Raw genomic sequence first — 57,671 nt, forward strand, 5'->3', positions numbered from 1 at the left:
GAGGCCTTCTACCGCAACCTGCGGGATGTGATCGATGAAGTGCGGGGCGGTGCCGTGCAAGACCACGAAGCCCTTGACGAGCGGTGGTTGCAGACCTTGAGTCAAGTATGCCGCGACCTGTTTGACAAAGAGTTCGTCGGATCGGGCCTGATCGACCGGCAGAATCCGCGCCGCGTGGCCGATGCCCATAAGCTGCTGCTCAACACCTTGAACGGCAGCAAGCTCAGGCAACTGCTGGCCCTGCCCACACTGGATGTCGGCAAGCCTGTTAAAGCACGCCCCGCCAAGGCAGCCAAGACCAAGAACAAGGAGGAAGCATGAAACTGAACGAAGAAGCCGGCGTGGGCCAAGCCATCATCGATTGGTGGACAAAACTGGAAGAGCACGACCGCGGCGGGCGAGCCCAGCTACGTCGCGCCGCCACCGTGCTCGATGCCCTGATGTGCCCCGCCTTCCAGCGTTTGCAACGGCGCCTGGTGGCCATCCAACCCGAGTTGCTCAGCTCACCGCGGAAGCTGGATCGCCTGGCCATGGCCTGCGCCCTCATGAGCCACGTCAAGCGTCCTGGCGCGGATTCTTTGCCAAAGGCCATGAGTCACCCCAAACCAGGGCAAGACCGCAATCCGGTGAGCGAATTACGCTTTCGTCGCTTGCTCGATGCGCCCGATGACGATGCTTTGTTCACGGGTCTGCGCCGGGCCTTGCCCCTGATCGGTGACGGGCAAGTGAACTTGCTGTGCCTGACGGAAGACGTTCTCTTCTGGGGCGACACCGTCAAGCGCAATTGGGCCTATGCCTATGTCTGGCCGACCAAGTGATGCACGCGCCTGCCCGCTGCTTTCGAACTTTGAACCAGGGAGACCACCTCATGTCTGATTTCATCCAGCTGCACATCCTCACCAGCCATGCCCCCGCCAACCTCAACCGAGACGACACCGGCCGCCCCAAGACGGCGCTCATGGGCGGCACCAATCGTCTGCGCATTTCTTCTCAAAGCCAGAAGCGGGCTTGGCGCACTTCTGATGTATTCGAGTCCGCCTTGGGTGAGCACTTGGGGGTACGTACCAAGTCTTTTGGCCGTGACCTCTATCAGGTCATGAAGGATGGTGGGGCAGATGAAAAGAAGGCGCGCGAATGGGCCCGCCAGATTGCGGCCACCTTCGGTAAGCCCAAGGCTGACAAGAAGCAGGACAACGATGAAGACCTGCAGATCGAACAACTGGCGCACATCTTGCCGGCCGAACGTGAAGCGGCCATCGCGCTGGCCAAGGTTTGTGCAGAACGCAAGGCCGGGCCCGAAGAAGCCGAACTCAAGTTGCTGACCCGGGATGCACATGCGGTGGACGTGGCCATGTTTGGCCGCATGCTGGCCGATGAACCCGATTTCAATGTAGAGGCCGCTGTGCAGGTGTCTCACGCCTTCACGGTGCACCGCGCGGAAGTCGAAGACGACTACTTCAGTGCCGTCGATGACCTCAACCCGCGTGGTGCCGGGCACATCGGCGAACGTGGCTACGGCGCCGGCCTGTTCTACCTGTACCTGTGCATCAACCGGACATTGCTCGAGCAGAACCTGCATGGCGACAAGGCTCTGGCCGACAAGGCTTTGAGCGCCCTGCTGCAGGCCGTCACGAAGGTCACGCCTACAGGCATGCAGAACAGCTTTGCCTCGCGGGCTTACGCTGGCTATGTGATGGCCGAAAAAGGCCCCCAGCAACCGCGCAGCCTGTCTCAGGCCTTCATCAAACCTGTGCAGGCATGGGGTGATCGCTCCATGCTGACCGCGGCCATTGAGGCGCTGGAGGCGCAACAGAAGAACTTCGATACCGTGTACGGAGACTGCGCCGACGATCGCTGCGTCATGAATGCAGAGGCTGGCGCCGGCTCGCTCAAGGCACTGACGGCATTCGTGCAGGGCTGAAGCCATGCCCCAGTACCTTATCTTTCAGATCAAGGGGGCGATGGCCTCCTGGGGGGAAGCCGCTGTCGGTGAGTACCGCGGCAGCGATGACCGTCCGACCGCCTCTGCATTGGGTGGGTTGCTGGCGGCGGCGCTGGGTTTGCGCAGGGACCAGGAGGCCGATCTGCAGGCGCTGCACGCAGGCTATCTGTTTGGCGTGGAGGTGTGGGAGAGTGGCGCCCTCCTGCGGGACTATCACACCATCCAGGTACCAGGCCGCAGCACCCTCAAGGGGCAGAAGCACGTGACGCGCAAGGATGAACTGGCTTTTCGGCGCACAGACCTCAACACGATCCTGTCCACACGCGACCACCGGCTGAACGTGCATCACCTGGTGGCTGTTCAGGCCCATGCGCACGCACCCCACACGCTGGCGCGATTGCGCGAGGCTTTGTTGAAGCCTGCCTTCGTGCTTTACCTGGGGCGCAAGTCTTGCCCGCTGTCGGCGCCGCTGCATCCCTGCGTGATCGATGCAGAGCATCTCATGGCGGCCTTCGCGCAGTACCGCCATGGCTTGGCGGGCAATGCCGACGCAGGCCTGCCCCGGGCTCTGGCTTGGGCCGATGGTATGGAGGCAGGCATGCCTTCCCATCTGTCCGTGACCCGCAAGGACCGCCTGATCCACCGAGGCGCCTGGCAGCATGGCGAACGGGTTGAACACCTGGCCATGTTGCAGGCACCAGCAGAAAGGGCATGACATGCACTTCAGTGTGATCACCCCTCAGCCCGGACGTGAGCGTGAGGCCGTGCATCAGATGCTCCGCGGGCCTTACCGAGAACACCAATGGTTGTGGCGCCTGTTTCCATCAGAGCCTGGCACCCAGCGTGACCACATCTATCGCCGGATGGATCAGGGCCATGTGCCCCGCTATTGCGTCGTGTCGGCCCGTGAGCCCGTGGCCGATAGCGACGTGTGGCTGATTCGCTCGCGGCCCTATCAGCCCAGCCTGGCTGTAGGCGACGTTCTGGAGTTCGAGTTGTGCGCCAACCCGGTCGTGACACGGTCTGATGGGGGCAAGTCGCGCCGACATGACGTGGTGATGGATGCCAAGAAAAAGTTGGCACAACGAGCCATCGGACATGACGCGTACCAATTGATGCACGATGCCTGCGAAGCCTGGTTGGTCAAACAAGGCAAGCACCATGGCTTTGTGCCGCATGAAGGCAGCCTGTCTGTCGAGGGGTATGCCCAGCACGTTGTCAAGGATGGCAAGCTGCGCTTTTCCACGGTTGATTTCCGAGGTGCCTTGACGGTGGAGGACCCCGCACTGTTTGCTCGGATGCTGGGGCGAGGGCTGGGCCATGCCAAGGCCTTTGGCTGTGGCTTGATGCTGGTTCGCAGACCGATCTGAGCATGCCCAGCAACCTGCTTCCGCCGCTCAAGCCCATTCCCATCAAGGAGCGGTTGTCGGTCATCTTCATTGAGCGAGGTGAAATCGACGTGGTCGATGGCGCCTTCGTCGTGGTGGATTGCCAGGGCGAGCGTGTGCGGCCGGTGCTCACCCATGTGCCGGTGGGGGGTGTGGCCTGCATCATGCTGGAGCCTGGCACGCGCGTGTCCCATCGGGCCGCGGCATTGGCGGCACGCGTAGGCACTTTGCTGGTTTGGGTAGGCGAAGCGGGGGTGCGGCTTTACTCCGCGGGCCAGCCTGGAGGGGCCAGATCGGACCGCCTGTTGTATCAGGCCCGGCTGGCGTTGGACGACGACTTGCGGTTGAAGGTGGTGCGTAAGATGTACGCCGTCCGTTTCGGAGAAGAGCCGCCCCAGCGTCGCAGCGTTGATCAGTTGCGTGGCATTGAGGGCGCTCGGGTCAGGCGCACTTACCAGTTGCTGGCGCAGAAGTTCGGGGTACCCTGGAAGGGGCGTGATTACAACCCGGAAACTTGGGATGCCTCCGATCTGCCCAACCGATGCCTGTCTGCCGCCACCGCATGCCTGTACGGCGTGACCGAAGCGGCGGTGTTGGCTGCGGGCTATGCGCCGGCGGTGGGTTTCATCCACACGGGCAAACCGCTCTCATTCGTGTATGACATCGCTGATCTCTACAAGTTCGAGACTGTGGTGCCGGTGGCGTTCAAGATTGCGGCTTCGCATCCTGCGCAAGCTGACCGGGCCGTGCGGTTGGCATGCCGGGATGTGTTCCGGCAGACGAAGCTGCTGGAGCGCATCATTCCTGACATTGAGACGGTACTGTCTGCTGGAGAAATCCAGCCGCCCGATCCATCGCCGGATGCGGTAGGCCCCGCTCTGCCCAACCCTGAAGGCATTGGTGATGCTGGTCATCGTGCTTGAGAACGCACCACCGCGTTTGCGGGGGCGTCTGGCCGTGTGGATGCTGGAGGTGCGTGCTGGCGTGTATGTCGGTAACTATTCGCGCAAGGTGCGCGAGAACATCTGGGATCAGGTGGTTGAGGGCATTGATGAGGGCAATGCGGTGATGGCATGGCAGGCGCGTAATGAACTAGGCTTTGAAGTCAAGACCACGGGCAAAAACAGGCGGATTCCTGTGGAGTTTGACGGTGTCCAGTTGGTGAGCTTTTTCCCGTCTGTGGACGGGTGATGTCGTTGCTCTTTAACAAGTAGATTTGCGTGCTAAAAAACTGGTAGAAAATTGATGGTGAGAATTTCTCTTTGAAATCAAAGAGATAGAGGAAGAGTGTTCCCCACGCATGTGGGGATGAACCGTTCTCGGCGTAGGACTGACAGATGCGCAGTACGTGTTCCCCACGCATGTGGGGATGAACCGCTGACGTTGCGGCCCGGCTTCATCACCCGACGGTGTTCCCCACGCATGTGGGGATGAACCGCGCCCACACAGATCACCGCGTATTCCTTGATCGTGTTCCCCACGCATGTGGGGATGAACCGGACTAGAGCTGTAGGCCATGCCTCCCGGCACTGTGTTCCCCACGCATGTGGGGATGAACCGCCAGGCCGGCGGCAGCTACTCGCTGGACTACGGTGTTCCCCACGCATGTGGGGATGAACCGCGATGGCCACAGACGAGCGCACAGCCCCCGCTGTGTTCCCCACGCATGTGGGGATGAACCGGTGGCGCCGACGTCCGCGCTGGCGATCTCGTCGTGTTCCCCACGCATGTGGGGATGAACCGTCCGATCCAGATCATCCCGAGCGCTACGAGTTCGTGTTCCCCACGCATGTGGGGATGAACCGTACCCGTTGGCCATCACCCCCTCCTGGATGATCGTGTTCCCCACGCATGTGGGGATGAACCGCAGTACGGCCTGAAGGACCCGAACGACCTCAACGTGTTCCCCACGCATGTGGGGATGAACCGTTTCGCGCCATGGTGGAGGCCGTGACGTCATGCGTGTTCCCCACGCATGTGGGGATGAACCGACTGGGAGATGCCGGAACACGGGCGTCAGACGGTGTTCCCCACGCATGTGGGGATGAACCGAACTCGACCGGCGTCGATGTTGACGTGCGGGTGTGTTCCCCACGCATGTGGGGATGAACCAGGCGGTGCGCTGTAGCGGCGCCGTAGTTCGCCGGTGTTCCCCACGCATGTGGGGATGAACCGCACGTGATCGATGCCCCTGAGATTGAGCCACCTGTGTTCCCCACGCATGTGGGGATGAACCGATCGGCGGCGACAATCGCCTGTTTTTGTCCGTGTGTTCCCCACGCATGTGGGGATGAACCGTAGGCGGGATTGAGCTCGGAGCCACCACCGCGGTGTTCCCCACGCATGTGGGGATGAACCGCACCCGCGCACGGGCCTGTGGCAGTGTGCGCCGTGTTCCCCACGCATGTGGGGATGAACCGTGTTCCATCGGCGTTCACTCCGGCGTTGTAGTCGTGTTCCCCACGCATGTGGGGATGAACCGGTCGCCCAAGACGGCATCGACAAGAAGAACAGGTGTTCCCCACGCATGTGGGGATGAACCGTCCGCACTGAACCGGCCGACCTCGCGAACACGGTGTTCCCCACGCATGTGGGGATGAACCGCCATCGCCCAATCCCGCAACGTTGGTCTTACCCGTGTTCCCCACGCATGTGGGGATGAACCGTGGATCCGCTCCACAAGTTGGGGTGCGCAGCGGTGTTCCCCACGCATGTGGGGATGAACCGCCACTAGCTTGGATGCTCGCAATTGGGTGATGGTGTTCCCCACGCATGTGGGGATGAACCGATGCTGCAGGGCCTGGACTACAGCGCGGGCGAGTGTTCCCCACGCATGTGGGGATGAACCGCGAACGGCCTTGAGGCTGTCCCGGTCGAAGTCGTGTTCCCCACGCATGTGGGGATGAACCGGCGGCATAGAGGCAGCCCTGGCAACCGCCAGCGTGTTCCCCACGCATGTGGGGATGAACCGGCTACAACCCCCACCTGGCCGATGCTGATGCCGTGTTCCCCACGCATGTGGGGATGAACCGTCATCGAAACGGATGGCGGGTGGATCGCTTTCGTGTTCCCCACGCATGTGGGGATGAACCGCCCTGGTCACGCAGCACCTGGTTCTGCGCTTCGTGTTCCCCACGCATGTGGGGATGAACCGTGAACGCACTGCGCAGGGCCTGCGGCCCGGTGGTGTTCCCCACGCATGTGGGGATGAACCGCTCGACTCGGCGGTTGATCCGGATCTTGCGGCGTGTTCCCCACGCATGTGGGGATGAACCGCGCTGCCGTAGGTCTTGCCCGTGATCTCCACCGTGTTCCCCACGCATGTGGGGATGAACCGTGGCTCTTCCAGTTCGAGGATCTGGCCGGTGAGTGTTCCCCACGCATGTGGGGATGAACCGGTGCGCAATGGTGAGTTGCAGGGGGCCGATCTGTGTTCCCCACGCATGTGGGGATGAACCGCGCCAGCCATCTTACCCACTGCTTGAAAGGAGCGTGTTCCCCACGCATGTGGGGATGAACCGTCGAAGTCCTCACCGTCATCGGCGGCCGGTGCGTGTTCCCCACGCATGTGGGGATGAACCGACAGTCCTGCAGCAGGCCGAGTTGATAAAGGCGTGTTCCCCACGCATGTGGGGATGAACCGAATTTCCAGCGCGTCAGGCCCGTCGTCGTGATGTGTTCCCCACGCATGTGGGGATGAACCGCGCGATGCGCTGATTCAGATCGGCCCCACAGAGTGTTCCCCACGCATGTGGGGATGAACCGTTGTGGGCGAAACGGGGGGCGGCAACGCGTTAGTGTTCCCCACGCATGTGGGGATGAACCGCCCGCGCCTGAGCTGGGCGACACGATCTGGTGGTGTTCCCCACGCATGTGGGGATGAACCGCTGCAGGCGATGACACCGCAGACCTGGCCGGCGTGTTCCCCACGCATGTGGGGATGAACCGTGGGTGCGGGCGGCTTCCTGTCCGTCACCGGCGTGTTCCCCAACGCATGTGGGGATGAACCGAACTGCGAGCTGAGGTTGCCGATAGGCAGACCGTGTTCCCTGCACATGCGATGAATCTACCTTGCAGTATCCACAGGAACGTCTGGATACACGCGCGCCGTGTTCGTGCACTTTCGCCCGCTATCCTTGCACGCATGCCCAGCAAGCCCCTGACCATCAATTCCCGTCTGCCCGAAGTCGGCACCACCATCTTCACCGTGATGTCGGCCCTGGCGCAGGAGCATGGGGCGCTCAACCTCTCGCAGGGCTTCCCGGATTTCGAGCCACCGTCGGAACTGATCGGCCTGCTGGACAAGCACGCCCGCGCCGGCCACAACCAGTACCCGCCCATGGCGGGTGTGCCCGCGCTGCGCGAGGCCATCGCGGCCAAGGTGCACGCCCTGTACGGCGCCGCGTATGACCCGGGCACCGAGGTCACCGTCACGGCCGGTGCCACGCAGGCCATCTTCACCGCCGTGGCCGCGCTGGTGCGCCCGGGCGACGAGGTGATCGTGTTCGCGCCGGTGTACGACAGCTATGGCCCGGCCATCCGCCTCAACGGCGGCACGCCCGTGGTGTCCACGCTCAAGCAGCCTGACTATCGCCCTGACTGGGACGAGGTGCGCCGCCTGATCGGCCCGCACACGCGCATGATCATCTTCAACACGCCGCACAACCCCACCGGCACGGTATGGACGGCAGAAGATCTGCAGGCCTTGCAGGCCCTGGTCGAAGGCACCGACATCGTCATCGTCAGTGACGAGGTCTACGAGCACATGGTGTTCGACGGCGTGCGCCATGAAAGCGTGATGCGCTACTCCGCTTTGGCTGAGCGCAGCTTCGTGGTCTCCAGCTTCGGCAAGACTTATCACATCACCGGCTGGAAGGTGGCCTACTGCCTGGCCCCGCGTGCGCTGATGGCGGAGTTCCGCAAGGCGCACCAGTTCATCGTGTTCACGGTGCATGCGCCGTCGCAGCATGCGCTGGCCGAGTTCATGGTCAAGCCCGGCTGGTATGAACAACTGCGTGCGCTCTACCAGGGCAAGCGCGATATCTTCCGCCAGGCGCTGAGCGGTTCGCGCTTCGAGCTGCTGCCCTGCCAGGGCACCTACTTCCAGTGCGTGAAGTACGGCGCCATCAGCGACGAGGGCGATGTGGCCTTCGTGCAGCGGCTCACGCGCGAGCATGGCGTGGCGGCTATTCCGGTCTCAGCCTTCTACCCCGGTGGCGATGACCATGGAGTGATCCGATTCTGTTTCGCCAAATCGGCGGCCACCCTGGGCCGTGCGCTGGAGACGCTGGTCAAGCTGTAAGCCGGCGCGCTCACGTCCCTCACATCCACAAGGCGCGGCATGGACCGCGCTTTTTTGTTGTCTGGCCGGGCTGTGCCCTGCGGTGTCCGTTAATCCGTGGCTTGCACCAGGCGCGCGCTCAGGGTTATCCAGCGTCACGCTCGGCTTTGTGCATCCATGCACCAGCTTCGGGGCTTTTGCCTGCCTGGTGAAACATCTGGCGCGCCAAACGCGTGAACTGCATCGCGGTCGGTCTGGCACATCGTTTGCACTAACTTGATCTGTAAACAATACAGACTTAAAGTGATTTGACTTCACCCCCTGGCGTCCACGCCGTCCATGAAAGAGGTTTCTCATGACAGCTTCCACGCAGAGTTCCTACTTCGCGCCCCGCCGTCTCGGCCATGTGAATCTTTGGGTCGATGACATCCCCACCTCCGAACGCTTCTACAGCGAGGTCTGCGGCCTGACCGTCGAGTTCACCGAACCCGAACTGGTCGCCACCTTCCTGGGCACGGGCCACACCCCGCATGACCTGGGCATGATCCAGAAGACCAATGGCGTGGACCGCTACGGCAAGGACGGCCTGCTGCAGCTGCCCGGCACCATCGGCCTGCATGCCGGCCTGAACCACCTGGCCTGGGAGCTGGAGAACGAGGCCGAACTGGTCGATGCCTTCCGCCGCCTCAAGGCCGACAACGTGGACACCGACATCACCGTGGACCACCAGGTGGCGCACAGCGTGTACGTGTTCGACCCGGACGGCAACTACAACGAGTTCTACTGCGACACCGTGAAGGATTGGCGCAGCGTGCTGCACGGCCCGATGGAGCTGATCACCAGCTACTGGGATCCGCTCACGGCCGAAGGCTTCACCGAAGGCCGCTACGACACCGAGCCCGTGCTGCGCACGCACCCCTCGGCGCCGCTGCAACCGCGCCGCATCACGCACGCCGTGCTCAAGACCGCGAAGATCGACGAGATGGAGCGCTTCTACACGCACATCGGCGGCCTGCGCGTGGTGGCCCGCCGCGAAGGCGTGGTCTACCTGGGCGGTACCGAGGACGCGCAATACGAACACAACCTGGTGCTGGTGCCGGCCGATGCGCCCAGCTACGACCATGCCAGCTTCCAGCTCGACAGCGATGCCACGCTGGACAAGGCCATTGCCGGCCTGCAAAAGCAAGGCGTGACCATCGCCCGCAAGGTGGATCTGCCCTGGAAGCGGTCCATCTTCCTGATCGATCCCGATGGCCTGGGCAGCGAGTGGTACGTGCGGCGCGACGCGCCCATCGACCTGGCGGCCCGTGGCGATGTGGCCTTGTCCGACGCGGCCTGATCCCCGGGGCGCCTGACGCCCTTCACCCTTCCGACAGATCTGTTGGCTGCCCCTGCGCGGGGCCGGCCTGGAGCAACTCACCATGACAAGAAGCGCAATCATCTCTGGCGGCGGCATCGGCGGGCTGGCCACCGCGGTGGCCCTGGGCCAGCGCGGCTGGGACGTGACCGTCTACGAGCGCCAGCCCGAACTGCGGGCCGCGGGCTCGGGCATCTACATCTGGGAGAACGGCCTGCGCGTGCTCGAATCCCTGGGCGCCTATGAGGAAGCCACCGAAGGCGCCTTCCGCGGCACGCATTTCGAGCAGCGCGACAACCTCAACGGCATCATCGAATCAGCCCCCATCGGGGCCGACAAGCGCCTGCTCACGGTGTTGCGCAGCAGGCTGCTGAGTTCACTCAAGTCGTCTTGCGATCGGTTTGGCGTCAAGGTCGTCACCAACACCGAAACGATTGGCGCCACGGCGCGCGGCGAGCTGATCCTGTCCAACGGCAGCACCGTGCGCGCCGACCTGGCCGTGGGCGTGGATGGCGTGTGGTCACGTGTGCGCCAGAGCCTGGGCCTGGAGTTGCTGCACGAGCAGACCCGCGAAGGCGCGCTGCGCACCATGATCGAAGCCCGCCCCGGCGATTTCGCGCCGCAAGACCAGGGCAAGTACATCGAGAACTGGAACGGCATGCGCCGCTTCCTGATCACGCCCGTCAACGCCACGCAGATCTACCTGGCGCTGACCTGCCCGCACGATGACGAAGCCGCCCGCGGCATCCCCATCGACAAGCAGCTGTGGACCGAGTCCTTCCCGCAGTGGGCCCACCTGATCGACCGCATCGGTGGCCCGGCCAGCTGGGGCGTCTACAGCGTGACGCGTGCGCGCCAGTGGTCGGCTGGCCGCACCGCCATCGTCGGTGATGCGGCCCATGCCCAGCCGCCCAACCTGGGCCAGGGCGGCGGCATGGCCATGCAGAACGGCTTGGCCCTGGCCGTGGCGCTGGAGAAGGCGCAAGACGTGCGCGACATCCCCGCCGCACTCGAAGCCTGGGAGGCCGCCGAGCGCCCCTTGATCGAGCACTGCCAACGCTGGTCCATCTTGTACGGCGAAGTCACCTACCTGCCTGATGAAGTGCGCTCGCGCGTGATCCGTTCGGCCATGAGCGATCCCTACATCGCCGGCCAGGTCTTCAAGGCCGCCAACAGCGAGCCGACGGGCACCGTTGCACCACGCGGCTGAATGCTTCAACCCCTTTCCCCTCACCCACACCACCCCAGGATCCTCATGAACAAGCTTTCCCAGTTCTTCGGCGCCGCCAGTGTGGCGATCGCGGCCACGATGGCCGCCCCCCTCGCATCGGCGGCCGAGCCCGTGCGCATCGGCCTGAGCATGGCCAAGACGGGCGACTTCGCCCCGGCCGGCGTGGGCCAGCTCAACGCCTACCAGCTGTGGGCTGACCGCGTGAACGCGGCCGGTGGCCTGAACGTGGCCGGCACCAAGCGCCCCGTGCAGCTGGTGGTCTACGACGACCAGTCCGACCCCGGCAAGGCCGCGGCCATCTACGAGAAGCTGATCACCAGCGACAAGGTGGACCTGCTGTTGTCGCCCTGGGGATCGCCCGCGCACTTCGCGGTGGTGGGGGTGCTGGAGCGCTACAAGTTCCCGATGGTGGGCAGCTCGGCGGCCTCGCTGCAGATCCGCTCCATCAAGGCCAAGAACATCTGGTTCCCGACCTCGGCCATCCCCGACATGCTGGGCGCCGACCTGGCCAAGATGATGAAGGCGCAAGGCGTGAAGACGGCCGCCATCAGCACCATCCAGCTGCCGTTCCCGCAGGAGATCAAGCGCTTCCTGGTGCCCGCCGCCGAGAAGGAAGGCATCAAGATCGTCTACAACCAGGAGTACTCGCCCGGCATCAAGGACATGACCGGCAGCCTGGCGGCCATCAAGCGCGCTGCGCCCGATGCCGTGATCTCGCTGTCCTACCCGCAGGATTCGATCCTGTACCTCAAGCAGGCGCGTGAGCAGAACATCGTGGCGCCCTTCCAGTTCGTGGCGATCGGCCCGTCGACAGCCTTCTTCGGCAAGATGTTCGGCGCCAACATGGACAACATCGTCACGCTGGGCCACTGGTCGCCCTACCAGAAGGCCTGGCCCAAGGCCATGCCCTTCTTCGAGGCCTACTCGGCCAAGTACGGCGAAGCCCCTGACTACCTGGACGTGTCCCTGGCCTGGGTGTCCTGCGAGATCCTGGAGCAGGCCGTGGCCAAGGCCGGCCTGGACAAGGACAAGCTGCGCACCACGATCGCCAGCACCACCTTCGACACCATCAACGGCCCCGTGGCCTTCGACGGCGTGCAGAACAAGCTGACACCGGCCATGTTCCTGCAGTTCCAGGGCGGCAAGGGCCAGATCGTGTACCCGGCCAAGCAGCAGACCGCGCCCTTCCAGAAGAAGACCGGCTGGCAGAAGTAAGCCGAAAGCCGAGCCCCGCGACACCCCGCCCGAGAACGCCCCATGACCCAGATCCTGTCTCCCGAGCTGCTGCTGGCAGCCCTGATGCTCGCGTCCACCTACGCGCTGGTGGCCATGGGGCTCAACCTCATCTACGGCGCGATGCGGCTGCTCAACGTGGCCCACGGCGAGGTGATGATGGTGGGCGGCTATGCGGCCTACTGGGGCTTCACGGCGCTGGGCGTGAGCCCGCTGCTGGGCCTGTTCGGCGCGATGGCGCTGGCGGCCCTGCTGGGGGCCGCGTGCTACCAGCTCTTCTTCAAATCGCAGACGCGCAACAGCGCCGTGGCCGCGCGCCTGCAGGCCAACTCCCTGCTGATCTTCTTCGGCCTGTCCATCATCCTGCAGAACGTGGTGTCCATGGCCTTCACGGCCGATGCGCGCAGCTACGGCTACATGGACGAGCTGGTGCAGGTGGGCTCGGTGTCCGTGGCGGTCAACCGCCTGGTGATCCTGGGCATCAGCGTGGGCGCGACCGTGGCGGTGATGGCGTTCTTCCGCTTCAGCATCTACGGCCTGGCCATCCGCGCGCTGATCCAGCAGCGTGATGCGGCCTCGCTGGTCGGCATCAATGCCGAGCGCGTGAACCTGGCGGTGTTCTGCCTGGGCTTCGCGCTGGCGGGCCTGGCCGGCTCGCTGATCAGCATGACCGAAAGCGTCACGCCCTTCAGCGGCTTCCCGTACACCATCGCGGCCTTTGTGGTGGTGATCCTGGGCGGGCTGGGCTCGCTGGGCGGCACCCTGGTCGGCGGCTTGCTGCTGGCCCTGGTGGAGGTCTACGGCGTGGCGCTCACGTCGGCCGCCTACCGCTCCATCCTGGTCTATGGCCTCTTCATCCTCATCCTGTTCGTGCGGCCGCAGGGCCTGTTCGGACGCAAGGCAATCTGATGGCTCGAACCGCATCCTCTCCTGACAAGGGGCCCCGCGTCCTGGCCGGCCTGGGTGGCCTGCTGGTGGTGCTGGCCGCCTGTTCACCCCTGGCGCTCAGTGCCTATGGCGTGGGCGTGCTCACGCAGCTGTGCGCCTGGATCGCCCTGGCCGGCAGCTGGGTGGCTTTCTCCGGCATGACCGGCTACATGTCGCTGGGCCACGCCGTGTTCTACGGGCTGGGCGCCTACCTGATGGCGCTGGCCTGGCAAGGCGTGTCCATCTTTGTGATCGTGCCCATGGCGGGCGTGGCGGCGGCCGTGCTGGCCGTGGCCGTGGGCTACCCGGCGCTGCGCGTGCGGGGGCCCTATTTCGTGATCCTCACGCTGGGCATCTCCGAGTTCCTCAAGTACATCGTGGTGGCCATTGAGGCGGCCCTGGGCTCCAGCGGCCGGCTGCTGATCGACACGCCTGACACGGTCACCTTGTTCTACCCGATGCTGGTGCTGGCCGTGCTGGCCACGGGCATCAACTGGGTACTGACGCACTCGCGCTTCGGCGCGGGCCTGCGCGCCATCCGTGAAGATGAGGTGGCCGCGGCCACCGTGGGCGTGCCCACCTCCAAGCTCAAGATCCTGGCCTTCGCGCTGTCGGCCGTGATCCCGGGCATGGTGGGCGCGCTCAGCGTGCTGCGCACCACCTACTTCGAGCCCATGCAGCTGTTCAGCCCGGTCACCTCCTTCACCATCGTGACCATGGCCATCATCGGCGGCAGCGACCGGCCGGTCGGGCCCATCCTGGGCGCGGGCTTCATCATGCTGCTGGGCGAGCTGCTGTGGGCGCGCTGGCCGCAGACCTACATGATCATCCTGGGCGTGCTGCTGATCGGTTTCGTGCTGCTGGCCCCGGGTGGGCTGAGCGCGGCGGTCGACAAGCTGTTCTCGCGCAAGGTCGCTGCGGGCCCATCCGGCAAGTCGGGCAACGGCGGCACCGCAGCCAAGCTGCCCGCCACGGAGGGCGCACGATGAGCACGCCGCTGCTGTCCCTGCGCAACCTGACGCGCCGCTATGGCGGCAACATCGCCGTCAACGACGTGGGCTTCGACGTGACCGAGGGCGAGATCCTGGGCATCATGGGCGCCAACGGCGCGGGCAAGACCACGCTGTTCGCGATGATCGCCGGCAACGTGGTGCCCAGCTCGGGCGAGATCCTGCTCGACGGCCAGGCCGTGCAGGGCCTGCCGCCTGAGCGCATCAACGCCATGGGCGTGTCGCGCACCTTCCAGATCGTGCGGCCCTTCCCGTCGATGACGGTGCTGGAGAACGCCACGGTGGCCGTCATGTACGGCCGCCGGCAACTCAAGTCACCCGCTGAGGCGCGCGAGCAGGCCATGGCCGTGCTGGAAGAGACCGGCCTGGCCGACCGTGCCCACCTGCCGGCTTCGCAGCTCAACCTGGCTGGCCGCAAACGGCTGGAGATCGCCCGCGCCCTGGCCACGGGCCCGCGCGTGCTGCTGCTCGACGAGGTGCTGGCCGGCCTGAACGCCACCGAGGTGGAGGCCGCGCTGGAGCTGATCCGTGGGGTGCGTGAGCGTCACAAGCTCAGCATCATCATCATCGAGCACGTGATGAAGGCGCTGATGCGCCTGAGCGACCGCATCGTCGTGCTGCACGAGGGCCGCAAGGTCGTCGAAGGGCTGCCCGCCGAGGTCGCCAACGATCCCCGCGTCATCAAGGCCTATCTCGGAGAACAACGTCATGCCCACCCTGCTTGAAGCCCAAGGCGCCCGCTCGGGCTATGGCGAGATCGAGGTGCTCGGCGGGGTGGACGTGGCCATCGAGGCCGGCTCCATCACCGCCGTGATCGGCAGCAACGGCGCGGGCAAGTCCACCTTGATGCGCTCGCTGGCCGGGCTGCTGCCTTTGCGCGGCGGCAGCATCCGCTTCGATGGGCGCGACGTGACGGCCCGCCGTGCCGACCAGCGCGTGGATGACGGCATCGCGCTGGTGCCCGAAGGCCGGCTGGTGTTTCCCGACTTCACCGTGGCCGAGACCTTGCGCATGGGCGCCTTCACGGCCCGCTCGCGCAAGGGCTGGCAGCCGCGCGTGGAGAAGATGTACGAGCTGTTTCCGCGCCTGCGTGAACGGCGCAGCACGCAGGCCGGGTTGCTCTCCGGTGGCGAGCAGCAGATGCTGGCCCTGGCGCGCGGCCTGATGTCACTGCCCCGCGTGCTGCTGCTGGACGAGCCCAGCTTGGGCCTGGCCCCCGCCATGGCCGACGAGGTGTTCACCGCGCTGCGCGCCATCCGCGACCAGGGCATGACCATCGGCGTGGTGGAACAGAACGTGTATGCGGCGCTGTCGATCGCCGACACGGCCTACGTGATGGAAGATGGCCACGTGGTGCGACATGGCCCGGCCGCCGACCTGATCGGAGACCCCAGCATCCGCCAGGCCTACCTGGGCCTGTGAGCGGAAGGACACCCATGACCCAGGCCCCGCTTTACCGCAGCTTCCTCAACCAGGCGCAGATCGACGCCGAGTACAACCCGGTGATCGGCCTGGACGACCCGGCCCAGTACGGGCGCCACTATGCCGAGCAGAGCCGCCTGGCCCGTGAGCGCCTGCGCTGCGTGCTGGGCATCCCCTTCGGCCCCACGCTGGCCGAGACGCTGAACATCTTCCCGGCAGAGCAGCCCAACGCCCCCGTCTTCGTCTTCATCCATGGCGGCTACTGGCGGGCACTGTCGTCCAAGGATTTCAGCTGCGTGGCCCTGGGCCTGCAGGCGCGCGGCATCACCACCGTGGTGGTGAACTACGCGCTGGCCCCGAGCGTGAGCATCGACGAGATCACCCGCCAGGCCCGGGCCTCGCTGGCCTGGGTGCTGCGCCACATCGGCGAGTACGGCGGCGATCCTGAACGTGTGGCCATCGGGGGCCATTCCGCCGGAGGCCACCTGGCGGCCATGGCCCTGCAGACGCGCTGGGCCGAGGATTACGGCCTGCCGGCCGACCCCTTCAAGGCGGCCGTGCTGGTCAGCGGCCTGTTCGATCTGCAGCCCTTGCGCTACAGCTTCCTGCAGCCGCAGATCCAGCTCGACGATGGCGTGATCCGCCGCAACTCGCCGCTGTTCGGCGTGCGCCCCTGCAGCACACCCACCCTGATCACCTGGGGCGCCGACGAGACGGCCGAATTCGCGCGCCAGTCCAGCACCTTCCATGAGGCCTGGGCCGCACAGGGCAACACCGCCACGCTGCAGGCTCTGCCGGGGGCGAACCACTATTCAGCCATCTACGGCTTCGAGCAGGCCGACAGCCCCTTGTGTGAGTGGGTGGCCAGGCAACTGGGGCTTGACCCCTGATCGGACCCGTTACGCTTGCGCCTCAGACAGAACATCGTCTTTTTTGTGCAGGGGAGTCAACACGATGAAAGCCGATCCGAGCCACAAGCTCCTGATCCAGGCCGATGAACTGGGCCACGAGGCCCGCCTGGTGCAGGATGACCACGCCGTGCTGCGCCTGTGGCTGCGCATGCTGTCGTGCACCACGCAGATCGAGGACGAGATCCGCCGCCGCCTGCGCGCGAACTTCGGCATCTCGCTGGCCCGCTTCGACTACATGGCCCAGCTCTACCGCAAGCCCGAGGGGCTGAAGATGAAGGAGCTGTCGAGCTACCTGATGGTGACCGGCGGCAACATCACCACCCTGACCGACGAGCTTGAGCGCGAGGCCCTGGTCACCCGCGAGGCCAGCCCCACCGACCGGCGTTCCTGGATCATCCGCCTGACCGACAGCGGCCGGAAGGTGTTCTCCCGCATGGCCGAGGCGCACGAGCAGTGGATCCTGGAACTGTTCGCCGAGCTGGACGCCAAGACGGTGCAATCCCTGCACACCCAGCTGGGCCAGTTGCGCGTGCAGGTGATGCACGCCTGTGCCGATCACGACGCGCAAGGCTGAGGCTGTCTGCCAAATTGTCGCTTTTGACTGCTTGAACCCTCCGGAAATCCCCTAGTGCCGCCCGCATTGTGTTGCAACAAAGCGCATAATCGGACAAAGGTTGTGCCCGGCCGGACACCATGTGGCGTCACACGATATGACGTCATGTGAAAAATGAGATGACGCCGGGTGCTCCCAATGAGCACGGACATGAATTCCGTGTATCAGTGGCCCGCCTTCAAGGGGCCGCATGAACTTCACGGGATCCCATGGACAGCAACGCCTCATCCGGCACGGTCGTCGATGCCTTCGACGGCCTGTCGCCCAGTCAGCGCATCGCACGGCTCGAAGCCCTGCTGCGCCAGTCGCGCGCCGAAACCCAGCGGTTTCGTGACTGCTTCGAGCTGGGCGACCATGGCCAGGCCCTGGTCGGCCTGGACGGCCGCTTCCTGGAGGTCAATCCCGCGCTGTGCGCCATGACGGGGCTGAGCCGTGAGCAGCTCTGCCAGCGCACCTGCCTGGAGATCACCCATCCCGATGACCTGGAGACCTGCCGTGCAGCGGTGCGTGCACTCGCGGGCGGCGCCCAGACGACGTTCCGCACCGAAAAGCGCTACCTGCATGTCGATGGCCATGCGGTGCATGTCCACGTGACCTTGACCCTGGCGCGCGACGCTCAGGGCGAGCCCTCGCATTTCGTGGCGCTGATGCAGGACGTCACCGCGCGCAAGGCCTCCGAGCGGGCCCTGGTCGAGCGCGAGGCCCTGCTCAGCAGCATGGGCAAGTTCGTGCCGGGCATCATCCACAAGATCGGCTTCGGGCCCGATGGCCGGGCGCGCTTCATGTACATCAGCGACAGGGCGCTGGAGATGTTCGAGCTGCCCTCCGAGGTGATGGCCAATGATTACTACGCCCACCACGTGCGCGTGCACCCGGAAGACCTGAAGTACGCCGAACGCCTGGGCCAGCCGCCCAAGCTGGGCCAGCCCCTGCACCCGGTCGATTTCGAATACCGCGTGCTGCTGCCCACCAAGGGCCTGCGCCACTACCGTGGCCGCGCGCTGCCGGTGATCGAGGCCGATGGCCAGGTGGTCTGGTACGGCCACACCGCCGACGTGACCGACCAGAAGCTGCTGCAGGAGGCCCGCGTGGCCACCCGTGCCGCCGAGGACGCCAACCGTGCCAAGAGCGAGTTCCTCTCGCGCATGAGCCACGAACTGCGCACGCCGCTCAATGCCGTGATTGGCTTTGCCCAGTTGCTGCGCCTGGACCGTGCCCAGCCCCTGGCCGACAGCCAGCGCAACAAGGTGGACCTGATCGAACGCGCCGGCGCCCACCTGCTGGACGTGATCAGCGATGTGCTGGACCTGTCGCGCATCGAGGTCGGCGGCCTGCCCCTGGCCATGGAAGACGTGCCCGCCCGCCAGGTGATGGACGAAGCACTCAACCTGGTCGAATCCATGGCCCGTGAGGCCGGCATCCGCCTGGTCTCCGAAGTGGGGCCGGCCAAGTGGCGTGTGCACGCGGACCGCCTGCGCCTGCGCCAGATACTGGTCAACCTGCTGAGCAATGCCGTCAAGTACAACAACCCGGGCGGCGAAGTGACGGTGCGCCTGCGCCAGCAACCCGCCCAGCCACCCGACGGCACAGCCCTGCTGGGGCTGGAGGTGCAGGATTCCGGCATCGGCATGACGCCCGACCAGCAGGCCCACCTGTTCGAATCCTTCAACCGCCTGGGGGCCGAGCGCACCGCCATCGAGGGCACGGGCATCGGCCTGGTGATCGTGCACCGCCTGGTCGAGCTGATGCAGGGCCACATCGATGTGCGCAGCGAGCCCGGCGTGGGCTCGTGCTTCACTGTGTGGCTGCCCACGGCCTGCGATGACGATGGTGGCGAGGCCTGTCCGCCGGCGGCCGGCGGCCCCATGCTGGAGGCGCCCCATGGCGGCCTCACCGTGCTCTACGCCGAGGACAACGAGGTCAACATCGACCTGATCCGCAGGGTGCTGGAGCTGCGCCCGGCCTGCCGCCTGCTGGTGGCGCGCAACGGCGCCGAGGCGGTGGCGCTGGCCACGGCCTCGCGGCCCGGCCTGCTGCTGCTCGACATGCACCTGGGCGACATGGATGGTTTCGAGCTGGTGAAGCGCCTGGCGGCGATCCCGGCGCTCAAAGGTGTGCCGCGCGTGGCCTTCTCGGCCGACGCGATGAGCGAGCAGATCGACAAGGCCAAGGCCAGCGGCTTCACGGCCTACCTGACCAAACCGCTGGACGTGGTGGCGCTGCTGCGCTGCGTGGACGAGCACACCGGCGTGGCCGGCATGGCCTGAAGCGTGGGCCGGGGCCCCGGCGGGGGGTGCGGGTGTTGGCCCACAATGGTGGGCATTCAACACCAAGCAGGAGACGCCCCGCCATGCCCGCCAACATCCTCAATCCGCTGGTCGCCATGATGGTGCTGACCTTCGTGGTCTGGGTCTTCATGTACGTGCGCCGGCTGGGCTACATGGTCCGCCACGGCGTCGACCCGCAGGAAGTGAATACGCCGCAGAAGATGGCGCTGCGCCTGCCCGAATCGGCCGAGGCGCCCTCGAACAACCTGAAGAACCTGTTCGAGTTGCCGGTGCTGTTCTACGTGATCTGCCTGACCCTGCTGCACCTGGGCTGGGTGTCGCCCATGGACGTGACGGCGGCCTGGCTCTTCGTGGGCCTGCGCGCGGCGCACAGCCTGGTGCACTGCACCGTCAACCTCGTGAAGGTGCGCTTCGTGTTCTACCTGCTGTCCAGCCTGGTGCTGTGGTTCATGCTGGCGACGTTGCTGCGCCGGGTGCTGGCGCTGGGCTGAAGCCGCGTCAGCGTGCCACCCCTTCGCATGAACTGGCGGAGGTTGGTGTCGCCATGGGGGCTGGCCCTGCCGTGGTCATGCAGAAACTCGCTGTGTAGCCTTGAGGCGCTGATGGCAAATCAGCCACAGGTGCCATGACGATGACTCTGTAGCGCTGGCCAACTGCCAGTGGCATGGCGGGCGTGGTTGTTGTCATGCTCTCGGTGCGTGATCCGTAGGTGATGCAGCTGGCAGAGGTGATCCTCGTGCCGTCACGAAACTGGGCATCCCAGGCCTGGTGACCGCTGGCATCGACGACTTGCACGTACGCGAGTTTCAGGGCCTTGTCGCGCGTGTCCAGCCGGTCCTCGACGGAGAAGCAGGGCAGGCCTTGATGCAGGGTGACGATGGCCGTTCCGCTGTCTGTTCTCTGGGGTGTGCAGGCCGACACGCCAAGCACGGCGGCCATCATGCAGGAAGCCCATCGTTCCCGGAGCGTGTGGACGATCACGGCAGGTTCTTCTTGTCGGACGGGTTGGCTATGAAGTCCTGCAGGACATGCTCGTAGTCAGCCAGTGTCGGAGTCTTGCCGTCGACGCGATGGTGGACGATGCCCGGTGCCTTGAGGTAGAGCAGCGCGAAATAGTCGGCGAGGATGTCTCCCTGCGCTTCCATGTTGTAGTCGCCCAGCCGCTTGTCCTTGGCCAGTACGTAGTCATAGTCCAAGCCAATGCGCACTGCGCCCCGCAGGCGCACGGGGTATCCGAGCTGGTATTGCCATACATGCGTCAACTCATGGATCAGCCAACGCTTGTCGTACACGGTGCCTGCAGAAAAATCGGCGAGGTAGTCTTCCGGCAGGAAATAGATGTTGCCGTTCGGCGCGACCGCCGTGCCTTTGCTTTGCAGTCCGAACGGGAAATAGCTGCCGCGGTGAATTTTCACCTTCCCGTAGGCGATGGCGCTCTTGAAGATGACTCGGGCCATCGCAATTTCGCCGGCCGTCAGTGCGCGTTCGTCTGACGAAGCGTATTGCGCAGCGGATGTCGGCCTTTCCATGGGCGACATCCGCTCCGTGCCGGAAGGAGCCGCATGCGGCATCTGGCGTGGCGCCGAGCTTGGCCGGTTGAAGGACATGACGGTGTTCCCCTGTGTGATCGGGACATTCTCCTGTTGACCAGGCAGGCTGGTCAACCGGTGGGAACCTTGGGTGATGGTGGCTCTAGGCGAACAGACGCCCTGCGTACAGACCCAGGCCGGTGGCCACCGAGGCCAGCCGGTCGCCGCGTGCTGCGCGTGCCGTCGGGAAGGCCGCGGCCAGGCCGTCGGTCAGCAGGCCCAGGCCGGTGGAGCCGCCGGTGAAGTACAGCGCGTCGATGTCTGCGGGCTGAAGGCCGGCACGGGCCACCGTGTCGCGCGCGCAGGCCACGATGCGGGCCAGGTCGTCACGCAGGGCCTGCTCCATGCCCGGTGCATCCAGGTGCGAGGCCAGGCCGGCTTCCACCACGCCCAGGTCGATGTCGGCGGTGCCGTGTTCGGCCACGGCGATCTTGGCCGATTCGGATCGGCCCAGCAGGGCATGGCCCAGGCGGTGGCGCACGGTGGACATCAGGCGCTGGTGGTGCACCGGCTCGCCATAGAAGTCGACCATGTTGGCCAGTTCCGCCACACGCTGCGGCGCGTACACGGTGTTGACCAGGTGCCAGGTGCTCAGGTCGAAGTAGACGCGGCTGGGCACGGGGCGTGCGGGCTGGCCCTTCACCTCGGGCCCGAAGGCGCCGAAACCCAGGGGCGGCATCACGCTGCCCAGCGAGACGCGGCGGTCGAAATCCGTGCCGGCGATGTGCACGCCGTGGTTGGCCAGGATGTCGTCGCGGCGGTCCAGGCGCTGGGCGCGCTCGGGGCCCACGCGCACCACGGAGAAGTCGGAGGTGCCGCCGCCGATGTCGGCCACCAGCACCAGTTCTTCGCGCTCGGCGCGCTGCTCGTGGTCCAGGGCGGCCGCGATGGGCTCGTACTGGAAGGCGATGTCGGCAAAGCCCACGGCGCGGGCGGCGGCCTCCAGCGAGGCCTGGGCCTGCGCATCACGCTCGGCGTCGTCATCGACGAAGAAGACGGGGCGGCCCATCACCACGCGGCTCAGGCTCTGGCCGCCATCGGCCTCGGCCAGGGTGCGCAGGTGGCGCAGGTAGCCGGTGACGATGTCCAGGTACTTCACGCCATGGCCGTGGCCCACCTCGGTGGTCTGGTCGATCAGCGCGGTGCCCAGCACGCTCTTCATGGAGCGCATCAGGCGGCCTTCGTAGCCATCGACATAGGCCTGCACGGCGGCGCGGCCGAAGGCGCGGGGCAACTCGGGCACGGGCGGGCGGTGCACGGCGGGGGGCAGGTCGTCCGCGTCGGTGCAGTAGAACACCGCCGTCGGCATGGTGGGCTGGCCGTTTTCCAGCGGCACCAGGCGCATGGCCTGGGCTCCGTTGGCCGGGATGGCGATGGCCGAGTTGGAGGTGCCGAAGTCGATGGCGCAGTAGCTCATGGGCGAAGCGGACGCCCTGAGGGCGCCGGGGAAAGGAAAAGCAAGGGGCGAAGGGGCGTTTATACCGCGTCTGTCCTGTCCCTGCCTTCAGCCGCCCCCGGCGAGCGCTTGCTTCAGGGGGAGGCGCTGCTGGCGCTGGGGCTGCTGCCAGCGCTGGAGCTGCCTCGTCCGATGACGAACTTCAGGGAGCCGGCCAGATCAGGCTTGAACTGCCACAGTGTGGTGGTGGTCCCGTCAGGATACTGGGTTGTGATCAAGGGATGCTGGGCGTAGATGTCCGCCAGGCGGGCTGAGTCCAGCACCGCCAAGGCATCGGTGGTCGTGATGTTCTGCCCCAGGGCGATCACGGTACCCGTCGCCATGTTGTAGCTCTTGAAGCGCGACGCGCTGCAATCGACTGGGGTTGAGGCGGTGCCCTTGTCGCACCACAGCAGGTACGTGGCGTCGGAGAACTGACCGACTGTTGCCGTGCGCTCGGCCTGAGCGCCGATATGAAACGCACGCCCCGCCAGAAGACGGGGGGCCGCGCTGGCGTTGTCGATGACATGCAGCGAGATGTCGTCGTCTTCATCCTCGGAGGGCTTGGTGTAGACCAGCCGGGTGCCATTCACGCCGGCAAGACGCATGACCAGATCGGCGGGCATGCCGTCTGGAACCTCATAGCGATCCACCTCGCGCGATGCTCCGGTGGTCTTGTTGAAGCCTGTCAGGGTGCTGGGTGCCGTGGCGAGCGTGGTGTCCTGCTGGACCACCCACATGGTGTCGCCGTTCACCATCAATTGGGTGGGATCACCTTTGCTGGTGTCCAGCGGCAGCATGGGCGGCGGTATGTTGCCCGATCCGTCGAAGGCGATGAGGGCCGGGCTGGGCAGTGCCCTGACGACATAGAGGCGGTTGTTGTCGGTCGCGATGAACGGGCCGTCTGGCACAACACCGGATATCAGCGTGGGTGACAAGGTGGCGCTGGTGCTGGTCCAGGACAGCATGCGCAAGGTGCCCTCGACCTGCACGATGCCCCGGTCACGGTGGCCAGGCACCAGGCCCAGCCAGCGGATGTCCGCAGAGGCAGGGAAGGGCAGGTCGTTGCTTTCAATGGTGGGATAGGGGCCGCTGCTGTCCAGGCGCCAATGCACGAAGCGCCCGACGCTGGGCTCGAAGGTGATCAGGCTCTGGAGATTGCCCGCGGCATCGCGTCCTGTCGTGATCAGCCCGGCCGGGTTGAAGGTCCCGGTGTTGGGGGCGGTGACGGCCGACATGCTGCTGTTGACCAGCACGAGCGCGTCGTCACTGGTGTCGCATAGATTGTCTGTGCCCTTCGTGGCGATGGCCAGCCAGCTGTTCTTGCCCGTCAGGTCACTGTCGATGTGCCACAGGATGCGGCATGCGTTGGTGATCGAGGACACCTGCCGCGGTGTTGTCGAACTGCCGCGCGCAAGGTCCACGGCCTGCACCTTGCCATCGAGGTAGTACAACATCGCCGCATGCCGGTAGGTCTGTGTGCTGCCATCGCTGCTCTGCGACATGCTGAGCGTGATGCGCCAACGCTCGAAGCCGCTCACCGGGACGCTGCTCAGCACATTGGCGGTGCTGGGATCGATGATGTCGAGGTAGTCCTCATCGTAGGACAGGGCCACCTCATAGGCGGCAGACAGCGAGCTGGGTGTCTCCGATTGCGGGTCCGGCTTCGGTTTCTTGCCCCCGCCACCCCCATCCCCACCGCCGCACGCGGCCAACAGGCTCAGGCACGCGGCCACCATCGTCCAGCGGATCGTGTTCATGTACTTCAACTCCCTTGTGGACGTGAGCGTCCTGGATTTTTGTGACAGCAGGGAGTATGAGCCTGTGCCAAGCAGCACTGAACCCCTTGCTCACGGGTGGCCGTTCAGGGCACGAAGCGGTAGCCGACGCCTGTTTCCGTGACCAGGTGCCGGGCCTGCGAGGGATCGTGCTCGATCTTCTTGCGCAGGTTGGCCATGTGCACGCGCAGGTAGTGCGTGTCCTCGGCGTGGGAGGGGCCCCACACGGCGTGCAGCAGCTGGCGGTGGGTGAGCACGCGGTCCGGGTGGGCGGCCAGATGGGCCAGCAGGCGGTACTCGATGGGGGTGAGGTGCACGGGCTGGCCGCCGCGCTCGACCACGCGGCGGGCCTGGTCCAGCACCACGTCGCCGAAGGTGGTGATGGCCGAGGCCTGCCCCCCGGCGCCCTGCGCACGGCGGCGCAACTGCGCGCGCACGCGGGCCAGCAACTCGCCGGTGCCGAAGGGCTTGGTGAGGTAATCATCCGCGCCGGCATCGAGCGCGGCGATCTTCTCTGCCTCGGCCGTGCGGGCCGACAGCACGATCACCGGCATCTGCGACCAACTGCGCAGGTCACGGATGAAAGCCACGCCGTCGCCATCGGGCAGGCCCAGGTCCAGCACGACCAGGTCGGGCCGGCGTGTGCCGGCATCGATCAGGCCGGCGCGCAGGGTGGGCGCTTCATGCACCTCCATCTGTTCGCCTTCAAGCGCCAGACGCACGAAGCGGCGGATGTGCGCGTCGTCTTCGACCAGCAGCAGGCGGGGTGTCGGGTCACTCATGAGGCAGCGGTTTGGTCGGTGGCCGCGTGGGTTAGGGCGTCATCAAGCGGGACTTCGGCGGGGGCCTCCAGGGCCGGCGGCTGGCCGCGCGGGATGCGCACCACGAAGCGCGCGCCGCCGCCTTCACGGTTCTGGCCCTGGATGGTGCCACCGTGCGCCGCCACGATGGCACGGCAGATGGCCAGGCCCAGGCCTACGCCGGGGGTGGCGCTTTCCTTCTGGCCGCGCTCGAACTTGTTGAACAGGGCCTCTTCGCGCCCCTTGGGCAGGCCGGGGCCGTGGTCGTCCACCCACAGGGTGATGTGCTCGGCCTCGGCGCCAGCGCCGATCTCGATGGCCGTGTGGGCGGGGGTGTACTTGGCGGCGTTCTCCAGCAGGTTGGCCAGCACGCGTTCGATCAGCACGGCGTCGATCAGCACGAAGGGCAGATCACCGGGCAGGTGTGCCTGGACAGGGCGATCACCCAGCGCGGGCCGCGCGGCCTTGATGGCGCCCCCGACCACTTCTTCCAGCGGCTGCCACTGGCGGTCGAGCTGCACGGCGCCGGCCTGCAGGCGGGCCATGTCCAGCAGGTTGGTGACCAGGGCGTTGATGCGCAGCGCGGCCTCGTGCAGGGCCACGGCCGTGCCGGCGGCGGGCTCGGGCAAGGGCGGGCGTGTGTGCAGCAGCGATTCGGCCAGGCCCTGCACCGAGGCCAGCGGCGTGCGCAGGTCATGCGAGACGGCGGCCAGCAGCGAATTGCGCAGGCGCTCGGATTCCATCTGCACGGTGCTGGCGCGGGCCACCTCGATGTAGTGGATGCGTTCGAGCGAGATGGCCAGCAGCGAGGCGCAGGTGTCCAGCAGGCGGCGCTGCTCGGGCACGGCCAGCCGGGTCGAGTCTTCCGGCTGCACGGCCAGTACGCCGCGCAGGCGCATGGGCGCGGCCAGCGGCAGGTAGAGCGTGGGGCTGGCGGTGAGGGTGTCGGTGCCGTGGCCGGCGGCTTCGGCCTTGGTGTAGCTCCATTGGGCGATGGCCGCGTCCAGCTCGGGCGCGGGGCTGGAGGCGATGGGCTCGCCCAGACGTTCGCTGCCCGTGGCGTTCAGCGCGTCATCGCCGGCCACCAGCAGGGCCGAGCGTGCGCCGAACTCGGCCTTCAGGAAGCGCGCGGCGATCTCGGCCACCTGCTCGGCCATCAGCGCGCCTGACAGATCGCGCGACATCTCGTAGAGCGAGCGCATGCGGTCCTCGCGCCGTTGGGCCACCTTGGCCTGGTAGGTCAGGCCGGCCGTCATCTGGCCGATCAGCAGGCCCACGATCAGCATCACGGCCAAGGTCAACAGGTACTGGAAATCGCCCACCGCGAAGGAAAAGCGCGGGTGCACGAACAGGAAGTCGAAGGCGCCCACGGCCAGGCAGGAGGCCAGTACCGCCGGGCCACGCCCGTGGCGCATGGCCACCACCACCACCGTCAGCAAAAAGAGCATGACGATGTTGGCCGGCTCGAACACGTCCATCAGCAGCACGGTGGACAGCAGCGCCGTGAGCAGGCACAGCACGGTGGCGATGGCGTAGCCGCGCCAGTTGATCGGCTCACTGGCCTCGGTGGTGGCGAGGGCCGGGGCACGCGCGGGCGCTGCCGAGAGGGCGATGTCCAGCACGTCCAGGTCCGGGCCCAGAGCGCCGATGCGCTCGGCCAGTGGGCGGCGCCAGGGGCGCAGTATGCGTGTCCAGGTGGGGCCGTCGCGGCCATCGTGGCGGCCGGTCACCACGCGCAGCAGGTTGTGCTGGCGGGCGTAGCGCACCAGGGCCTCGGCCTCGTCCTGGGCGGCCAGCGTGGCGGTGGTCGCGCCCAGGTCCTGCGCGAGCTTGAGGCTGCGCAGGGCGCGGTGGCGCGCGGCATCGGGCAGGCGCAGCAGGGCGGGCGTTTCCACATGCACGGCGTGCCAGGGCACGTCCAGGCGCGCGGCCAGCCGGGCCGTGGCGCGCACGGTCTTGTCGCCATGCTCGCCGGGGCCCACGCAGGCCAGCAGCGATTCGCGCACGCCCCACACGGGCTGCACCGCGCTCTGCTTTCGGTACTGCAGCATGTCGTCGTCGACACGATCAGCCGTGCGGCGCAGGGCCAGTTCGCGCAGCGCGATCAGGTTGCCCTTGCGGAAGAAGTTGCGCGCGGCGTGCTGGGCCTGCTGGGGCAGGTAGACCTTGCCTTCCTTCAAGCGCTGCAGCAGGTCGTCGGGCGACACATCGACCAGCACCACCTCGTCGGCCTCGTCGAAGACCTTGTCGGGCACGGTTTCCCACACGCGGATGCCGGTGATGCCGCCAACCACGTCGTTCAGGCTGTCGAGGTGTTGCACGTTCATTGTGGTCCACACGTCGATGCCGGCGTCCAGCAGTTCTTCGACATCCTGCCAGCGCTTGGGGTGGCGTGAACCGGGCACGTTGGAGTGGGCCAGCTCGTCCATCAGGATGAGGGCGGGGCGGCGGGCCAGTGCGGTGTCGAGGTCGAACTCGGGCAGGGCCTTGTCGCGGTAGGGTACCTGGCGCGGCGGCAGGATGGGCAGGCGTGATGTGGGGCTGTCAGACGCGGAGGGCTGGGCCTCGACAGAAGCGGCTTCCGGGCGATGGCCATTCGGGGGCGCGTCGAGCGGGTCCAGCAGCGCCTGGGTTTCGGCACGGCCATGCGTTTCGACCACGCCGATCAGCACGTCGGTGCCCTGGGCCAGTGCGGCGCGGGCAGCCGAGAGCATCGCATAGGTCTTGCCCACGCCTGCGTTGGCGCCGAAGAAGATCTTCAGGCGGCCACGCTGGGCGTCGGCTTCGTCCTGCTGCACCTGGGCAAGCAGGGCGTCAGGATCAGGGCGCTGGGTGTCGTTCACAGCCAGCCGGCGCGGCGGAAGCGCCAGTACAGCACGCCGCAGGTGGCACCGATCAGGCCCAGCGCGGCCAGGTAGCCCCAGCGCCAGTGCAGCTCGGGCATGTGGTCGAAGTTCATGCCCCAGATGCCCGCGAAGGCGGTGGCCGTGCCGAAGATGCCCGCCCACGCGGCCAGGCGCTTGGTGACCTCGGACTCTTCGATGGTGACCATCGACAAGTTCACCTGGATGGCCGTGCCGATGGAATCGCGCAGGGTTTCGAGCGAGCGCTGGATGCGCGTGAGGTGGTCGTTGACATCGCGGAAGTAGGCGCGCGAGTGCAGGCACACGCCGGGCGCACGTTCGCTGGCCAGCTTGGCGACGGCCTCGATCAGGGGCGCGACGGCATGGCGCACGGTGGTGATGCGCTGCTTGAGCAGGTACAGGCGCTCGATGTTGGCGCGGCCCAGGCCGGGCGCGAAGATCTGCGATTCGATGGCTTCAAGCTCGTCATCGAAGGATTCGATGATGGGGAAGTAGCGGTCCACCACGGCGTCCATCACGGCATAGAGCACGAAGCCCGGGCCCTGGCGCAGCAGGTGGGGCTCGCGTTCGGCCCGCTCGCGCACGCCCAACAGCCCATGCTTGCTGCCGGCACGCAGCGACAGCACGAAGCCGGGGCCGGCGAAGATGCTGACCTGGCCGATGCGCAGCTCGTTGGTGGCGTCCAGCTCGATGGTGTTGATCACCGCGAACAGGGTGTCGCCGTATTCCTCGACCTTGGGCTGCTGCTGGCCATGGCGCGCATCTTCCACGGCCAGTTCATGCAGGTTGAAGATCTTCTGCATGCGGGCCAGTTCGGCCTCGTCGGGGTCACGCAGGGCCACCCACACGAAGCTGTCGGGCTGCCCAAGGTAGGTCGGCAGTTCGTCCAGGCCGAAGTCCGACAGACGCTGGCCTTGCCGGTAGGCCACACAGTTGATCAGCATCGTGGGGGAGGGGCTGTCATGTTGAGGCCATGATAGCGCTGGGGCTCATGGCGTGTTGGTGCCTGCAGCCTTGTCCAGGGCCAGGTTCAGCTGCAGCACATTCACGCGGGCATCGCCCAGCACACCCAGCTGGGGCGGCTCGGTGCGGCGCTCGATGAGCTGCATGACCTGATCGACGGGCAGCTTGCGCGCATGGGCCACGCGTTCGGCCTGGTAGCGGGCCGCCGCGGGGCTGATGTGCGGGTCCAGCCCGCTGGCCGAGGCCGTGACCAGATCCTGCGGCACGGGCGCGGTGTTGCCGGGATCGGCCTGGCGCAGCGCGGCCACGCGGGCCTTGACGGCATCGACCAGTGCCGGGTTGAGCGGGCCCTGGTTGGAGCCGCCCGACAGGGCCGCGTTGTAGGGCAGGGTGCCGGTGGCCGAGGGGCGGCCCCAGAAGTGGCCAGGATCCGTGAAGTTCTGGCCGATCAGGCGCGAGCCGATGGGCTGGCCTTGCTGGTTGCGCAGCAGGCTGCCTTCGGCCTGCGCGGGGAACACGGCCTTGGCGATGGCCGTGGTCAGCAGCGGGTAGGCCAGGCCGGTCAGCAGCGACAGCAGCAGGAAGAGCACCAGGGCTGGGCGCAGCAGGCCGCCGTTGTCGGCGGGCGCTTCGGTGGCCGGGGTGGGAGTGATGGCGGTGTTCATGATGAGTCTCCTGAAAAGAAGCGGCTGGACATTCAGACCAGACCCAGCCCGGAGAGCACCAGGTCGATCACCTTGATGCCGATGAAGGGCACGATGACGCCGCCCAGGCCGTAGACCAGCAGGTTGCGCCGCAGCAGCATGGCCGCGCCCAGCGGCAGGTAGGTCACGCCGCGCAGGGCCAGCGGGATCAGGAAGACGATGATCAGTGCGTTGAAGATCACCGCTGACAGGATGGCCGAGGAGGGGCTGGCCAGTTGCATCACGTTCAGTGCGCCCAGGGCCGGGTAGGTGCTCACGAAGGCCGCCGGGATGATGGCGAAGTACTTGGCGATGTCGTTGGCAATGCTGAAGGTGGTCAGCGCGCCACGGGTCATCAGCATCTGCTTGCCGGTCTCGACGATCTCGATCAGCTTGGTCGGGTTGCTGTCCAGATCGACCATGTTGCCGGCCTCCTTGGCGGCCTGCGTGCCGGAGTTCATCGCCACGGCCACGTCGGCCTGGGCCAGGGCGGGCGCGTCGTTGGTGCCGTCGCCCGTCATGGCCACGAGGCGGCCTTCGGCCTGGTGGCTGCGGATCAGCTTGAGCTTGTCTTCCGGGGTGGCCTCAGCCAGGAAGTCGTCCACACCGGCTTCGGCGGCGATCGCGGCGGCGGTCAGGCGGTTGTCGCCCGTCACCATCACGGTCTTGATGCCCATGCGGCGCAGTTCGGCAAAGCGCTCCTTGATGCCGCCCTTGACGATGTCTTTCAGCTCGATGGCGCCCAGCACGCGCGTGCCGTGGGCCACCACCAGCGGCGTGCCGCCTCGGCGCGAGATCTCATCGACGGTCTGAGACACCTGGGCCGGGTAGTGCCCGCCCAGCGACTCCACGTGCTTGCGGATCGCTTCGGCCGCACCCTTGCGCACGGCCACGGTCTGGCCGTTCTCGCCGGGCAGGTCGACACCGCTCATGCGTGTCTGCGCCGAGAAGTGCACGAAGCTGGCGCCCAGGGCGGCGATGTCGCGCTCGCGCAGTTGGAACTGCTGCTTGGCCAGCACGACGATGCTGCGGCCTTCGGGCGTCTCGTCGGCCAGCGAGGCCAACTGGGCGCCATCGGCCAGCTCCTGCGGCGATACACCCGGTGCGGGCAGGAAGGCGGCGGCCTGGCGGTTGCCCAGGGTGATGGTGCCGGTCTTGTCCAGCAGCAGCACGTCCACGTCGCCAGCGGCTTCCACGGCCCGGCCCGAGGTGGCGATCACATTGGCCTGCAGCATGCGGCTCATGCCCGCCACGCCCACGGCCGACAGCAGCCCGGCGATGGTGGTGGGGATCAGGCACACCAGCAGCGCGACCAGCACCGTGATGGGCACGGGCGAGCCCGAGCCCGAGGCTTGCACACCGAACATCGAGAAGGGCAGCAGCGTCACGGTGACGACCAGGAACACGATGGTCAGCGCCACCAGCAGGATGGTCAGCGCGATCTCGTTGGGTGTCTTGTGGCGCTTGGCGTTTTCCACCATTGCGATCATGCGGTCCACGAAGGTCTCGCCCGGGTTGACGGTGACACGCACCACGATCCAGTCGGACAGCACGCGCGTGCCGCCCGTCACGGCCGAGAAGTCACCGCCGGATTCGCGGATCACGGGGGCTGATTCGCCGGTGATGGCGCTCTCGTCCACCGAGGCCACACCCTCGATCACTTCACCATCGGCCGGCACGGTGTCGCCGGCCTGGATCAGCACGACATCGCCCTTGCGGAGCTGGTCGGCCTCGATGGGGTGGAACTGCGATCCATGGTACGTGGTGCCCCCAGAGCTGCCGCTGTGCGGCAGCCCCCCCGAGGGGGCCAAGGGGTCTTGTGAGCGGCCCGGCGCCCCCTTGGGCTCATGCAGCTTCTTGGCCCAGGTCTGCCGTTTCAGGCCGCGCAGCGAGGCCGCCTGGGCCTTGCTGCGGCCTTCGGCCAGGGCCTCGGCGAAGTTGGCGAACAGCAGCGTGAACCACAGCCACAGCGCGATGGCCAGGATGAAGCCGGCGGGCGCCTCGCCCTGGCCGCCCAGCGCCTGCGCCCACAGGCCGGTGGTGACGATCGCGCCCACGTAGACGACGAACATCACCGGGTTGCGCCACTGGACCTGCGGGGCCAGCTTGCGGAAAGCATCGGCCACGGCGGGCTTGAGCAGCACCGGGTCGAACAAAGAGAAAGTCTTGCGCGTCATGATGGTCTCAGGGGTTCAGCACCAGGTGTTCGACGACGGGGCCGAGGGCCAGCGCGGGCACGTAGTTCAGCAGGCCGACGAGCAGCACCACGCCGATCAGCAGCACCACGAAGAGCGGGCCGTGCGTGGGCAGGGTGCCGGCCGTGACGGCCAGGCGCTTCTTGGCGGCCAGGCTGCCGGCAATCGCCAGCACGGGCACGATCACGCCGAAGCGGCCCAGCCACATGGCGATGCCCAGCAGCACGTTGTAGAAGGGCGTGTTGGCTGACAGGCCCGCGAAGGCGCTGCCGTTGTTGTTGGCGGCCGAGCTCAGGGCATAGAGGATCTCGGAGAAGCCGTGCGCCCCAGGGTTGGCCACACCGACCTGCCCGTCTGGCGACAGCACGGCCACGGCGGTACCCGCCAGCACCAGCACCGGAGTGACCAGGATGGCCACGGCCACCATCTTCATCTCGAAGGTTTCGATCTTCTTGCCCAGGTACTCGGGCGTGCGGCCGATCATCAGCCCGGCGATGAACACGGCCAGGATGGCGAACACCAGCATGCCGTACAGGCCCGAGCCCACGCCGCCGAAGACGACCTCGCCCAGCTGCATCAGGATCAGGGGCACGCCGCCGGCCAGGGGCATCAGCGAATCGTGCATGGTGTTGACGGCACCGCAGGAGGCGGCCGTGGTCACGGCAGCGAACAGGCTGGAGGCCTTCAGGCCGAAGCGCATCTCCTTGCCTTCGAGGTTGCCGCCGCTCACGTCCACGCCCAGCGCGGCCAGCAGCGGGTTGCCCTGGGCTTCGTAGTGGGTGAGCACGACCACGGCCACGATGAAGATCGCCGTCATCGCACCCAGCACGGCCCAGCCCTGGCGCACATCGCCCACCATGTGGCCGAAGACCAGGCACAGTGCCGCTGGGATCGCGAAGATCGCCAGCATCTGCACGAAGTTGCTCAGCGGCGTGGGGTTCTCGAAAGGGTGGGCCGAGTTGGCGTTGAAGAAACCGCCCCCATTGGTGCCCAGCATCTTGATGGACAGCTGCGAGGCCACGGGCCCCATGGCCAGGCTCTGGGTGGTGGCGCGCTGCTCCTGCATCACCGGCTGGCCTTGGGCGTCCTTCACAGGTTGTCCGGCTTCGTCCAGCTTGGGGGCCTGGTAGGTGGTGGCTTCCAGCGTGGCCACGTCCTGGTAGGGCGAGAAGTTCTGAATGGAGCCCTGGCTCACGAAGAACAACGCCAGTACCAGCGAGATCGGCAGCAGGATCCACAGCACCACGCGCGTCAGGTCGGCCCAGGCGTTGCCCAGGTTGCCCGCGCCGTGCTGCGCAAAACCGCGGATCAGCGCGATCACCACCACGATGCCCGTGGCCGCCGACAGGAAGTTCTGCACGGCCAGCGCGAGCATCTGCGTGAGATAGCTCATGGTGGCCTCGCCGGCGTAGCCCTGCCAGTTGGTGTTGGCCACGAAACTGATGGCGGTGTTGAAGGCCGAATCAGGGCTGACGGCCCCGAAGCCCTGCGGGTTCAGGGGCAACCAGCCTTGCAGGCGCTGCAGGCCATACACGGCGACCAGGCCCAGCACGTTGAAAAGCAGCACAGCCAGGGCATAGCGTTGCCAGCCCATGCCCTGCTCCGGGCGCACACCCGCCAGCTTGAAGAGCGGTGCTTCGATGATGGCGGCCCAGCGGGTGCGCCCTTGCATCACCGCGGTGATGGCGCCGGCCAGCGGCCAGGCCATGGCCAGCAGGATGGCGAGAAAGGCTGCCAGCAGCAGCCAGGCTTGCGAGCTCACGTGAAGTCCTCCGGGTTCAGCAGGGCCGCCACCAGGTAGACCAGCAGGGCCAGCGCCACCATGGCGCACAGGGCGTAGAGCGCGCTCATGAGCGGCCTCCCCGGGGGGGCATCAAGCGGGCGCAGCCAGCGGCCATCCCCCAGATGGCGGCCACCAGGGCGGCCGCCAGCACGATGTAAACGATGTCCATGTCGGGATCCTTCTTGATCTTGTGATCGACAGGGAGATCGTAGAAATCGGCCCCTCAAAACGCCGGCAAGTTTCGTGGGGGCGGTATCAAGATTCCATCAAGATGGCCTTGATGCGGTCTTGATGGCACATCTGTGCCGGAACTTGAGGCGTGGCTGCCTAGAGTGGCCTGGTCGCCACCGATGGCATGCCCGTGACGCATGCCTTGACCATGAGACCGATCGCCATCTTCCAGCACGATCCCAACCAGCGTGCCGGCCAACTGCAAACGCTCCTGAACGACTGGCACGTGTCGACCGTGCACATCCACCCCGAGGCCGGCGATGCCCTGCCACGGCAGGCGCGTGATTTCAGCGGCCTGGTGCTGCTGGGCAGCAACCGCAGCGTGACCGACCCGCTGCCCTGGATCGCGCAAGAGAAAGCCTTGCTCAAGCAGGCCCTGGCGATGGACATCCCGGTGCTGGGCCACTGCTTTGGCGGGCAGTTGCTGGCCCGAGCGCTGGGCGCGGAGGTTACGCGCAACCCCGTGCCCTGCATCGGCTGGGAGACGCTGCATGTGACACCACTTGCCCGCGCGCTGTTCGGCGGTGCGGCCGAGGCCAGCACCTTCAACTGGCACTACGAAACCTTCGCTCTGCCGAAGGGCGCCACCCGGGCCCTGTTCGGCACGCATTGCCGCAACAAGGGCTTCACGTTGGGTCTGCACATCGGCCTGCAGTGCCACCTGGAAGTCACCGAGGACATCGTGCAGGACTGGTGCCAGGCCGGCGCCCAGGAACTGCGCTTGCCCTGCGGCCAATCCGTGCAGCCGGGCGCCAGGCGAGCGCATCGGCTGACAGCCGAATCGGCATTGCCTGACACGGCAAGGGGGCGTGTCGCGTCACACTGCGGTGATCCAGACCACCGGGATGGCCCATGCCTGCATCGACGATCTTGCCCCTGTTTCATCCCTTCCGTTGGGGGGCGGCGGGATCGCTGGCCCTGGCCTCGCTGGTGATCCTGGCCGGAGGCGGTCTGCTGCCCTCGCCCGCTACGGCTCAGAAGGCCGAGGCCGGCAAGGCGGCAGGGGCATCGCAGCCCATCGGCTACGGCACCAACCCGCAGTTGCCCGCGCCCGAGAAATCACTCATCCCCACGGTACACATCGCCAAGGGCACGGGCTGGCCCGCCGGCGTCAAGCCCACGCCGGCCCAGGGCTTGCAAGTGCAAGCCTATGCCACACGGCTGGTGCACCCGCGCTGGTTGTACGTACTGCCCAATGGCGATGTGCTGGTGGCCGAAACCAACGCGCCGCCCAAGCCCGGCGGCGGCCTCAAGGGCCAGGTGATGAAGCTGGTGCAGAAGCGCGCAGGCGCAGGGGTTGAGAGCCCCAACCGGATCACCCTGCTGCGGGACACGGACCACGATGGCGTCGCCGAAACCCGGTACGAGTTCCTGACCGGCCTGAACTCACCTTTCGGCATGGCCCTGGTCGATGGCAGCCTGTACGTGGCCAATGCCGATGCCATCGTGCGCTTTCCCTACAAGGCGGGCCAGACGCGCATCACGGCACAGGCCGAGAAGGTGGTGGATTTGCCCGCGGGCATCAACCACCACTGGACCAAGAACATCATCGCCAGCAAGGATGGCAGCAAGCTCTACGCCACGGTGGGCTCCAACAGCAACGTGGGCGAAAACGGCATGGAGGCCGAAGAGGGCCGCGCCGCCATCTGGGAGGTCGACCTCAAGGCCAAGACCAAGCGCCTGTTCGCCAGCGGCCTGCGCAACCCCGTGGGCCTGGCCTGGGAGCCCGGCAGCGGCACCCTGTGGACGGTGGTCAACGAGCGTGACGAGCTGGGCAACGACCTGGTGCCCGACTACATGACCTCGGTGAAGGACGGCGCCTTCTACGGCTGGCCTTACAGCTACTTCGGTGGCCATGTGGATGAGCGCGTCAAGCCACAACGCCCCGACTTGGTCGCCAAGGCCGTGGTGCCTGATTACGCGCTGGGCTCGCACACCGCCTCGTTGGGCCTGGCCTATGCCGAAGGCAGCAACCTGCCGCTGGCCCTGCGCAACGGCATGTTCATCGGCCAGCACGGTTCGTGGAACCGCAAGCCGCGCAGCGGCTACAAGGTGGTGTTCGTGCCCTTTGCCAATGGCAAGCCCAATGGCATGCCGGTGGACGTGCTCACGGATTTCCTCAAGGATGACGAGGCACGCGGCCGCCCTGTCGGTGTGGCCTTCGACCGCAAGGGCGCGCTGCTGGTGGCCGACGACGTGGGCAATGCCATCTGGCGTGTCTCCGGTGTCACGGCGCCTGCCAGCACCACGGCATCCGCCAGCCCCGGTGCCAGCAAGCCAAGCCCCCCTACCTCAGCCAAGGATCGGCCATGACCCTCACCGCCCACCAGGAAGCTGCTTCCGCCGTCGATGTCCTGGCCCGCTGGTCGCAGGAACCGCTGGAGTTCCGCGCCGACATGGAGCACATCGAGGATGACGAAGCCGATGTGGCCATCGCCATCGGACGCATCATGCGCAGCATCGCCGAGGCGGTGCTGGAAGACGAAGGCAAGGCAGAGCGCGGCGTGCATGCCAAGTCGCACGGCATCGTGATCGGCGAGCTGCGTGTGCACGAGGGCCTGCCCCCGTCGCTGGCGCAAGGGCTGTTCGCACGGCCGGCCACCTACCCCGTGGTGATGCGCCTGTCCACCATCCCGGGGGATGTGCTGGATGATCGGGTGTCCGTGCCTCGAGGCATCGGCATCAAGGTGATCGGGGTGGACGGTGCGCGCCTGCCCGGCAGTGAAGACGACCTGACCCAGGACTTCCTGATGGTGGATGCGCCAACCTTCGGGCTGGCCACGCCGCGTGATTTCCTGCAGGGCCTCAAGGGCCTGGCCGCCACCACCGACACGGTGCCCATGCTCAAGCGCGGGCTGTCCACCTTCCTGCGCGGCGCGGAGAAGACGCTGGAGGCCATGGGCCTGGAAAGCTCGCTGCTCAGGACGCTGGGCGGCCACCCGCTCACCCACATCCTGGGCGAGACCTTCTATACCCAGCTGCCGCTGCTGTACGGCCGCCATGTGGCCAAGCTCAGCCTGGTGCCGGTGTCCGAGCACCTGCTGGCGCTCAAGGGGCTGCCGCTGGATTCGTTCGTGGCCAGTGGCTCGCCCAACCCGATCCGTGAAGCGGTGATCGATCACTTCGAGCACCACGGTGGCCGCTGGGAGCTGCGTGTGCAGCTATGCACCAGCTTGCAGAGCATGCCCATCGAGGACGGCTCTGTCACATGGCCCGAGCCGGAAAGCCCGTATGTGACGGTGGCCACGCTGGATGCAGGGGTGCAGGACGTGTGGAGCAGCGGCCGGGTGGCCCAGGTGGATCTGGGCATGGCCTTCTCGCCCTGGCGTGGCCTGGCGGCGCACCGCCCGCTGGGCGCACTCAACCGGGTGCGCAAGTCGGCCTACGGGGCGTCGGCCCGCTACCGGGCCCAGGCGAACGGCCAGGTGCTGCGCGAGCCGCGCTCACGTCACGATCTCCCCGCCTGAGCGCCAGGGAAGTGTCAGTCCTGTGAGGGCTGCTGCCGGTAACGCGCCGGCGTCATCCCCTGCCAACGCTGGAAGGCGCGGATGAAGGCGGCCGATTCCGCGTAGCCCAGTTGCTGCGCGATGGCCTCCACGGGCAAGGTGCTGTGGGCCAGCAGGTGCCGCGCGCGGGCATGGCGGGCATCGGCCAGCAGGTCGCGGAAGTTGTGGCCTTCGTCGGCCAACTGGCGGCGCAGGCTGCGCTCGGACAGGCCCAGCGCTCTGGCCACGTCCTCCGAGCCGGGGAACTCGCCGTTGAACAGGCCCAGGTGAGCCTTCACGCGCTCAGTCACGCCCTGCTGCGCCTCCTCGGCCTGTTGCGTTTGCAGTTGCTGGTCGCACATGGCACGGACCATCGCGTGCGCGGCCGCATCGGCGGTGGGAAAGCGCAGTTGCAGGTGCTCGTTGCGCAGCCAGAAGCGCGCTTCTGCTTCGCCGAAGCGCACGGGGGCGTTGAAGTAGGCCTCGTACTCGGCCGCCTGGGGCGGGCGCGGGTAGGGCATGTCGATGCGCTCGGCGTGGATGTCCAGGCCCATCGTGGCCTGCATGTCGCGCACCATCTTGTAGGTGCCGGACACCTCACCATCCACACGAAAGCGGAAGGCACTTGGCGCCATCGTCATGGGCGAGAGCACCAGCGCGCTCAGGCGCTCGCCCGGCTCTAGCCGCAAGGTGCCGAACAGGTAGGTCAGGCGCTGGTACCTCACGCCCATCTGGAAGGCCTCCCACGCGTTGGCGCAGGTCATGATCAGCATCACCAGCGGGCCGTAACCCGCCAGGCCGTAGAAGCCGCCCAGGCGCAGGCCCAGCATCGGGTCGTGCAGTTGCTCGGCCAGGTCGGCGTAGATGCGCAGCTCGCGCGCGCGCTCGATGCGGGTGCTCGGGTCCAGCTTGTCCGCGTCCAGCCCGTGCTTGCGCAGCACGGGGCCCGGGTCCTCGCCCAGTTGCTGGAGGCCCTGCACCATGTAGATCAGGCCGAGGATGGATCGCGTGCTCATGTGATCGAGGTCAAGGAAGGGGCGGGATGAACCCTTGAAACTGGCCGACACCAGGGGATCTGGCCGAAAAGATCAATTTGCCGGTCGAATCTAGCATGGCCCCCACGGGCCGGTTTGCGCACCATCAAGTCACTGATCCGAACCACCATCCACCACGAGACAAGGTGACGCCATGACCACGAACCCTCCCAAAGACGCACCGAATGCTGCGCCCGTCCGCCACGTCGAGGTGGCCATCGCCGGCGCTGGCTTCGGCGGCCTGTGCATGGCCATCAAGCTGAAGGAGGCGGGCATCCACGATTTCGTCGTGCTGGAAAAAGGCGCCGAGGTGGGCGGCACCTGGCGCGACAACCAGTACCCCGGCGCGGCCTGCGACGTGCAGTCGCACATGTACTCGTACTCCTTCGCGCCCAAGAACGACTGGTCCAAGCGCTACGCCCCCTGGAGCGAGATCCAGCAGTACATGCTGGACGTGACCGAGCGCTACCAGCTGCGCCCGCACATCCGCTTCGGCCAGGAGGTGACCAGCGCCGTGTTCGACGACCGCACCGGCCGCTGGACGATCAAGACGGCTGCCGGCGACACCATCAGCGCCCACCACTGGGTGCTGGCCTCGGGCCCGCTGCACGTGCCGGCCATCCCCAAGATCCCCGGCCTGGAGAACTTCAAGGGCAAGGTGATGCACTCGGCCCAGTGGGACCACGGCTACGACCTGCGCGGCAAGAACATCGTGTCCATCGGCACCGGTGGCAGCGCCATCCAGTACGTGCCCGAGATCGCGCCCTTCGCCAAGCAGTTGTACGTGTTCCAGCGCTCGGCCGCCTGGGTGATCCCGCGTGACGAGCGTGAGTACGGCCTGCTGCGCAAGAAGCTGTTCGCGGCCCTGCCCATCACGCGCACCCTGCACCGCTGGCGTTGCTACTGGACCAACGAATCGCGCGTGTGGCCTATCTTCAACCCGTGGATGGCCAAGATCGGCGAGATGGGCCTGCGCAAGCTGGTGCGCATGCAGGTGAAGGATCCGGCGCTGGCCAGGAAGCTCACGCCCGACTACACCCTGGGCTGCAAGCGCATCCTGATCTCCAACAAGTGGTTCCCGGCCTTCAACCGCCCCAACGTGTCGCTGGTGACGGAAGGCATCCAGGAACTGCGCGAGCACAGCATCGTCACGCGTGACGGCGTGGAGCGCCCGGCCGACTGCGTGATCCTGGGCACGGGCTTTGTGGTCGATCCGCGCATCTACATGAAGAGCTTCGAGCTGCGCGGACGCAAGGGCCACACCCTGCAGGAAGACTGGAAGACCAGCCCCACCAGCTACCTGGGCATCAGCACCGCCAATTACCCCAACATGTACCAGCTGGTGGGCCCGCACACGGGCTTGGGCCACAACTCCATCATCTTCATGATCGAGGCGCAGGCCGACTACATCGTCAAGTGCCTGAAGCTGGTGCAGGACCAGAAGGTGGACTACATCGACGTGCGGCCCCAGGCCCAGGCACGCTTCCTGGCCGAGGTCACGCAAGCCCTCAAGGGCACCGTGTGGCAGACCGGCTGCAAGAGCTGGTACCAGACCGCCGAGGGCATCAACTTCGCGATCTGGCCCAAGTCCACCTGGAAGTACTGGCTGGAGACCCGCCACGTGAACCTGGGCGATTACGACCTGGTGTGCTGCGGGGGCGTGCGGCCCGTGCAGGTGCAGCGCAGCGAGGTGGCGACGGCCTGAGGCTGCTCCCTCTGTGGGAGGGGAGATAGGGATGGACAGCCCGCCCCCGCCCACCTAGCCTGCGCCTTCGTTCAACAAGGAGGCAGGGATGGTGGGCATCAGGGAAGGCCGCATGCCGGGTGGGCGCGGCAGCACACGGGCGAGCCTGGTGCGGCGCATGGTGTGGGGCGTATGTGCCTTGGCCGGTGGCGGGCAGGCGTTGGCACAGCCCACCCTGCTGTGCGATGTGCGCCAGGCCGACGTCACACGCCGGGTCACCGCCCGACCCACCAGCGATCCCTATGGCGTGGTCTCGCACGACATCGACGAGCGCTTCCGGTTCAAGGCGGTGGTGGGGGCAGGCCCCACGGGTGATGCGGCCTACGTCAAGCTCTACATCTACGACATGGCCGTTCGGGGGGCGCCGGTGCTGCTGCACATGACCACGCACCTGCCGCCCTGGCCGGTGACGCACGAGCTGCCGGCCTTGACGGGCTGGAACCACGTGTACTCCAGCGTGCTGGGACGTGAGCTGGTCTATGGCTGTGCGTGGCAGGGGGATGCACCATGACGCCGTGTTCACGCCGCAGTACCTTGGCCCGCCTGGCCATGGTGCTTGTACCGGCTTTGCCATGGAGCGGGCTGGCCAGGGGGCAGGTCGATGCCGGGGCGTTGCTCTTGAAGGATGACCGACCGGTGTCGATCGCCATCGTGGGCGATGTGATGCTGGCCGATGGCCCGGGGCGTGTCATCGCGGCCGGCCATGATCCTTTCGCACCCTTCGCTGCCCATCTGGCAGCCGCGGATTTGCGCATCGCCAACCTGGAGTGCGTGGTGGCCCAGGGCGGCAAGGCGGAGGACAAGCCCTGGACCTTCCGGGCCCACCCGCGTGTGCTGCCCGTGCTGGCCCGCCATGTCGACGTGGTGTCGGTGGCCAACAACCATGCCGGTGACTACGGCCGGCAGGCCTTCGCGCAGATGTTGCGCCGCCTGAAAGCGGTCGGTGTGCCCTACTTCGGCGGTGGCCACAGCTTGCGGGAAGCGCATGAGCCGCTCATCGTGGCGCGCCACGGTCTGCGCATCGCGCTGCTGGGCTACAACGGCTTCCTGCCGCGCGCCTTCGAGGCCACGGAGGACCACCCAGGCATCGCCTGGATCGACGAACAGCATCTCATCGAGGACATCCGCCGCGCGCGCACGGCCCATCACGCCGACCTGGTCATCCCCTTCATGCACTGGGGGCAGGAGCACGAGCCCCTGGCCAGTGACCACCAGCGTGGCCTGGCCCGCCGCATGATCGATGCGGGGGCGGACATGGTGGTGGGCACCCATCCGCACGTGGTGCAGGACACGGAGACTTACCGGGGGCGGCCCATCGTCTACAGCCTGGGCAACTTCGTGTTCGATGGCTTCAGCCACATCGACAACAACACGGGTTGGCTGCTGTGGGTGCAGGCCGGGCGCGACGGGGTACGGCGCTGGCGTGTGGAGGTGGCCCGCATCGATCGCCGCGGCGTGCCGCACCCCGCCGGGCCGGGGCCCAGCTGGGAGCGGCCACCGCCCTGAGGTGGCCGGGTGGCCATGGGCTCAGAACAGATGGTCCAGCAGCTCCGGGCCGAACACCTCGCGGTGGATGCGCTCTGCCGGCACACCCTTGTGGCGCAGGCCATCCCATTGCGCGCGCATGAAGGGCAGCGGGCCGCACATCAGCACCTGGGCCTGGGCCAGGTCCACATCGGCCAGCACGGGCTCCAGGGTCATGCGGCCCCGGTAGGTGGTGTGCGCCAGGTCCTGAGGCGCGTCGTGCTCGCGCCCTTGCTCATGGAAGAGCACGGTGCGCAGCCGGGGCATCAGGCGGGCGGCCTCCTGCAGATCGGCCAGCAGCGCCTGGTGCGTGGCGTCGCGCGCGGCATGGGCGAACACCACGGGCCGCGCCGGGTTTTGCCGCGCCAGGGCCTTGAGCACCGACACCATGGGCGTGATGCCCACGCCGGCCGACAGCAGCACCAGGGGCGCATCACCTTCCAGCACGGGCGTGAAATCACCATAGGCGGCGCTCACGGGCAGCACGTCGCCGGCCTTGACCTGATCGTGCAGCCAGTTCGACACCTGGCCTGCCGGCGTGCCGGCCTCGCGCTTGATGGTCAGGCGCCACCAGGGCTGCCCGGGCGCGTCCGACAGGCTGTACTGGCGCAGCTGGCGGCGTGCGGCGCCATCAACGGCGATCCAGTCCACCGCTACGCTCACGTACTGGCCTGGCAGGAAGGTGCCGGGGCTGGTGCCCTGCGGGGTCTGCAGGTAGATCGACGCGGTGTCTGTGCCTTCACGCTCGGTGCGCAGCACTTGCAGGGCTTGCAACTGGCCCGGCTGGGTGCCGGTGCGCTGGTACAGGCGTGCCTCGGCCGCGATCAGCTCGCCGGCCAGCAGCCAGTAGGCCTCGTCCCAGGCGGCGATCAGTTCGGGCGTGGCGGCCTCGCCCAGCACCTCGCCGATGGCGCCCAGCAGGTGCCGGCCCACGATGGGGTAGTGCGAGGGCTTGATGCCCACGGCCGCGTGCTTGTGCACGATGCGGTCGAGCACGGGCGCGAGGGCCGCCGCGTTGTCGATGTTGGCCGCATAGGCGAACACGGCGGCCGCCAGCGATTGCTGCTGCGCGCCGCTGGCCTGGTTGCCCATGTTGAAGAGGTTGCGCAGTTCGGGGTGGGCCTCGAACATGCGGGCGTAAAAGCGCGTGGTGATGGCCAGGCCGTGCTCACGCAGCACGGGCACGCTGGCCTCGATGTAGGGGCGGGCGGTGGTCGAGATCATGGTGGGGCTCCTGTTGTCAAAAAGAGGTATTAAAAATGCATCTTTACGGGAAGGCGATGCACGAGAGGTGATCGTGTCAAAAAGCGTTTCAGTGGGAGGAAGAGGCAGGCAGGCTGCGCTGATCCAGGAACTGCCGGTGCAGCTGGATGATGGCCTCTCCCGTGCGCTTGGCGCAGACATCGGCCAGGGTGTGGCGGTTCAGCTCGTCGTAGAAGGCGCGCAGGGCGGCATTGAGTGCGGCTTGCAGCAGGCAGCGGCCCGTGAGCACGCAGTCCAGCCCGGCGCAATCGATCAGTTGCTCGTGCCCTTCCATCTGCTGCACCACGTCACCTACGCGGATCCGGGTGGCCGGCTGGGCCAGGCGCAGGCCGCCGTGGCGTCCGCGCAGGGTGCTGACCCACCCCAGGTGGCCCAGCTTGTTGACCACCTTGGTGAGGTGGTTGGTGGGCACCTGGAACTGCGTGGCGATCTCGGCGATGGTGACGGGCTCGGGCCGGTCCTGGTGGGCCAGGTACATCAGCACGCGAAGGCCGAGGTCGCTGAAGCGGGTGAGTTGCATGGTGGGGTACGGCGTCTTTAAGATGCATATTACATGCAACTTATTGCCCCTGCAAGCGACGTTTCTTGTGCTCGCGGATCAGTCGCTGGCTATGGCCGGGCTGTCGTCCTGCAGCAGGGCTGCACACTCGTCGATCAGCGCATGCAGCGCTACCACGCGCTCCGGCCCCAGCTGCGCATTGATCGACTGCTGAGCCTGCTTCCAGGCCCGTTGCCCCTGCTGCCGCTTGGCCCGACCGGCCTCGGTGGATGTGACCAGGCGGCTGCGCCCATCCTCGCCCGCACCGATCTCTACCCAGCCCTGGGCGACCAGCGGCTGCAGGTTGCGCGTGAGGGTGGAGGCATCCAGCGTCATCCGTGCGGCCAGATCGGAGGGCCGCACAGGTTCCATCAGGATCACATGCGACAGCAGCGAATACTGCGTGCCCTTGAGCCCTGTGGCTTCCATGGCCTCGTCGTACAAGCGGCTCACGCGGCGGCTGATCTGGCGCAACTTGAGGTTGGTGCAGCCTTGCGGCTTGAGGGATGAAGCGGTGTCGCTTGCCATGGTTTGAATATTGTACCTACAATCATTGTAGATGCAAGCATCAAGCACCTGTGATTTCTTGAAGGATAGCCGCATGACCCACCCCGCTGCCGCCCAGGCCCTGCTGACACCCGACACCGCTGCCGACACCCTCAAGGCCTGGCAGGCGCGTGGCGCCGAACTCACTGCCCTCAACCACCAGATCGGCCTGGGCAAGCCCGAGCAGTTCATCGGCCGCTCGGGCATCGAGGTGTTCCGCGCCATGCTGGCCGGTGAGATGCCGCGTGCGCCCATCTCCGACACGCTGGATTTCTTCCTGGTCGAGGCCGATGTGGGCCGTGTCGAGTTCCAGGGGCGCCCGCAGTTCGCGCACTACAACCCGCTGGGCACGGTGCATGGCGGCTGGATCGCCACCTTGCTCGACTCGGCCGTGGCCTGCTCGGTGCACACCGCCTTGCCGTCGGGCAAGACCTACACCACGCTGGAGCTCAAGCTCAACTACGTGCGCGCCTTGACGGAGAAGGTGCCCCTGGTGCGCGCCATCGCCCAGGTGATCCATGTGGGCGGGCGCACCGCCACGGCCGAAGGGCGTCTGGTGGGCCCGGACGGCAAGCTCTACGCACACGCCAGCACCACCTGCCTGGTGATGGACCTGGGCGGCTGAGGGCGCGGGTTCAGGCAGATGGCGCCACGCCTGTCGGTGCCCGCTGACGCCAGTTTCCGAGGCCGCCGACAAGCCTTCTGTCGGGCACTGGGGCACCCTTGGCGGTGATCCAGAACCCAGCCCGACCTCGATGAAAAAATCCTCCAAATGGGCGCCGGCGGAGGCCGGCAGCCCCTGCCACCTGGGCGCCGCCGCCGACGAGGACGGTGTCAACTTCGCGCTGTTCTCCGCGCATGCCACGCGCGTGGAGCTGTGCCTGTTCGACGAGACCGGTACCAAGGAGCTGCACCGCGTCGACCTGCCCGAGCACACCGACGAGGTCTGGCACGGCCGCCTGCCCGGCGCCAAGCCCGGCCTGGTCTACGGCTACCGCGTGCATGGCCCCTACAAGCCTGACAAGGGCCACCGCTTCAACCACCACAAGCTGGTGCTGGACCCCTACGCGCGTGCGCTGGTCGGGCAACTGCAATGGGGCCCCAGCCTGTTCGGCTACCAACTGGGCCATCCGGATGCCGACCTGTCCTTCTGCGAGCTGGACAGCGCCCAGGCCATGCCCAAGGCGCGCGTGCTGCCAGATGACCCGCGCGCCATTCCCGCACGCCCGGCCTGGCGCCGCCCCTGGGACCGCACCATCGTCTACGAGACCCACGCCAAGGGCTTCACGCAGCGCCACCCGGCTGTACCGGCAGACGCGCGGGGGCGCTTCAAGGGCCTGGCCCATCCGGAGGTGATCGCCTACATCCGTTCGCTGGGCGTGAGTTCGGTGGAGCTGCTGCCCATCCACGCCTTTGCTGATGAGCCCCACCTGCACGACCATGGCCTGTCCAACTTTTGGGGCTACAACACCATCGCCTTCTTCGCGCCGGATGCGCGTTATCTGAGCGGCGGCCAATTGGCCGACTTCACCGAAATGGTGGACCGCCTGCACGATGCCGGCCTGGAGGTGCTGCTGGACGTGGTCTACAACCACACGGCTGAGGGCAATGGCCTGGGGCCGACGATCAGCTTCAAGGGCATCGACAACGCCTCCTACTACCGGCTGGACCCGCAGCACCCGCGCCACTACATCAACGACACCGGCACAGGCAACACCATCAATGCCAACCACCCGCGCGTGCTGCAGATGATCATGGACAGCCTGCGCTACTGGGCCGGCCTGGGCGTGGACGGCTTCCGCTTTGACCTGGCCACGGTGCTGGGCCGCGAGCCCCAGGGCTTCGACCAGACCTGCGGCTTCTTCCAGGCCTGGCGGCAGGATCCGGTGCTCAGCCCGCTCAAGTTCATCGCCGAACCGTGGGACTGCGGCCCGGGTGGTTACCAGGTGGGCGGCTTCCCGCCCGGCTGGGCCGAATGGAATGACGCCTTCCGTGACCAACTGCGTGCCTTCTGGCGCGGCGACGAGAAACAGGTGCCCAGCCTGGCCTCGCGCCTGACCGCCTCGGCTGATCGCTTTCGGCACCGTGGCCGCAAGCCCTGGGCCAGCGTCAACTTCATCACCGCGCACGATGGCTTCACCCTGGCCGACCTGGTGGCCTACAACGACCGGCACAACGAGGCCAATGGCGAGAACAACCGAGACGGCAACAGCAACAACATCTCGTGGAACTGTGGTGCCGAAGGGCCGACAGACGATGAAGAGATCCTCAAGCTGCGCGCCCGCCAGCAGCGCAACCTGCTGCTGACCCTGCTGCTGGCCCACGGCACGCCGATGCTGCTGGCCGGTGACGAGGCCGGGCGCACCCAGCAGGGCAACAACAATGCCTATTGCCAGGACAACGAGATCTCCTGGATGGACTGGGATCGCACGGAGGATCAGGAAAGCCTGACCAACTTCGTGCGCAAGCTGCTGTGGCTGCGCGACACCCTGGCCGTGCTGCGGCCCAAGCGCCATGCGCGCGGTCGCCATCCCACGCGGGCGGGCATCCGTGATGTGGCCTGGGTGGATGCGGCCGGGCGCGAACTGCAGCCGGCCCAGTGGAACGATGCGGCCATGCGCAGCATCGGCATGCTGGCCGACGCGCGGGCCTTGCTCGACGGGCGCCCGCCTGCGGGGCAGCACGGTGTGACCACTTTGCTGGTGGTCAATGCCCACCATGATCTGGTGCTCTGGAGCATGCCGGCCCACCATGGCGTGGCACGCTGGACGCGCATCGTGGACACCAACGCGCCGCTGGAGCGCGAGATTCCGGAGTACGCGCCGGGCGATGTCTATGAGGTGACGGGGCGCTCGGCGCTGCTGTTCGTGTCCGGCACGGATGCGGCATCGACCGCGCTGGTCAAGGAGTTGGTGGACGGGCTGCGCCGGGGGGAGATCTCAGGGCCGGTGGGGCGCTGAGGGGCTGCCTTCCCGCGAGCGCTCACCAATCGCCGTGGGCCGACTCCAGTGCGCCGATTTCGTCAGCCTCCAGACCCATGGCACGGGCGGCAGAACTGCGCATGTGGTCGATGGCATTGAAGCTCATCGCGCGGCGGCGGCTGTCCATCGCCTCGACCGGGAAACTGTCGCCCTGGCCATCGGACACCAGGGCAGGCATCCAGGCGGACGAGGCGTTCATGGCGTGGGTGGGGGCATCGAGCATTGGCGTCATGGGCGGCCTCCTCTGGGCGTCTTTTGGGGTGGTTCGATGGCTTGAGTGTCCCGAAACCTGGCCTGGCCCACAGTCGGCCGACGCCCAAGATCCTGTAGGCATTGCACTACATGACGGCGAGCGTTTCACAGGCAGCGGTTTTGACGTAGGGCGCCACTGACGGCCCCCGTGCGCTTGCCTGACGATGCTTTGATCCTTCGACGACTGCTGCAACGCAGCATGCTTCTTAAAGTGCCTGAGCGGTGATTGATTCGCACCGTTCACGAGCAAAAGAGGCACGTCATGTTGATGGACGCATGGTCGGGATCGCAGGGCAGCACAGGTCACTACGCCGAAGCGCGTGGCGCGGCTGCACAAGGCCACCATGCCATGGGTGCCCACCTGCGGCTGGACCATGGCGTGGCCGGTGCGCGCTTCCGCGTATGGGCCCCCAATGCCAGAGCCGTCAGCGTGATCGGTGATGTCAATGGGTGGCAAGGCGGCCTGCACAAGCTGCATCCGCTCAGCGACGACTCCGGCGTGTGGGATGGCTTCGTGCCCGGTGCTCAGCATGGCCAGCGCTACAAGTACCGGATCGAGCCCAAGCAGGGCGAAGCCTTCGACAAGGCCGACCCCTACGCCTTTCTGGCGGAGGAGCCGCCGCGCACCGGCTCCGTGCTGTGGGATCTGGCCTATGACTGGCGCGATGGCGACTGGATGGCGCACCGCATGGCCCGCAACGCGCTGGGCGCGCCCATGGCCATCTACGAGCTGCACGCGGGCTCATGGCGCTCGGGCCGCGATGGCCGGCGCTTCCTGGGCTATGAGGAGCTGGCCGACGAGCTGATCCCCTACTTGATCGACATGGGCTTCACGCACGTGGAGCTGATGCCGCTGACCGAGCATCCCTTCTACGGCTCCTGGGGCTACCAGACCACCGGCTACTTCGCGGCCACCTCGCGCTACGGTACGCCGCAGCAGCTGATGCGCTTCGTCGATCGCCTGCACCAGGCCGGCATCGGCGTGATCCTGGATTGGGTGCCCTCGCACTTCCCGAACGACGCGCACGGCCTGGCCACTTTCGATGGCACGCACTTGTATGAGCACGCCGACCCGCGCCAGGGCTTCCACCCCGAGTGGAACAGCCTGATCTTCAACTACGGCCGCCACGAGGTGGCCGACTTCCTGATCGACAGTGCGCTGTTCTGGCTGGGCACCTACCACTTCGATGGTCTGCGTGTGGACGGCGTGGCCTCCATGCTCTACCTGGACTATGCCCGCAAGCCGGGCGAGTGGATCCCCAACAAGCACGGCGGGCATGAGAACCTGGAGGCCGTGGCCTTCCTGCGGCGCCTGAACGCCGAGGTCTATGCGCGCCACCCCGACGTGCAGATGATCGCGGAAGAGTCCACCGCCTGGCCCGGCGTGAGCCGCCCGGTGGGGCACCACGATGACCTGACTGGCCTGGGCTTTGGCCTGAAATGGAACCTGGGCTGGATGCACGACACGCTGCGCCACTTTGCGCGCGATCCGCTGTACCGGGGCTTTCACCTCGATGACCTGAGCTTCGGCCTGGTCTACGCCTTCAGCGAGAACTTCGTGCTCTCGCTCTCGCACGACGAGGTGGTGCACGGCAAGGGCTCGCTGCTGGGCCGCCAGTTCGGCGACAAGTGGCAGCGTTTCTCCAACCTGCGCACCCTGTACGGCCTGATGTGGGGACACCCCGGCAAGAAGCTGCTCTTCATGGGCGGCGAGTTGGGCGTGGAGCGCGAATGGCACCACGAGGCCACGCTGGACTGGAAGCTGCTGAACGATCCGCTCAACGCCGGCCTCAAGCGCTGGGTGGCCGATCTGAACCGCGTCTACCGCACGCACCCGGCCTTGTTCGAGATCGACTTCAGCGAACAGGGCTTTCGCTGGCTGGTGCGCGACGATGCGAACCACGGCGTGGTCGCCTTCCTGCGCCAGGGCCATGACGAGGCCCACCCCGTGCTGGTGGTGCTGAACCTGACGCCCGAAGTGCGTCACGGCTACCGCCTGGGCGTGCCTTTGCCCGGCCACTGGCGAGAGTTGCTCAACAGCGATGCATCGATCTACGGCGGCAGCGGCGTGGGCAACCTGGGTGGCGTCGATGCCCTGCAGGTGCCGCACCACCACCAGCCTGCCTCACTCACCCTCACGCTGCCCCCGTTGGCAGCGCTGTTCTTCGAGGCCCCGCGATGACCCGCGTCAACCTCGCCACCGACTTGACCGGGCCACGAGCCCGCACTGGAGACTGACATGATCGCAGGCAAAACCGTATTGGCCATCGTGATGGCCGGCGGCGAAGGCACTCGCCTCAGCCCTCTCACCGCCGAGCGGTCCAAGCCGGCCGTGCCCTTCAACGGCCGCCACCGCATCGTCGACTTCGTGCTGTCCAATCTGGTCAACAGCAAGATCTATTCGGTCTACCTGCTGGTGCAGTACAAATCACAGAGCCTGATCGAGCACGTGCGCCGCACCTGGGTGATGAGCCCGCTGATGCCCAACCAGTTCATCACCGTGGTGCCGCCGCAGATGCAGCGCGGCCCCGAGTGGTTCCAGGGCACGGCTGATTCGGTCTACCAGAACATGCACCTGATCCAGTCGATGAAGCCCGACCTGGTGGTGGTGTTCGGCGCCGACCACGTCTACCGCATGGACGTGCGCCAGATGATCCAGTACCACGTGGACAACCAGGCCGACGCCACCGTGGCCGCGCTGCCCGTGCCGCTCAGCCAGGTCTCGTCCTTCGGCATCGTCAAGACGGATGGCAGCGGCCGCATTCGCGATTTCCAGGAAAAGCCGAGCCATGCAGATCCGATGCCCGGCCGCGCCGACCGCGCCCTGGCCTCGATGGGCAACTACATCTTCGACACCGAGCTGCTGCTGGCCTCGCTGGAGAAGGCCCACGCCAACGGCCAGCACGATTTCGGCAAGCACGTGCTGCCCACGCTGACCGACAGCCACCGCGTGATGGCCTACGACTTTGCCACCAACAAGGTGCCGGGCGTGCATGATTTCGAAGAGGCCGGCTACTGGCGCGACGTGGGCACCATCGAGTCCTACTACGAGGCCAACTTCGACACCCTGGGCGAGCAGCCGCGCTTCTCGATGCACAACGCCTCGTGGCCCATCCAGGCCAGCCCCGACCACACCGAGGCCGCGCAGCTGTACGACGCCACCATCAAGGGCGCGTCCATCGGTGCCGGCGTGCAGGTGCGCCGCGCGCTGATCGAGCGCAGCCTGCTGCGCCGCAGCGTGCATGTGGAGAGCAACGCCGAGGTGGTGGGCTCCATCGTGATGGACCGCACCCGCATCGGCGAGGGCGCCCGCATCCGTCGCGCCATCATCGACTCGGACAACGTGATCCCGCCGGGCATGCGCATCGGCTACGACCTCGACGCTGACCGCCAGCGCTTCCACGTGAGCGACAGCGGCATCGTCGTCATCGGCAAAGGGCAGCTGCGCGCATGACAGCCGTCACCCTGAGCGCGATGGCTGGCGAGGATCTGGGTCAGGACCGCTGCCCGGTACCGGACACGCTGCCTTCCGATGTGGAGCCCATCGCGCCTGTGGTGCCTGGGCTGGGCCGATGCCTGCATGCCATGCCCTTCGGGCCCGTGCGCATCGATCCGGACGACACGCGTTCGGGTTATGCCTTTCGGCTGTGGGCGCCCGCGGCCCCCAAGGTGGACCTGGTGTTCCAACCCGCCTCGGGTGGCCGGCTGGAGCTGCCTTGTGAAAAAGCGGACGGTGGCTGGTGGCACGTGAAGGTGCCACAGGCCCGCGCCGGTGACCGCTACGGCTTCGCCGTGGGCACCGAGCACGGCATGCTGGACGTGCCCGACCCCGCCTCGCGCTACAACCCCGATGGCGTGCACCAGCCCAGCCAGGTGCTGGATCCGCGCTCCTTCGACTGGGGCGACGACATGGCCTGGCAGGGGCGCCCCTGGGCGGAGGCGGTGGTCTACGAACTGCACATGGGTACCTTCACCGCCGAAGGCACCTACAAGGCCGCCGAGCGCCGGCTGGACCACCTGGCCGCCCTGGGTGTCACCGCCATCGAGCTGATGCCGCTGGGCTCGGCACCCGGCCAGCGCGGCTGGGGCTACGACGTGGTGCTGCCCTATGCACCGCAGCCCAGCTACGGCCACCCGAACGACCTCAAGGCCTTCATCAGGGCGGCGCATGCGCGGGGCCTGATGGTGCTGCTGGACGTGGTCTACAACCACTTCGGGCCCGATGGCAACTACCTGCATGCCTACGCGCGCGAGTTCTTCAACCCCGCGCACCAGACGCCCTGGGGCGACGCGATCAACTTCGATGCGAAGCACGCCGCCACCGTGCGCGACTTCTACATCCACAACGCGCTGTATTGGCTGACCGAATACCGCTTCGACGGCCTGCGCATCGATGCGGCCCATGCGATGACGGACACCTCGGACGATCACTTCCTGACCGAGCTGTCGCGCCGTGCCCGTGAGGCCACCGGCAGCCGCCAGATCCACCTGGTGCTTGAGAACAACCGCAATGAGGCACACCATTTGGGTAAGCCCGGGATACCGGGCCTGTTCGAAGCGCAATGGAACGACGATTTCCATCAGGCCGCGCACGTGCTGCTCACGGGAGAGACCCACGGCTACTACCGCGACTTCGCCGAGCAGCCGCTGCAGCAATTGGTGCGCTGTCTGACCGAAGGGTTCGCTTTCCAGGGGGAGCCTTCAGCCCACGATGGCGGCCCGCGAGGCGAACCCAGCCGTGACCTGCCGGCGAGTTGCTTCGTGAACTTTCTGCAGAACCATGACCAGACCGGCAACCGCGCCTTTGGCGAACGCCTGACCGCGCTCAGCGCGCTCGCACCGCTCAAGGCGCTGGCCTGCATCCAGTTGCTGTCGCCCGGCATCCCCATGCTCTTCATGGGCGAGGAGTTCGGTACCACCGCGCCCTTCCACTACTTCTGTGATTTCCAGGGCGATCTCGCCCGCGCGGTGCGTGAAGGCCGCCGCCGGGAGCATGCCCAGGGCAACGATGGTGAAGACACACCCACCGTGCCCGATCCGAACGACCCCGCCGTGTTCGGCGCCAGCACCCTGGACTGGGACGAACTGCGCGCTGCGCCCCACCGCGACTGGCTGTCCTTCTACACCCAGGCCCTGGCCGTGCGCGCGCACATGGTGGCGCCACGCCTGCCCCTTATCCGCGCAGGTGCGGCCACGAGCCGCTTCCTGGGCCCGCGCACCGTCGAGATCAGCTGGCCCACCGAGGGGGCGGGTACCTTGGTGATGCGTCTCCACCTGGCCGACCAGCCCAGCGAGCCGCTGCCCCGTGTCGATGGCGCCCTGCTGTTCGGTGTGGGCGACGACCAGGGCGCGCTGCCCGGTGCGCTCGGCCCGTGGTCCGTGCGCCTGCACCTGGTGGAGGAGGTGCTGCCATGACCTCGCTGCTCACCCTGTTGTGCCATCAGCTTGGCATCTCCCTGGATTACCAGGACGCCTGGGGCCGTGTGATGACGGTCGAGGCCGCCACCCTGCGCCGCGTCTGCAAGGCCATGGGCTACCCGGCCGATGACGACGACGAGGCCAGCCGATCACTGACGGCCCTGCGTGAACAGGCCGAGCAAGAAGTCCTGCCGCCATCCCTGGTGGTCACGGCCTCGGCCGCGCCCCTGGCATGCCCCCTGCGCTTGCCGGCCGAGCAACTGGGCCGGCCGGTGACGTGGTTCATCGCGCTGGAAGGCGGCCAGGGCCTGCAGGGCACGTCCATCGCGGCGGCAGCCGAGGTCACGCCCCCCTTTCCCGCCGAACTTTTGCGTGAGGATGGCCCGCGCCTGGTGTCTGCCCTGGTCGAGCTGCCGCCCGGCCTGCCTGCGGGCTACCACCGCCTCACGCTGGAGGCCGGTGAGCCGCGCCAGGCCATTGCGGCCACCAACCTGATCGTGTGTCCGCCCCGGGCACATGAACTGGCCGGTCCGCTGGATCCGCATCCCCGTGTGTGGGGCCTGTCCGTGCAGCTCTATGCAGTGCGCAGCCGCGCCAACTGGGGCATGGGCGATTTTGGGGATCTGCGTGAGCTGGTGCAACTGGCCGCGCGCGCCGGGGCCGACTTCGTCGGCATCAACCCGCTGCATGCCTTGTTCCCGCACGCGCCTGAGCAGGCCTCGCCTTACAGCCCGTCTAGCCGGCAATGGACGCAGGCGCTCTACCTGGACGTGGAAGACATCCACGAGTACGCCGAGTGCGACGACTGCCAGCGTCTGGTGAGTTCGCCCGCCTGGCGTGCACGCCTGCAGACCCTGCGCGAAGTCACCATGGTGGATTACACCGGCGTGGCCGACCTCAAGTTCCAGGTGTTCGAACTGCTGTACGCGCGGTTCAGGTCACAGCACCTGGCGCGCGGCACGGCGCGTGCGCGGCGCTTCCGCCAGTTCCAGCGCACGCATGGCCGCAACCTGCGCCTGCAGGCCCTGTACGACGCGCTGCAGCGCTACTTCCATCGCAAGGATGCCGGCCTGTGGGGCTGGCCGGTATGGCCCGAGGCCTACCGTGACGTGCGCAGCAAGGCCGTGCGCGACTTCGCCAGCAGCCACGAGGCCGATGTCGAGTTCTTCGAGTACCTGCAATGGCAGGCGGAGTTGCAGCTCGAGGCCGTGCAGACCCTGGCGCGCGAATTGGGCATGCGTATTGGCCTGTACCGTGACCTGGCCATCGGCGTGAACCCCGGTGGTGCAGAGACCTGGGCCCAGCCTGCGCTGTATGCGCAAGGCGTGCAGGTGGGCGCACCGCCCGACGATCTCAACCCCAATGGCCAGGACTGGGGCTTCTCGCCGCCCACGCCGCAGCGCCTGCGCGAGGCCGGCTTCAAGCCCATGCTCGATGTGCTGCGCGCCAACATGCGTCACGCCGGCGCCCTGCGCATCGACCACGTGATGGGGTTGATGCGCCTGTTCTGGGTGGTGCCCGGGGCGGACCCGTTGCAGGGCACCTATGTGGCCAACTCGTTCGACGAACTGCTGCGCCTGGTCTGCCTAGAGAGCCAGCGCCACCACTGTGTCGTCATCGGTGAGGATCTGGGCATCGTGCCGCCCGAGGTCATCGCTGCGATGGAGCGCCACGGCCTGCTGTCCTACCGGCCCTTCTACTTCGAGCAGCACTGGCACGAGGGCCGCTTCAAGCCCCCCGCCGAATGGCCGCGCCGCGCGATGGCCACGGTGGGCACGCATGACCTGCCCACCCTGCGCGCCTACTGGACGGGCGACGACCTGCGCCTGCGCGACGAACTGGGCGTGTACCGCGACCCGGAACTGCGCGAAGGCCACATCACCCGCCGTGGGCGCGAGCGCTCGGCTTTGCTGCAGGCGCTGGGCGAGCAGAACCTGCTGACCGATGGCCTGACCGACGCGCAAGACAGCGTCACGGATCCGGACCCGCGCCTGTCAGAGGCCGTTCACCGCTACGTGGCGCGTACCCCTGCCACCATGGTGGCCGTGCAGCTTGAAGACGTGCTGGGTGCGCTGGAGCAGGTCAACGTGCCGGGCACCAGCGAGGCGCAGTACCCCAACTGGCGGCGTAAGCTCACGTTGGACCTGGCCACGCTGGCGCGTGATCCGCGCTGGACCGCCCTGGCCCAGGCTCTGCGGGAAGAACGCCCCTCCCACCACCCGGCTGCGCCGCTTGAAGAAGGCGCTTGGAACCCCGACCTGGCCGACATCCCGCGCGCCACCTACCGCCTGCAGTTGCATGCCGGACTGCGGTTCAAGGATGCGCAGGCCCTGCTGCCCTACCTCAAGCGCCTGGGCATCAGCCATGTCTACACCTCGCCCTTCCTGAAGGCACGCACGGGCAGCACGCACGGCTACGATGTGGTCGATCCGCGCGAGGTCAACCCCGAGATCGGCACGCAGGCGGAGTTCGATGATTTCTGCGCGGCGCTGGCGCAGCATGGCTTGCACCTGCTGGTCGACATCGTGCCCAACCACATGGGCGTGCTGCAGGCCGACAACCCGCTGTGGCGTGAGGTGCTGGAAGACGGCCCGGCCTCGCGCTACGCCGGCCACTTCGACATCGACTGGGCGCAGGGCGGTGACGAGCACGGCGGCCGCGTGCTGCTGCCCGTGCTGGAAGACCAGTACGGCCTGGTGCTGGAGCAGGGCAAGCTGCGCCTGAACTGGTGGCCCGAGGGCAACGCCATCGTGCTGTCCTACTACGACCACCGCTGCCCCATCGATCCCAGCGATTGGCCCCTGCTGATGGACGGTGGCCCGCATGCAGGCCTGGATGCCGCGGCCGCGCAGGCGTGGCAGGCCCTGCGCCAGGGCTTCGAGGCGTTGCCCACGCGCCAGGAAAAGAACCCTGAACGGCAGGCCGAGCGCCTGCGCCTGAAGGATGAACTCAAGCAGCGCCTGGGCACCCTGCTGCGTGAGCACCCGGCCGCCCGCGCCATCCTGCAGACCCGGCTCGCAGCTTTCAATGGCCACGTGGGTGATCCGCGCAGCTTCGATGCGCTTGATGAGCTGTTGCTGCGCCAGGCCTGGCGCCTGGCCTCTTACCGCGTGGCCGATGGCGTCAACTACCGGCGCTTCTTCAACATCAATGACCTGGCCGGCATCCGCACCGAGCGCGACGAGGTCTTCGAGATGTCGCACGCGCTGCTGTGGGACTGGTTCGAGCAGGGCCGTGTGCACGGCGTGCGCGTGGACCACCCCGATGGCCTGGCCGATCCGCGCGCCTACCTGGAGCGCCTGCAGGCCAGCTTCAAGCGCATCCAGGGGCGTCGCCAGGCCGAGGGCCACAGCGCGCTCTACCTGATCGTCGAGAAGATCCTGGGCGAGGCCGAACACATGCCGCCCGAATGGCCCGTGCACGGTGGCAGCGGCTACCGCTTCTGCAACCTCAGCACGCGCCTGCTGGTCGATCCCTCGCAGGAGTCGCGTCTGAGCCGTGTCTACCGCGCCTTCACCGGCCAGAACGAAGAATTTGATGAGGTGTTGCTGCAGAGCAAGCGCCACGTGATGGAGCACGAGCTGGCCGCCGAGCTGCGCACCGTGACCCATCTGCTGCACGACATCACCCGTCGCGACCGCCGCACCCGCGACCACACGCCGCACACCCTGCGCCTGGGCCTGGCCGAACTGACCTTGGGCTTCCCGGTCTACCGCAGCTACATCAGTGCGCGCGGCATGTCCGCGCAGGACCGGGGCTGGATCGACATCGCCGTGCACGAAGCCATGCGCCGTCGTGGCCTGGAGGATGTCGGCGTGCTGCACCTGATCCGCGAGACCTTGCTGAGCGCCCCCACCGAGCCCGATGTCCAGTTGCGCGAACTCAAGCTGGCCTTTGCCACGCGCTATCAACAGTTCACCGCGCCGGTGATGGCCAAGTCGTTGGAGGACACAGCCTGCTACCGCTACAACCGATTGCTCGCGCTCAACGAGGTCGGGGGCGATCCGTCGGTGTTCGGCATGACGGTGGACGACTTCCACGAATCGCTCAAGCGCCTGGCTTTCACGCACCCGCACGGCATGCTGGCCACGTCCACGCACGACAGCAAGCGCAGCGAGGACGTGCGCGCACGCCTGGCCGTGCTCTCGGAGATGCCGGCCGCCTGGCGCCTGGCCCTGGCGCGCTGGCGCCGCCTGGCCGAGCCCTTCAAGCGCCGCGTCGATGGCGAGATGGTGCCCTCGGCCAATGATGAGTACATGATCTACCAAAGCCTGCTGGGCATCTGGCCGATGACACCGCCCGACGAAGCCGAGCGCCAGGCGCTGGCTCAGCGCCTGGGCGAGAACGCGCTCAAGGCCGTGCGCGAGGCCAAGGACCAGACCAGTTGGCGCCACCCGGACGCGCTGTACGAAGAATCGGTGGTGGATTTCGCCCGGCGCCTGGTGCTGGACGACGGCGCCGGGGCCTTCCGCCAGGATTTCGCGCGGCTGCAATCGCAGGTGGCGCGCTTCGGGGCCTGGAACAGCCTGTCGCTGCTGCTGCTCAAGATGGGCGGCCCGGGCGTGCCCGACATCTACCAGGGCTGCGAGGGCTGGAACCTCAGCCTGGTCGACCCTGACAACCGCCGCCCGGTGGATCACCTGGGCTTCGCGGCCCAGCTCGATGCCGTGGTGCGCGCCTGGCCCGAGGGCGCCAGCACCGAAGGTCTGTGCGAGATGCAGGCCAGCCTGCAGGACGGCCGCCTCAAGCTCTACCTGACCTGGCGCGCCCTGAGCCTGCGCCAGCGCTGGGAAGGTGTGTTCACCCACGGCGAGTACCTGCCGCTGGTGGTGGATGGCGAGGCGCGCCGGCACGTGGTGGCCTTCGCACGGCGCCATGGCGGGCAGACGGTGATCGTCGTCGTCTCGCGCCTGCTGTTCACCTTGTGCCATGGGGATGAATCCGTGCTGGCCGATGGCCGCG

The 57,671-nt window shown here is 67.0% G+C and carries 46 protein-coding genes, 1 pseudogene and 1 CRISPR repeat array (2 of these 48 cut by a window edge); of the genes and pseudogenes, 31 read left to right on the top strand and 16 right to left on the bottom strand.

The window, feature by feature from the left end:
* The 19 genes from casA to WAQ08_RS10425 all read left to right on the top strand — a co-directional run.
* A protein-coding gene (gene casA, locus WAQ08_RS10335; protein WP_422191489.1) for a type I-E CRISPR-associated protein Cse1/CasA crosses the window boundary here: on the top strand, positions 1-321 show its 3' end. Its footprint begins 1,317 nt before the window's first position; the window shows 321 of its 1,638 coding nt (coding positions 1,318-1,638); its start codon lies off the left edge, out of view; it ends in the stop codon at positions 319-321.
* A gap of 20 nt (positions 322-341) precedes the next feature.
* Complete coding sequence (casB, locus tag WAQ08_RS10340; protein ID WP_422191490.1) at positions 342-818, top strand: type I-E CRISPR-associated protein Cse2/CasB; 477 nt, start codon at positions 342-344, stop codon at positions 816-818.
* Between the two features lie 50 nt (positions 819-868).
* Positions 869-1,921 carry a type I-E CRISPR-associated protein Cas7/Cse4/CasC gene (cas7e, locus tag WAQ08_RS10345; RefSeq protein ID WP_422191491.1) on the top strand — a complete coding sequence of 351 codons (1,053 nt, stop codon included), beginning with the start codon at positions 869-871 and terminating at the stop codon, positions 1,919-1,921.
* A gap of 4 nt (positions 1,922-1,925) precedes the next feature.
* Positions 1,926-2,657, top strand: a complete 732-nt coding sequence (gene cas5e, locus WAQ08_RS10350; protein WP_422191492.1) for a type I-E CRISPR-associated protein Cas5/CasD — start codon at positions 1,926-1,928, stop codon at positions 2,655-2,657.
* Position 2,658: 1 nt separating this feature from the next.
* Entirely contained in the window at positions 2,659-3,312 is a 654-nt protein-coding gene (gene cas6e / locus WAQ08_RS10355; protein ID WP_422191493.1) for a type I-E CRISPR-associated protein Cas6/Cse3/CasE, read from the top strand.
* A 2-nt stretch (positions 3,313-3,314) separates the two neighbouring features.
* Entirely contained in the window at positions 3,315-4,253 is a 939-nt protein-coding gene (gene cas1e, locus WAQ08_RS10360; protein ID WP_422191494.1) for a type I-E CRISPR-associated endonuclease Cas1e, read from the top strand.
* On the top strand, positions 4,234-4,521 hold the full coding sequence (gene cas2e / locus WAQ08_RS10365; protein ID WP_422191495.1) for a type I-E CRISPR-associated endoribonuclease Cas2e: 288 nt from the start codon (positions 4,234-4,236) through the stop codon (positions 4,519-4,521). The genes cas1e and cas2e overlap by 20 nt, the downstream gene beginning before the upstream one ends.
* Positions 4,522-4,617: 96 nt before the next feature.
* A CRISPR array of direct repeats spans positions 4,618-7,340; the repeat unit is 29 nt; unit sequence GTGTTCCCCACGCATGTGGGGATGAACCG.
* Between the two features lie 134 nt (positions 7,341-7,474).
* Positions 7,475-8,632, top strand: coding sequence for a pyridoxal phosphate-dependent aminotransferase (locus tag WAQ08_RS10370; RefSeq protein WP_422191496.1), 1,158 nt, complete (start codon positions 7,475-7,477; stop codon positions 8,630-8,632).
* A 334-nt stretch (positions 8,633-8,966) separates the two neighbouring features.
* Complete coding sequence (locus tag WAQ08_RS10375) at positions 8,967-9,950, top strand: VOC family protein (RefSeq protein WP_422191497.1); 984 nt, start codon at positions 8,967-8,969, stop codon at positions 9,948-9,950.
* A gap of 82 nt (positions 9,951-10,032) precedes the next feature.
* Positions 10,033-11,178: an FAD-dependent oxidoreductase gene (locus WAQ08_RS10380; RefSeq protein ID WP_422191498.1), complete on the top strand. Its 1,146-nt coding sequence runs from the start codon at positions 10,033-10,035 to the stop codon at positions 11,176-11,178.
* A gap of 45 nt (positions 11,179-11,223) precedes the next feature.
* Positions 11,224-12,414, top strand: coding sequence for an amino acid ABC transporter substrate-binding protein (locus tag WAQ08_RS10385; RefSeq protein WP_422191499.1), 1,191 nt, complete (start codon positions 11,224-11,226; stop codon positions 12,412-12,414).
* Positions 12,415-12,456: 42 nt separating this feature from the next.
* Positions 12,457-13,341 (top strand): branched-chain amino acid ABC transporter permease, encoded by an 885-nt coding sequence (locus WAQ08_RS10390; protein WP_422191500.1) that lies wholly within the window; start codon positions 12,457-12,459, stop codon positions 13,339-13,341.
* Positions 13,341-14,348: a branched-chain amino acid ABC transporter permease gene (locus WAQ08_RS10395; protein ID WP_422191501.1), complete on the top strand. Its 1,008-nt coding sequence runs from the start codon at positions 13,341-13,343 to the stop codon at positions 14,346-14,348. The genes WAQ08_RS10390 and WAQ08_RS10395 overlap by 1 nt, the downstream gene beginning before the upstream one ends.
* Positions 14,345-15,094: an ABC transporter ATP-binding protein gene (locus WAQ08_RS10400; RefSeq protein WP_422191502.1), complete on the top strand. Its 750-nt coding sequence runs from the start codon at positions 14,345-14,347 to the stop codon at positions 15,092-15,094. The genes WAQ08_RS10395 and WAQ08_RS10400 overlap by 4 nt, the downstream gene beginning before the upstream one ends.
* Entirely contained in the window at positions 15,078-15,791 is a 714-nt protein-coding gene (locus WAQ08_RS10405; RefSeq protein ID WP_422191503.1) for an ABC transporter ATP-binding protein, read from the top strand. Before WAQ08_RS10400 ends, WAQ08_RS10405 begins: the two co-directional genes overlap by 17 nt.
* Before the next feature lie 14 nt (positions 15,792-15,805).
* Entirely contained in the window at positions 15,806-16,681 is an 876-nt protein-coding gene (locus WAQ08_RS10410; RefSeq protein WP_422191504.1) for an alpha/beta hydrolase, read from the top strand.
* 64 nt (positions 16,682-16,745) lie between these two features.
* A complete protein-coding gene (locus tag WAQ08_RS10415) occupies positions 16,746-17,276 on the top strand; it encodes a MarR family winged helix-turn-helix transcriptional regulator (protein WP_422191505.1) in 531 nt (176 codons plus the stop codon).
* A 248-nt stretch (positions 17,277-17,524) separates the two neighbouring features.
* Entirely contained in the window at positions 17,525-19,582 is a 2,058-nt protein-coding gene (locus WAQ08_RS10420; RefSeq protein ID WP_422191506.1) for an ATP-binding protein, read from the top strand.
* An 83-nt stretch (positions 19,583-19,665) separates the two neighbouring features.
* The gene (locus tag WAQ08_RS10425) at positions 19,666-20,094 is read left to right on the top strand and encodes an MAPEG family protein (protein WP_422191507.1); all 429 of its coding nucleotides are present in this window, start codon (positions 19,666-19,668) and stop codon (positions 20,092-20,094) included.
* A 7-nt stretch (positions 20,095-20,101) separates the two neighbouring features.
* Here WAQ08_RS10425 and WAQ08_RS10430 read toward each other — a convergent pair whose 3' ends face one another.
* From WAQ08_RS10430 to kdpF, 11 genes are all read right to left on the bottom strand, one after another.
* Positions 20,102-20,545, bottom strand: coding sequence for a hypothetical protein (locus WAQ08_RS10430; RefSeq protein WP_422191508.1), 444 nt, complete (start codon positions 20,543-20,545; stop codon positions 20,102-20,104).
* Positions 20,546-20,580: 35 nt separating this feature from the next.
* The gene (locus WAQ08_RS10435) at positions 20,581-21,210 is read right to left on the bottom strand and encodes a Rhs element Vgr protein (protein ID WP_422191509.1); all 630 of its coding nucleotides are present in this window, start codon (positions 21,208-21,210) and stop codon (positions 20,581-20,583) included.
* Positions 21,211-21,295: 85 nt separating this feature from the next.
* Positions 21,296-22,609: an Hsp70 family protein gene (locus WAQ08_RS10440; protein WP_422191510.1), complete on the bottom strand. Its 1,314-nt coding sequence runs from the start codon at positions 22,607-22,609 to the stop codon at positions 21,296-21,298.
* Positions 22,610-22,722: 113 nt separating this feature from the next.
* Positions 22,723-24,387 carry a hypothetical protein gene (locus tag WAQ08_RS10445; RefSeq protein ID WP_422191511.1) on the bottom strand — a complete coding sequence of 555 codons (1,665 nt, stop codon included), beginning with the start codon at positions 24,385-24,387 and terminating at the stop codon, positions 22,723-22,725.
* 104 nt (positions 24,388-24,491) lie between these two features.
* On the bottom strand, positions 24,492-25,187 hold the full coding sequence (gene kdpE / locus WAQ08_RS10450) for a two-component system response regulator KdpE (protein WP_422191512.1): 696 nt from the start codon (positions 25,185-25,187) through the stop codon (positions 24,492-24,494).
* On the bottom strand, positions 25,184-28,048 hold the full coding sequence (locus WAQ08_RS10455) for a DUF4118 domain-containing protein (RefSeq protein ID WP_422191513.1): 2,865 nt from the start codon (positions 28,046-28,048) through the stop codon (positions 25,184-25,186). The genes kdpE and WAQ08_RS10455 overlap by 4 nt, the downstream gene beginning before the upstream one ends.
* A complete protein-coding gene (gene corA, locus WAQ08_RS10460) occupies positions 28,045-29,013 on the bottom strand; it encodes a magnesium/cobalt transporter CorA (RefSeq protein ID WP_422191514.1) in 969 nt (322 codons plus the stop codon). The genes WAQ08_RS10455 and corA overlap by 4 nt, the downstream gene beginning before the upstream one ends.
* 45 nt (positions 29,014-29,058) lie before the next feature.
* The gene (gene kdpC, locus WAQ08_RS10465; protein ID WP_422191515.1) at positions 29,059-29,697 is read right to left on the bottom strand and encodes a potassium-transporting ATPase subunit KdpC; all 639 of its coding nucleotides are present in this window, start codon (positions 29,695-29,697) and stop codon (positions 29,059-29,061) included.
* A gap of 32 nt (positions 29,698-29,729) precedes the next feature.
* Complete coding sequence (gene kdpB, locus WAQ08_RS10470) at positions 29,730-31,892, bottom strand: potassium-transporting ATPase subunit KdpB (RefSeq protein WP_422191516.1); 2,163 nt, start codon at positions 31,890-31,892, stop codon at positions 29,730-29,732.
* A 7-nt stretch (positions 31,893-31,899) separates the two neighbouring features.
* On the bottom strand, positions 31,900-33,672 hold the full coding sequence (gene kdpA / locus WAQ08_RS10475; protein WP_422191517.1) for a potassium-transporting ATPase subunit KdpA: 1,773 nt from the start codon (positions 33,670-33,672) through the stop codon (positions 31,900-31,902).
* On the bottom strand, positions 33,669-33,761 hold the full coding sequence (kdpF, locus tag WAQ08_RS10480; RefSeq protein ID WP_422191518.1) for a K(+)-transporting ATPase subunit F: 93 nt from the start codon (positions 33,759-33,761) through the stop codon (positions 33,669-33,671). The genes kdpA and kdpF overlap by 4 nt, the downstream gene beginning before the upstream one ends.
* Positions 33,762-34,072: 311 nt before the next feature.
* Here kdpF and WAQ08_RS10485 point away from each other — a divergent pair, with 311 nt between their 5' ends.
* Genes WAQ08_RS10485 through WAQ08_RS10495 form a run of 3 tightly spaced genes read left to right on the top strand, consistent with a single transcriptional unit; the run spans position 34,073 to position 37,391 of the window.
* Positions 34,073-34,858 (top strand): type 1 glutamine amidotransferase, encoded by a 786-nt coding sequence (locus WAQ08_RS10485; RefSeq protein WP_422191519.1) that lies wholly within the window; start codon positions 34,073-34,075, stop codon positions 34,856-34,858.
* Positions 34,777-36,237, top strand: a complete 1,461-nt coding sequence (locus tag WAQ08_RS10490) for a PQQ-dependent sugar dehydrogenase (RefSeq protein ID WP_422191520.1) — start codon at positions 34,777-34,779, stop codon at positions 36,235-36,237. The genes WAQ08_RS10485 and WAQ08_RS10490 overlap by 82 nt, the downstream gene beginning before the upstream one ends.
* Complete coding sequence (locus WAQ08_RS10495) at positions 36,234-37,391, top strand: catalase family protein (RefSeq protein WP_422191521.1); 1,158 nt, start codon at positions 36,234-36,236, stop codon at positions 37,389-37,391. Before WAQ08_RS10490 ends, WAQ08_RS10495 begins: the two co-directional genes overlap by 4 nt.
* 14 nt (positions 37,392-37,405) lie before the next feature.
* Here WAQ08_RS10495 and WAQ08_RS10500 read toward each other — a convergent pair whose 3' ends face one another.
* The gene (locus WAQ08_RS10500; protein WP_422191522.1) at positions 37,406-38,425 is read right to left on the bottom strand and encodes an AraC family transcriptional regulator; all 1,020 of its coding nucleotides are present in this window, start codon (positions 38,423-38,425) and stop codon (positions 37,406-37,408) included.
* Between the two features lie 172 nt (positions 38,426-38,597).
* Between WAQ08_RS10500 and WAQ08_RS10505 the strand changes: the two genes are divergently transcribed.
* The 3 genes from WAQ08_RS10505 (at position 38,598) to WAQ08_RS10515 (ending at position 41,693) form a co-directional block, all read left to right on the top strand.
* Positions 38,598-40,148 carry a flavin-containing monooxygenase gene (locus WAQ08_RS10505; protein WP_422191523.1) on the top strand — a complete coding sequence of 517 codons (1,551 nt, stop codon included), beginning with the start codon at positions 38,598-38,600 and terminating at the stop codon, positions 40,146-40,148.
* An 88-nt stretch (positions 40,149-40,236) separates the two neighbouring features.
* On the top strand, positions 40,237-40,698 hold the full coding sequence (locus WAQ08_RS10510) for a hypothetical protein (RefSeq protein WP_422191524.1): 462 nt from the start codon (positions 40,237-40,239) through the stop codon (positions 40,696-40,698).
* The gene (locus WAQ08_RS10515) at positions 40,695-41,693 is read left to right on the top strand and encodes a CapA family protein (RefSeq protein WP_422191525.1); all 999 of its coding nucleotides are present in this window, start codon (positions 40,695-40,697) and stop codon (positions 41,691-41,693) included. Before WAQ08_RS10510 ends, WAQ08_RS10515 begins: the two co-directional genes overlap by 4 nt.
* A gap of 21 nt (positions 41,694-41,714) precedes the next feature.
* Here WAQ08_RS10515 and WAQ08_RS10520 read toward each other — a convergent pair whose 3' ends face one another.
* From WAQ08_RS10520 to WAQ08_RS10530, 3 genes are all read right to left on the bottom strand, one after another.
* Positions 41,715-42,935: a globin domain-containing protein gene (locus WAQ08_RS10520; RefSeq protein ID WP_422191526.1), complete on the bottom strand. Its 1,221-nt coding sequence runs from the start codon at positions 42,933-42,935 to the stop codon at positions 41,715-41,717.
* Between the two features lie 88 nt (positions 42,936-43,023).
* Positions 43,024-43,494: an RrF2 family transcriptional regulator gene (locus WAQ08_RS10525; protein WP_422191527.1), complete on the bottom strand. Its 471-nt coding sequence runs from the start codon at positions 43,492-43,494 to the stop codon at positions 43,024-43,026.
* 78 nt (positions 43,495-43,572) lie between these two features.
* The gene (locus WAQ08_RS10530) at positions 43,573-44,040 is read right to left on the bottom strand and encodes a MarR family winged helix-turn-helix transcriptional regulator (protein WP_422191528.1); all 468 of its coding nucleotides are present in this window, start codon (positions 44,038-44,040) and stop codon (positions 43,573-43,575) included.
* Between the two features lie 73 nt (positions 44,041-44,113).
* Between WAQ08_RS10530 and WAQ08_RS10535 the strand changes: the two genes are divergently transcribed.
* Positions 44,114-44,683, top strand: a complete 570-nt coding sequence (locus tag WAQ08_RS10535) for a PaaI family thioesterase (protein WP_422191529.1) — start codon at positions 44,114-44,116, stop codon at positions 44,681-44,683.
* Positions 44,684-44,813: 130 nt separating this feature from the next.
* A complete protein-coding gene (gene glgX, locus WAQ08_RS10540) occupies positions 44,814-47,018 on the top strand; it encodes a glycogen debranching protein GlgX (protein WP_422191530.1) in 2,205 nt (734 codons plus the stop codon).
* Positions 47,019-47,040: 22 nt separating this feature from the next.
* Here glgX and WAQ08_RS10545 read toward each other — a convergent pair whose 3' ends face one another.
* Positions 47,041-47,271, bottom strand: coding sequence for a hypothetical protein (locus WAQ08_RS10545; protein WP_422191531.1), 231 nt, complete (start codon positions 47,269-47,271; stop codon positions 47,041-47,043).
* Positions 47,272-47,553: 282 nt separating this feature from the next.
* On the opposite strand from WAQ08_RS10545, the gene glgB reads away from it, so the two are divergent.
* The 4 genes and pseudogenes from glgB to WAQ08_RS10565 form a co-directional block, all read left to right on the top strand.
* The gene (glgB, locus tag WAQ08_RS10550; protein WP_422191532.1) at positions 47,554-49,473 is read left to right on the top strand and encodes a 1,4-alpha-glucan branching protein GlgB; all 1,920 of its coding nucleotides are present in this window, start codon (positions 47,554-47,556) and stop codon (positions 49,471-49,473) included.
* A gap of 57 nt (positions 49,474-49,530) precedes the next feature.
* Positions 49,531-50,721: pseudogene (locus WAQ08_RS10555) on the top strand (glucose-1-phosphate adenylyltransferase); the annotation flags it as partial.
* Positions 50,722-50,741: 20 nt separating this feature from the next.
* Entirely contained in the window at positions 50,742-52,706 is a 1,965-nt protein-coding gene (gene treZ / locus WAQ08_RS10560; protein ID WP_422191533.1) for a malto-oligosyltrehalose trehalohydrolase, read from the top strand.
* Positions 52,703-57,671: the 5' portion of a malto-oligosyltrehalose synthase gene (locus tag WAQ08_RS10565; protein WP_422191534.1), read on the top strand. It continues 194 nt past the right edge of the window; 4,969 of the gene's 5,163 nt are visible here — the first part of the coding sequence; its start codon is at positions 52,703-52,705; the stop codon falls past the right edge of the window. The genes treZ and WAQ08_RS10565 overlap by 4 nt, the downstream gene beginning before the upstream one ends.

This window comes from Aquabacterium sp. (assembly GCF_049274795.1).
Taxonomy (GTDB): Bacteria; Pseudomonadota; Gammaproteobacteria; order Burkholderiales; family Burkholderiaceae_C; genus Aquabacterium.

Bases quoted from the DNA above. Each gene is read 5' to 3' on its own strand.
- WAQ08_RS10375 (WP_422191497.1), top strand. From the start codon at position 8,967: ATGACAGCTTCCACGCAGAGTTCCTACTTCGCGCCCCGCCGTCTCGGC.
- treZ (WP_422191533.1), top strand. From the start codon at position 50,742: ATGACAGCCGTCACCCTGAGCGCGATGGCTGGCGAGGATCTGGGTCAG.
- kdpB (WP_422191516.1), bottom strand. From the start codon at position 31,892: ATGACGCGCAAGACTTTCTCTTTGTTCGACCCGGTGCTGCTCAAGCCC.
- cas7e (WP_422191491.1), top strand. From the start codon at position 869: ATGTCTGATTTCATCCAGCTGCACATCCTCACCAGCCATGCCCCCGCC.
- WAQ08_RS10525 (WP_422191527.1), bottom strand. From the start codon at position 43,494: ATGCAACTCACCCGCTTCAGCGACCTCGGCCTTCGCGTGCTGATGTAC.
- WAQ08_RS10520 (WP_422191526.1), bottom strand. From the start codon at position 42,935: ATGATCTCGACCACCGCCCGCCCCTACATCGAGGCCAGCGTGCCCGTG.
- corA (WP_422191514.1), bottom strand. From the start codon at position 29,013: ATGCTGATCAACTGTGTGGCCTACCGGCAAGGCCAGCGTCTGTCGGAC.
- WAQ08_RS10535 (WP_422191529.1), top strand. From the start codon at position 44,114: ATGACCCACCCCGCTGCCGCCCAGGCCCTGCTGACACCCGACACCGCT.
- cas2e (WP_422191495.1), top strand. From the start codon at position 4,234: ATGCTGGTCATCGTGCTTGAGAACGCACCACCGCGTTTGCGGGGGCGT.
- WAQ08_RS10395 (WP_422191501.1), top strand. From the start codon at position 13,341: ATGGCTCGAACCGCATCCTCTCCTGACAAGGGGCCCCGCGTCCTGGCC.
- kdpE (WP_422191512.1), bottom strand. From the start codon at position 25,187: ATGAGTGACCCGACACCCCGCCTGCTGCTGGTCGAAGACGACGCGCAC.
- glgX (WP_422191530.1), top strand. From the start codon at position 44,814: ATGAAAAAATCCTCCAAATGGGCGCCGGCGGAGGCCGGCAGCCCCTGC.
- kdpC (WP_422191515.1), bottom strand. From the start codon at position 29,697: ATGAACACCGCCATCACTCCCACCCCGGCCACCGAAGCGCCCGCCGAC.
- WAQ08_RS10490 (WP_422191520.1), top strand. From the start codon at position 34,777: ATGCCTGCATCGACGATCTTGCCCCTGTTTCATCCCTTCCGTTGGGGG.
- WAQ08_RS10500 (WP_422191522.1), bottom strand. From the start codon at position 38,425: ATGAGCACGCGATCCATCCTCGGCCTGATCTACATGGTGCAGGGCCTC.
- WAQ08_RS10495 (WP_422191521.1), top strand. From the start codon at position 36,234: ATGACCCTCACCGCCCACCAGGAAGCTGCTTCCGCCGTCGATGTCCTG.
- WAQ08_RS10435 (WP_422191509.1), bottom strand. From the start codon at position 21,210: ATGTCCTTCAACCGGCCAAGCTCGGCGCCACGCCAGATGCCGCATGCG.
- WAQ08_RS10410 (WP_422191504.1), top strand. From the start codon at position 15,806: ATGACCCAGGCCCCGCTTTACCGCAGCTTCCTCAACCAGGCGCAGATC.
- cas5e (WP_422191492.1), top strand. From the start codon at position 1,926: ATGCCCCAGTACCTTATCTTTCAGATCAAGGGGGCGATGGCCTCCTGG.
- WAQ08_RS10405 (WP_422191503.1), top strand. From the start codon at position 15,078: ATGCCCACCCTGCTTGAAGCCCAAGGCGCCCGCTCGGGCTATGGCGAG.
- WAQ08_RS10545 (WP_422191531.1), bottom strand. From the start codon at position 47,271: ATGACGCCAATGCTCGATGCCCCCACCCACGCCATGAACGCCTCGTCC.
- WAQ08_RS10445 (WP_422191511.1), bottom strand. From the start codon at position 24,387: ATGAACACGATCCGCTGGACGATGGTGGCCGCGTGCCTGAGCCTGTTG.
- WAQ08_RS10420 (WP_422191506.1), top strand. From the start codon at position 17,525: ATGGACAGCAACGCCTCATCCGGCACGGTCGTCGATGCCTTCGACGGC.
- WAQ08_RS10515 (WP_422191525.1), top strand. From the start codon at position 40,695: ATGACGCCGTGTTCACGCCGCAGTACCTTGGCCCGCCTGGCCATGGTG.
- glgB (WP_422191532.1), top strand. From the start codon at position 47,554: ATGTTGATGGACGCATGGTCGGGATCGCAGGGCAGCACAGGTCACTAC.
- WAQ08_RS10505 (WP_422191523.1), top strand. From the start codon at position 38,598: ATGACCACGAACCCTCCCAAAGACGCACCGAATGCTGCGCCCGTCCGC.
- WAQ08_RS10430 (WP_422191508.1), bottom strand. From the start codon at position 20,545: ATGATGGCCGCCGTGCTTGGCGTGTCGGCCTGCACACCCCAGAGAACA.
- WAQ08_RS10415 (WP_422191505.1), top strand. From the start codon at position 16,746: ATGAAAGCCGATCCGAGCCACAAGCTCCTGATCCAGGCCGATGAACTG.
- cas1e (WP_422191494.1), top strand. From the start codon at position 3,315: ATGCCCAGCAACCTGCTTCCGCCGCTCAAGCCCATTCCCATCAAGGAG.
- WAQ08_RS10385 (WP_422191499.1), top strand. From the start codon at position 11,224: ATGAACAAGCTTTCCCAGTTCTTCGGCGCCGCCAGTGTGGCGATCGCG.
- WAQ08_RS10390 (WP_422191500.1), top strand. From the start codon at position 12,457: ATGACCCAGATCCTGTCTCCCGAGCTGCTGCTGGCAGCCCTGATGCTC.
- kdpF (WP_422191518.1), bottom strand. From the start codon at position 33,761: ATGAGCGCGCTCTACGCCCTGTGCGCCATGGTGGCGCTGGCCCTGCTG.
- WAQ08_RS10510 (WP_422191524.1), top strand. From the start codon at position 40,237: ATGGTGGGCATCAGGGAAGGCCGCATGCCGGGTGGGCGCGGCAGCACA.
- WAQ08_RS10530 (WP_422191528.1), bottom strand. From the start codon at position 44,040: ATGGCAAGCGACACCGCTTCATCCCTCAAGCCGCAAGGCTGCACCAAC.
- WAQ08_RS10370 (WP_422191496.1), top strand. From the start codon at position 7,475: ATGCCCAGCAAGCCCCTGACCATCAATTCCCGTCTGCCCGAAGTCGGC.
- WAQ08_RS10440 (WP_422191510.1), bottom strand. From the start codon at position 22,609: ATGAGCTACTGCGCCATCGACTTCGGCACCTCCAACTCGGCCATCGCC.
- WAQ08_RS10425 (WP_422191507.1), top strand. From the start codon at position 19,666: ATGCCCGCCAACATCCTCAATCCGCTGGTCGCCATGATGGTGCTGACC.
- WAQ08_RS10400 (WP_422191502.1), top strand. From the start codon at position 14,345: ATGAGCACGCCGCTGCTGTCCCTGCGCAACCTGACGCGCCGCTATGGC.
- WAQ08_RS10380 (WP_422191498.1), top strand. From the start codon at position 10,033: ATGACAAGAAGCGCAATCATCTCTGGCGGCGGCATCGGCGGGCTGGCC.
- WAQ08_RS10485 (WP_422191519.1), top strand. From the start codon at position 34,073: ATGAGACCGATCGCCATCTTCCAGCACGATCCCAACCAGCGTGCCGGC.
- cas6e (WP_422191493.1), top strand. From the start codon at position 2,659: ATGCACTTCAGTGTGATCACCCCTCAGCCCGGACGTGAGCGTGAGGCC.